This window comes from Micromonospora sp. DT201 (assembly GCF_049841575.1).
Lineage (GTDB): Bacteria > Actinomycetota > Actinomycetes > Mycobacteriales > Micromonosporaceae > Micromonospora.
In genome coordinates, this window is record NZ_JBNCKP010000001.1 from 133,151 (window position 1) to 189,617 (window position 56,467).

Below are 56,467 nucleotides of genomic sequence, written 5' to 3' on the forward strand. Positions count from 1 at the left end.
AACAGGGTCAGGGCCAGTCCGGCGAACGCGGCGGCCAACACCTTGCGGATACCCGTCACGGACATCCCCTCACTAGGGATGAGGGAGGCCCCTCCCCGACGCCGCAGCGTCGGAGAGGGGCCTCGTCGGATCAGAGCTGGCGACCGGGCGCGAGCCGGGTGGCATCGCCACCGAGCCGCCCGGTGCCCTTGATCGGTTCACCGTCGTTCGCCTTGACGCCGGCCTTGCTGGCCGTGCCGCCGAGCCGGACGATCATGGAGTCGGCGTCCCGGATCAGGACGTCCCGGATCTCCGCCTCGGCCACCAGGGTGGCGTCGGCGGCGAGGTTCCGGAAGTCGGTCAGCTGCTTGATCGCCTTGTTGTCGTTGCCAGCTGCCTCGGCCTTGCGGGCCGCGTCCAGCTTCGCGGTCAACTGCTTGTGCGCCGTGGCCGAGAGCCGCCCCGTCGCCTTGAACCGGTCCAGCAGGTTCTGCATGTCCCGGAACGAGGTGGTGACGAAGAACCGGACCGTCGAGGTGGTCTCGTTGCCCGCCTTGTCGGTCGCGGTCACGGTCAGCTCGTGCAGGCCGAGCGGCAGCTCGTACATGGCCTGCAGAGTGCCGCTGGTGTACGCCTGGCCGTCCAACTTGCCGACCACGGTCGCGATGCCCGAGGTCGGGTCGACAGCCTGCCAGGACACCCGGACGTCCTGGCTGTCGCCGTAGAGCTGGCCGTCGGCGAGCCCGGACACCAGCAGCGTCGGCTTGGTGCCGTCGATGCGCAGCACCGCCGACTTGAGCGTCTCGGCGTTGCCCGCCTTGTCGGTCGAGCGGAACAGCAGCTCGTGCTGTCCGTCACCGGTCACCTCGACCGGTGCCGAGTACGGCGTCCACGCGCCACCGTCCAGCGACCACTCCACCGTCTTGACACCGGAACCGGCGTCGGTCGAGGTCAGCACGACCGGGATCGTCCCGTTGTGCCAGCCGGCGTCGTTCGCCGGAGCGAACGTCGCCGAGGTCACCGGTGCCGTGGCGTCGATCTTGACCGAGACGGTCTTCGTCGACTCCACGTTGCCCGCCTTATCGGTCGAGCGGAACCGCAGCTCGTGCTCGCCGTCCCCGGTGACCTCCACCGGTGCGGTGTACGCCGTCCAGGTGGTGGCCCCGTCCAGCTGGTACTCCGTACCGGCGAGCCCGCTACCGCCGGCCTCGTCGGCACCGGTGAGCGTGATCGTCACCGGCCCGGTGTGCCACCCCTCGGTCGGAGTGCCGGAAACCGCCGCCGTGGTCACCGGCGCGGTCTCGTCGGCCACCTCCGTGCTGAGTCGGAAGTAGTCGAACGAGGCGGTCTTCGACGCCGTCTGGTTGGCGCCGAGGGTGAACAGCCCGACCTTCGGGGTGGCCCCGACCGCGCTGTTGGTCAGCGTCGGCAACGCGGTCCAGGTCGCCCCGTCGGCCGAGTACGACGCGGTGAACGTGTCGCCCGTGCGGGCCAGCCGCAGGTGCCACACCGCCGAGGTCAGGTTGGTCGCCTCGGGCTGCGGGCTCTGGACCACCCCGGCGATCTCGCTGCGGAACTCGATCCGCCGCGTCACCGCCTGGCCGGCCTGGTTGTCCGCGATGAAGTCGAACTTCAGGTAGTTGTCGTCGTCCGCCTGCACGAGCAGACCGGCCTGCTGGTACTGCTCGTTCAGCAGGCTGCCGTCGACCTTCGTCTCCAGGGTCCAGTCGCCGGACGGCGCGGTCTGGAGGATGAAGTTCTTCGGCCCGGTGTTGTCGGTGCCGTAGATGTCACCGTTGGGCACGTCGATCCGCAGCGCGCCACCGGTGACCCGGTAACCGGTCGGGTCCTCCCGCGTGACGGCGTCCCACCGGCACTTGTCCAGCGCGCTGCCGGTGAACTCGTCCGACGGGTCGACCGGGCCGGCCGGAGCGTCCGGCGTGACCTGGAACGAGTCGAACGCGGCGTCGACAACCGGCGCCTCGGTGCCTCCGTTGAGGGCGAAGACCCCGATCCGCGGGTTGGTGATGCCGGCGAGCGCGGCCGAACGGCCGACCGGGGTGAAGGTCTGCCCGTCGCCCGAGGCGGCCGCGGTCAGGTTCGTCCCGTCGCTGGTGATCCGCAGGTACACGGTGTCACCCGCCGGTGCGTTGGTGGCGTCGGCGGCCTCGTTGCGCGGCGTGGCGGCCGTCTCCCGGATGAACTCCACCCGCCGGCTGCCGTTGTACAGCAGGTCCAGCTTGGCGTAGTTGTCGTCGTCGCCGTACACCAGGACGCCGGCTTGCTGGTAGTTGGCCGTCACCGGCAGGGTGACCTTGGTGGTCATCTCCCAGGCGCCGGACGGAGCCGCCTGGAGCACCAGGTTGGTGGCGTCGTTGCGAGCCCCGTAGAGGTCCCCCACGGCGGTGGGCAGCCGCAGCGCGCCGCCACTGAGCGAGTAGAGCTGGTTCTCCCGGATCACGCTGGTCCAGCGGGCCTTGTCGAGGGTGTTGCCGTTGAAGTCGTCCGAACGTGCCCCGAAGCAGGACGTGTCCGGCGCGTCCACCCGCACCGGCACCGAGGCGTACGCCTTGGCGCCCTTGCTGTCGGTCACCGTGAGGGTAGCCGTGAAGGTACCCGGGTTGGCGTAGGTGTGGCTGGCGTCCAGGGTGGTCGCCGTGCTTCCGTCACCGAAGTCCCAGGCGTACGTCAGCGGGGTGTCGCCGTCGGCGTCGGTGGCCGTGCCGTCGAAGGCGACGGTGACCGGCGCGGTGCCGGTCGCCGGGGTGGCCGTGGCGCTGACCGTCGGCGGCGCGTTCTCGGTGACACCGCGGCCGACGAAGTCCATCCAGTTGACGTTGAACAGCGAGCCCGTCCCGCCGTTCGGGTCGCGGGCCAGGAAGTACAGCGAACCGCTCGCGGCACCGGTGACCGGGGCGCTCACGTCCGTGTACGTCTGCCAGCCGCCGGTCGCCGGCACGGTCGCCGTGGCGACCACCGGTCCGTCAACGGCACCCGCGCGGACCTCGATCCGACCGCCAGCGGCGGCCGAGGCGGCCCGGAACCGGATCTCGTTGATGTTGGTCAGGTCCGCAGGGGCCACCGACCACCAGTCGCCGTCCTCGATGAACGCGATGTTCTGACCACCGCCGGCGGTGTCGGCGCCCGTCTCCCGCTGCACGCCGGCGTCTCCGCCGCCGGTGCTCACCGGAGCACGCCCGGTGGCGGTGAAGTACTCGGCCTGCTTCTGCTTCGGCTGCAGGACCTCGATCGCCCGGCCGGTGAGCGCGCCGGCACCGCCGGCACCGCCCTCGTCGGTGTAGGTGGCCTCGAAGACCGCGAAGACGTTCGCCTCGGCGCCGTGCCCGGAGGCGAGCGACGTCTGGACGGTGCCGGTGCAGCCGGTGTGCTGCTCCAACGGGTGGGCGTGCTCGTCGTGACCGAGCAGCACCTGCAGCTGCACCTTGTCGCAGTCGACCTGCCCGTCCTCCGGGTCGGTCACCTTGATGGTGTAGCGGACCTGGTCACCCCAGTTGAAGAAGCCACCGTCCGGCGGGAACTCGATGGTCACCGTCGGCGCGGTGTTGCCCACGGTGATCGGCACGTTGGCCACCGCGGTACGGCCCTTCGGGTTGGTGACCGTGAGCTGGGCGGTGTAGTTGCCCGCCGTGGCGTAGGTGTGCGTCGGGTTGGCCTCGGTGGAGGTCTGCCCGTCGCCGAACGTCCAGGCGTAGGTGAGCGTGCCACCGTCCGGATCCCGGGACCCGGCGCTGGAGAAGGTGACAGTCAAGGGCGCCGCACCCGAGGTCGGGGTGGCGGACGCCGCCGCGATCGGCGCGCGGTCACCGGCGATGTAGTCGATCCGGTAGACGCCCGAGTTGTCGTTGTTGCCGCCGAAGCCGCTGCCCCACTCGATCAGGTACAGCGCGCCGTCCGGGCCGAACTCGAAGTCCATCGGCCGGACCATGCTCATCCCGGTGAGCAACTGGTTGATGTCCACAAGCGACTTGCCGTCGGCGGTCACCTGCATCGTGTACATCTTGTTCTGGTTCCACTCGCCGAGCAGCGCCTTGCCGTCGTAGTACGCCGGCCACTTCCGGGTGGAGTTCAGGTCGGCGTCGTACCGGTAGACCGGACCGCCCATCGGGGCACCACCGCCGCCGATCTCCGGGTAACGCGCGTCACCGGCGTACCCGTAGTCGACTGTCGCAGGGACGACCGGCGGGAGGTTGGTCAGACCGGTGTTGTTGGGCGAGTTGTTCACCGGTGCCGCGCAGTCGAACTTCGCCCCACTCGGACCGGACGGGAACGTGTAGTCGTTGTACGCCTCGTTCGTCCCCGTGCAGTACGGCCAGCCGTAGTTGCCGGGGGTCACGATGTTCCACTCGACCAGACCGCGGGGGCCGCGGTCCGGGTTGTTCGCGTTGGCGTCCGGCCCGTAGTCCCCGACGTACAGCGTGTCGGTCTTCGGGTCGGTGCCGATCCGGAACGGGTTGCGGAAGCCCATCGCGTAGATCTCGGGACGGGTCTTCTCGGTGCCCGGCGCGAAGAGGTTGCCCGCCGGGACGGTGTACGTCCCGTCGTCCTCCGGGTGGATCCGGATCACCTTGCCGCGCAGGTCGTTGGTGTTGGCCGAGGTGCGCTGCGAGTCGAAGTCCTGGCGACCCGGCCGCTCGTCGAGCGGCGAGTACGAGTTCGACTCGAACGGGTTGGTGTTGTCACCGGTGGCCAGGTAGAGGTTGCCGGCGCTGTCGAAGGTCATGCTGCCACCGGCGTGGCAGCAGGTGTTGCGCTGGGTGTCGACCCGCAGCACCTGCTTCTCGCTGGCCAGGTCGATCGTGTCACCGGTCACTGTGAACCGGGACAGCAGGTTGCGGGTGACGCCGTCGTTCGGGGCGTAGTACAGATACACCCACTTGTTGGTGGCGAAGTCCGGGTCGAGCCGGATGCCGATCAGGCCGTCCTCGTTGCCGGTGAAGACGTCCAGGTCGACGGCGGTGACGGTGCTGCCGGTGTCCGGCTTCACGATCTGCACGCGACCGTCGCGCTCGACGTAGAAGACCCGCCCGTCGGGAGCGATGTCCAACTCCATCGGGTTGCTGGTGTTGCTGTCCAGGGAGACCTTCTCGAAGTTCGAGGTCTTCGAGGCGCCGCAGTCGGCGTCGACCACACCTGCCGCGGTCTGGATGCCGCCGAGCAGGTGGGAGAGGAACTCGGGCTCCGCGTACGACTCCCGGGTGTGTCCGCCGCCGGTGTACCAGGACCGACCACCGTCGAAGTCCTGGCACCAGGCGGTCGGGTGGTCGGCACCCATCGCGCCGGCGCCCGGGGTGTAGCTCTTCTCGTCCAGGCTGGCCAACACGTGCACGTCGGGCCGCGGATTGGTCTGGAAGTTGTACCACTCGTCGAACCGGGACCAGCGGTCCGGCAGCGTGGCGGTGGACGGGTGGGCGTGGTCCTCCACCTTGACCGTGGCCTGCTGGTTGGCCGGGTGGTTGGCGAAGTACGCGCCGACCAGGTCGCCGTACCAGGCCCAGCTGTACTCGGTGTCCGAGGCGGCGTGGATGCCGACGTAGCCGCCGCCGGCCTTCACGTAGCGCTCGAATGCCGCCTGTTGGTCGGCGTTGAGCACGTCACCGGTGGTGGAAAGCCAGATCACCGCCTTGTACTTCGCGAGGTTGGCGTCGCTGAATGCGGCGCCGTCCTCGGAACTGTCCACGGTGAATCCGTTGGCGGCACCGAGTTGTTGGATGGCGGCGATGCCGGTGGGGATGGAGTCGTGCCGGAAGCCGGCGGTCTTGGAGAAGACCAGGACGGAGTAGGGATCGGCGGCTGCCTTCGCTACCTTCGGCGCCACCTGGGTGACCGGGGCTGCGGCTGGTGCCTCTCGCGGGGGGACCTGTGTCGCCGTCGGTGCCGCCTGTGCGGGCGTACCGAACAGCGTCGTCGAGGCGAGAGCTAGGGAGATGAAGGTCGCGGTGATGGGTACGCGGGCACGACGAGAACGGGACACGCCGCCTCCTGTGTCGTAGTGACAGAGCTCGCGGGAGTCGGCACGCCGAAGGCCGTCCCGGGATGGAGTCGGCGGTTACACCGTGCCAGGGTGGCCCCTCCGACATTTTGTCGAATCGCTGAACAAATTAATTCGGCTCGCTCGATGTCCGGCAAGATGCCGGCGGGTAACGGTTCTGCAACAGCGGGCGACATTCCGAACAGGACTGGATCAACCGCCCATCGATTTCGCTCGTTGGGGGACGTGGTCCGGCTCACCGTCCGCCGCCGCTGCCTCGCCTTGGCAGACCGGCGGATCTGTCGTACGGTGACACGCAAGTAACCCACGGGAGCCCGGTGTACCGGGCTGAGAGGGGGGCTGACAGCCCCCGACCGTTGAACCTGATCCGGGTAATGCCGGCGCAGGGAGGAGCGTTGCCGTGCCGTCCCTAGGACGACTGCATCTGATCACCGACACCCGACCCGGGCAGGACCCACTCACCGTGGTCCGGGCCGCCCTCACGGCGGCCCGCGCCGACCTGGTGGTGCAGGTCCGGGTCGAGGACTCCGCTACCGACCGCGAGGCGTACGACCTGGCCCGACGGGTGCTGGCGCTCTGCGCGCCGTACCAGGCGACCTGCCTGGTCAACGACAGGTTGCACGTGGCGCTCGCGGTGGGTGCCGACGGTGGGCACGTCGGCGCGGACGACCTGCCGGTCGCCGCCGCCCGCCGGGTGCTCGGCCCGACCGGGGTGCTCGGAGCCACCGCCCGCGCGCCGGAAACCGCGACCGAGGCCGTCACGGCGGGAGCCAGCTACCTGGGCGTCGGGCCATGCCACCCCACCAGCACGAAGTCCGGCCTGCCGGACCCCATCGGGCCCGCCGGGGTACGCGCTGTCGTCGACGCCGTCGACGTGCCGGTCATCGCGATCGGGGGAGTGACCGCCGCCCGGGTGCCTGCGCTGCGGGCCGCCGGGGCGTACGGGGTGGCGGTGGTCGGTGCGGTGTCCGGCGCCGCCGATCCGGCACGGGCGACCGCCGAGCTGATCGAGGCCCTGACGTGCTGACCGGCCGGTCGGAGTCAGCGCCATCGAGCGACTGGGTCCGGCCGGACGTTGCGGTGGTGGGGGCGGGGCCGATCGGGCTGGCAATCGCCTGGCGCTGCGCCGCCCGAGGGCTGCGCGTGGTGGTGCACGATCCGGCACCCGGCTCGGGGGCGTCGGCGGTGGCCGCCGGCATGCTCGCACCCGTCGCCGAGGCGTACTTCGGTGAACGGCAGCTGACCGAACTGCTGCTGGCGTCCGCCGCCCGCTGGCCGACGTTCGCCGCCGAGCTGACCGAGGCGACCGGCGCCGACATCGGCTACCGGACCGAGGGCACCCTGCTGGTCGGGCTGACCGGCGACGACCTGGCTGAGGCACGCCGACTCTGGGCGTACCAGCAGGGTTTGGGCCTGCCCGTGACCCTGCTGCGCCCCACCGAGCTGCGCGACCGCGAGCCGGCGCTCGCCCCTCGGGTGCGAGGCGGCGCGCTCGCGCCCACCGACCACCAGGTCGACCCCCGGTTGGTGCTGCCGGCGCTGCGCACGGCAGCGCAGCGGGCCGGCGCGGTGCTGGTGCCGCAGACAGTTCGGCTCCTGTCCGACGTGGATGCACGGATCACCGTGGTCGCCGCCGGCTGCGGGGCCGCCGCACTCACCGGTCTGCCCGTGCGGCCGGTGAAAGGCCAGATCCTCCGGCTCCGCGCGCCCGATGGCGTCGCGCCGGGCTTCCGGCACGTGATCCGGGGGTACGCCGACGGCGAACCCGTCTACCTGGTGCCCCGAGCCGACGGCGAGGTCGTGCTCGGTGCGACGGTCGAGGAACGGTCGGACACCACGGTCACCGCCGGAGCGGTGCAACGCCTGCTCCGCGCCGGCGTCGACCTGCTGCCCGAGCTGGCCGAGTACGACCTGGTCGAGGCGGTCGCCGGGCTGCGCCCGGGCACCCCGGACAACGCACCGATCCTCGGGACGCTGCCCGGCCGGCCGGACGTCCTGGCCGCCACCGGGCACCACCGACACGGCATCGTGCTCACCCCGATCACCGCCGACCTGATCGCCGACCTGGTGCTCACCGGCGTACCCGACCCGCTGCTCGCGCCCTTTCGTGCTGACCGGTTCGTCGGCGCGGCGGTCGGCGGCGGACCTGAATCGACGTTGGAGGGGGACCTGTGGAGTTGACGGTGAACGGGGCCGGGCGCAGTGTCCCCGGCGGCGCATCTGTGGCGGAGCTGGTCCGCGACATCGTGCCTCAGCAGCGTGGGGTCGCGGTCGCGGTCAACGGCGAGGTGGTGCCCCGGGCCGGCTGGGCGACCACGGCGCTGCGCGACGGTGACCGGGTCGAGGTGCTCACCGCGGCGCAGGGCGGGTGAGCGGCGTGCCATTCGAGCTGGGTGGGGAGACGTTCACCTCGCGGCTGATCCTCGGCACCGGTGGTGCCGCGAACCTGCACGTGCTGGAGCAGGCGATCCGGGCGTCCGGCACCGAGCTGGTCACCCTGGCGTTGCGTCGGGTGGGCACCGCACCGGGTTCCACCGGTGGGCTGCTGGAGCTGCTGGATCGGTGCGGGGTTCGGCTGCTGCCGAACACCGCCGGCTGCCACACCGCGACCGAGGCGGTGAAGGTGGCCCGGCTGGCCCGGGACGCGTTCGACACCGATTGGATCAAGCTGGAGGTGATCGGCGACGAGCGGACGCTGCTGCCCGACGGGGTGGAGTTGCTCCGCGCCGCCGAGGAGTTGGTCGCCGATGGCTTCACCGTCCTGCCGTACACCAGCGACGACCCGGTGCTCGCCCGCCGACTCGCCGACGTGGGTTGCGCCGCGGTGATGCCGGCCGGCTCCCCGATCGGCTCCGGGCTCGGAATCGGCAACCCCCACCACATCCGGCTCATTTGTCAGGGTGTCGACGTGCCGGTGATCCTCGACGCGGGCATCGGCACCGCCTCCGACGCGGCCCTGGCCATGGAGCTGGGCTGCGACGCGGTGCTGCTGGCCAGCGCGGTCACCCGCGCCGCCGACCCGGTGGCGATGGCCACGGCGATGCGGTACGCGGTCGAGGCCGGCAACCTGGCGGCCAGCGCCGGCCGGATCGCCCGCCGTTTTCATGCCCTACCCTCCACCCCCGACGAGGGAAGACCCGACCTGTGACCCCGCCGTCCGGTGTCGTCGTGTTGACCGATCGGCTCGTCGCACAGCGAGGGCTCGACCGGGTTGTGGCGGGGGCCGTGGCCGGGGGAGTGCGCTGGGTGGTGCTGCGGGAGAAGGACCTGCCCCGCACCGAGCGCGCCGCCATCGCCGCCGACCTGCGCGCGATCCTCGCCGAGGTCGACGGAACCCTCATCGTGGCCGGCCCCGACCCGCTCGACGGCGACGCCGTTCACCTGCCGGCCGCCGGCCCGTACCCGCCGCCGACCCACCGGCTGGTCGGCCGCTCCTGCCACCACCACACCGAACTCGACCGACTGACCACCGAGCACTACGCCACCGTCTCCCCGGTCTACGCAACCCAAACGAAACCCGGCTACGGCCCACCCCTGGAGATTGCGGGGCTGAGCAGCCTGGTCCGCATCAGCCCGGTACCTCTGCTGGCCCTCGGCGGAGTGGAAACCCCACAACAGGTAACCGCCTGCGTCCAAGCAGGAGCCACCGGAGTAGCAGTACTAGGCGCACTAATGCGAGCCCAAGACCCCACCGAAACAGCAGCCACCCTGACCAGCGCTTATGCCGAGGCGGTCACCCCTGAGCTCTCTAAAGCTGGCGCGGAGGCACTCAGGTCTCCACGAGCGGGGCTGCGGCCGACCGTGCCCACGCAGGGATCAAGCCTGACCGCCCGGAGTGGGCACGGTCGGCCGCAGCCCCCAACCGCAACCACAGGCGAGGGAAAATGACCCCGCGAACACTGCTGACAATCGCCGGCTCCGACTCCGGCGGCGGCGCAGGAATCCAGGCCGACCTCAAGGTCTTCGCTGCGCTGGGCGCGTACGGCACCAGCGTCCTCACGGCGGTCACCGCGCAGAACACCCAGGGTGTCGACGCCGTGCTGCCACTGCCTCCGCGCACGGTCACCGAGCAGCTGGACAGCGTGCTCAGCGACTTCACCGTCTGCGCGGTCAAGACGGGGATGCTCGGCACCCCGGCGGTCGCCGACGTGGTGGCCGAGGCCGCAAGGGACGGCCGGTTGCCTCAGCTCGTCGTCGACCCGGTGCTGGTCGCCACGAGTGGTCACCGGCTCGGCGTGGTGGGCGCGGTGGAGAGGCTGCTGCCGTACGCCAAGGTGGCGACACCGAACTGCGCGGAGGCCGCGGCCATCACCGGGCGCCCGGTGGACGACGTGGCCGGGATGGTCGTGGCCGCCGAGGCGCTGGTGGCCGGCGGCTCGGAATACGTGGTGGTCACAGGCGGTGACCTTGGCGGGGGCGAGGCGGTCGACGTGTTGCACGGCGGCGGCGTCACCACTGCGCTGCGCGCACCCCGGGTGGCCACCCGGCACACCCACGGCACCGGTTGTTCGTTCTCGGCGGCGATCGCGGTGCGGCTCGCGTTGGGCGATCCGGTGCCGGCGGCGGTGGGGGCCGCCAAGGAGTACGTGCTCCGCGCGCTGACCGGCGCGCGGGGTTGGGAGCTGGGCGCGGGACGTGGGCCGCTGGACCACTTCGGCTGGTCCGCTTGATCATCAGGGAGGCTGTCATGCAAGCACGAGGCAAGGTGTACGTCGAGGGTTCGCGGCCGGATGTCCGGGTGCCGTTCGCGGAGGTGGAGCTGACCGGGGACCATCCGCCGGTGCGGCTCTACGACACGTCGGGTCCCGGATCTGACCCCGAGGTGGGGCTGCCGCCGCTGCGGGGGCCGTGGATCGCCGAGCGCGGTGATGTGGCACCGGTGCGGGGTGCGGGTACGCCGCTGGCCGGGGCGGACGGTCGCCGGCCCACCCAGCTTGCGTACGCGCGGGCTGGCGTGGTGACGCCGGAGATGGAGTTCGTGGCGATCCGGGAGAACGTCGACCCGGAGCTGGTCCGGTCCGAGATCGCCGCCGGGCGGGCGGTGCTGCCCCTCAACGTGAACCACCCGGAGTGCGAGCCGGCGATCATCGGCAAGGCGTTCCTGGTCAAGGTGAACGCCAACATCGGCACCTCGGCGGTCAGCTCGTCGGTCGCCGAGGAGGTGGAGAAGCTGACCTGGGCCACCCGCTGGGGTGCGGACACCGTGATGGACCTGTCCACCGGCAAGCGGATCCACGAGACCCGCGAGGCGATCGTGCGGAACTCGCCGGTGCCGATCGGGACGGTGCCGATCTACCAGGCGTTGGAGAAGGTCGGCGGTGACCCGGTGAAGTTGAGCTGGGAGGTGTTCCGGGAGACCGTGATCGAGCAGGCCGAGCAGGGCGTGGACTACATGACGGTGCACGCCGGGGTGCTCCTGCCGTACGTGCCGCTGGCCGTGGACCGGGTGACCGGGATCGTGTCCCGAGGCGGTTCGATCATGGCGGCGTGGTGCCTGGCGCACCACGAGGAGAACTTCCTCTACACGAACTTCGAGGAGCTGTGTTCGCTGCTCGCGAAGTACGACGTGACGTTCTCCCTCGGCGACGGGCTGCGGCCCGGCTCGATCGCCGACGCCAACGACGAGGCGCAGTTCGCCGAGCTGCGCACCCTGGGTGAGCTGACGAAGGTCGCCTGGGCGTACGACGTCCAGGTGATGATCGAGGGCCCCGGCCACGTGCCGATGCACAAGATCAAGGAGAACGTGGACCTGCAGCAGGAGTGGTGCCACGAGGCGCCCTTCTACACGCTCGGGCCGCTGACCACCGACATCGCTCCGGCGTACGACCACATCACCTCGGCGATCGGCGCCGCGATGATCGGAATGTTCGGCACCGCGATGCTCTGCTACGTCACCCCCAAGGAGCACCTCGGCCTGCCGGACCGTGACGATGTGAAGGCGGGTGTGATCGCGTACAAGATCGCGGCACACGCGGCGGACCTGGCCAAGGGGCACCCCGGCGCGCAGGACTGGGACGACGCGCTGTCGAAGGCGCGTTTCGAGTTCCGCTGGGAGGACCAGTTCAACCTTTCGTTGGACCCGGAGACGGCGCGGTCGTACCACGACGCGACGCTGCCGGCCGAGCCGGCGAAGACGGCCCACTTCTGCTCGATGTGTGGCCCGAAGTTCTGCTCCATGAAGATCACCCAGGAGCTCAAGGAGTACGCGGCCCGCGGCATGAAGGGTAAGTCGGAGGAGTTCGTCTCCGGCGGTGGGAAGGTCTACCTGCCGCTAGCCTGACCGGTCCCGCACTCGGGGCGCAGCCGGCGGCCAGCGGTGACTGTCGGTCACTTCGGTCGTGGCGGATGCGGTAGTGAGCGGTATACCAGAGAGTCATATTTATACCTCTGTGGTATACCGCTCAACAGCACGTCGGCATGGCAGGCAGCCAAGTCGATAACGAGGGCCCTTCGCCGCGCCCGCGTTCCGATGCGCGATCTCGTGGGTCAGTCGCGGTAGTGCCGACCGGTGGAGCGCAGCGACCGGCGGCCGCTCTCCTGCTCCGGCTCGTTGTCCGACACCGGCTTGCTCAGACCGGCGACCCAGTCGACGAACTCCTCGTCCTGGTTCGGCAGCGGCTCCGTCTCGGCCGACGGCTCCTGGCTTTCCTCTTCGGTCCGGGACCCCTTGCGGCGGAACAGGCCGCCGAGCCGTCCTCGCCGGGAGGGCTGTTCCGCCACCACTGCGGCGGTCGGCGCGGCAGCCGGCGCGTCATCGGTACGCGCCGGGTCGGCTGTGCCGGTGGTGGTGGCGGCATCGGAGGGCGCGCCGGCCTGGCTCGGGACGACCGGGGACGACGTCGTGCTCGCAGGTCCGGCGGGGGTGGCTGGAGCGGCCTGCCCCGGGACGACCGGGGAAGCCGTCGTCGCAGGTTCGGCGGGGGTGGCTGAGACAGCCGGTTCGCTGGCTGCTGCCGACTCAGCCGCCGTCGACTGGGCGGTCTTCTGCGGCTCCACCGGCCCGGCACGGCGGGCGGTGTTGAAGGCGTCCCAGGTGCTGACCCGGCTCAGGTCCGGCAACGGCGCCCGGTGCCGAGGCCTCGGCGTCGGCTCAGTCGGCTCATCCGGCCCGGTCGCCGTCTCCGCTGCTGTTGACCCCGGGTCAGAGGCTTGCGGCGGCACCCCCCGCGTCGAGGTGACCGGCCAGGCTGGCGCTGTCGGCGTCCACCGGTCCGCATCCGGGTCGCTGCTGGCAGTGATCCCGAACAACCCAGCGGTGGAATCGTCCTCGGTGGCGGGCCGCGCGCTGTCGGTCTCGTCGGCACTGGTGGCTGCGGGTCCACTTGCCGGTTCGGAAGGCGACCCAGCGGAGCCGGTGGCAGCTCCGGCCGGGGTGCGCGGTGAGCCGCCGGCTCGGGGCGTGGCGGCGGTCGGGGTAGCCGGTGCCCTGGTCGAACCGGTTGCGGTGGCCGGCGCGGCTGCTGCCGTTGACGCGGCGGAGCCATCGGCCGGGATGGCCCCGGTGGGCAGACCGGACCCGGAGCCCTGGTTCTCCGCGCTGCGCGCCGGAGTGCCGGTGGCCTTGCCCGGAGCGGTCCGGTCGGCCGACTTTCCGGGCCGGGTGACCTTTCTGGTCCGACCGGTGGTCGTCTCGTCGGTGGTCGTCTCGTCGGTGGTCGTTCCGTCGGTGGTGTCCGAATCGGGTGACGGTGTGTCGTCCGGCGTGGGGGAGGCAGTGACGTCCGGGCTGGCCTTCGGCTTACGGGTACGCCGCGGCTTGAGCGTCAGCGGTGCGTCAGCCGTGCCGGCGTCGGCCGCGCCCGTGCTGGTCGTATCCGTGTTGGCCGTGCCTGCGCTGGACGTAGCCGGGTTGGTCGTGGCGGAGCTGGGTGCGCCCGCACTGGCCGGGGTCGCACTGGCCGGGGGCGCACCGGCCTGGGCCGCACTGGCCGGGGGCGCACTGGCCGGGGTCGCACTGGCCGGGGGCGCGGTGTCGGCCGGGGAGGTGACGGCCGGGGAGGTGACGGCCGGGGAGGTGACGGCCGGGGAGGTGACGGCGTCCCGGCTCGATCTGCGCGTCGTCAACGCCTCGGTGGAGAAGTCAGTGGTCGGGTCGGTCCGCCAGGCCGCAGGTGTCGCCGGCGCGGCGGGGGTCGGACCGTGCTGGCCGCTCGCGGTGGTCGCCGGCCAGTCCCAGTGCGCTGGGACGGTGCGCACGCCATCGGAGGCACCTGCGGCACGCGGACCCGGGGTGGTGCCGGTCAGCTCGGTGCCGGCCAGCTCGGTGCCGGTCAGCTCCGCGCCCGCCGGCTGCCCGACCGGCGGCTCGGTGTTGGCGAGCTGCGCGTCGGGGCGCTCGACGGTGTCCCGGTCGGTCGCCGGACTTGTCGACGCCGTGCTGGGCAGGGCCGGGCTGGTGGGCAGCGGTTGCAGGATGTCGCTGGGCTCGATGGCCTGCGGATCCGCGGTGTGGGGACCCGCCGGCCGGCGCAGCAGCGCCGCGGCGGCCGCGCCGAGCGCACCGGCAAGGATTGCGATCAACGAGCCGTAGTAGGGGGTGACCTGGTAACGGTCTACCGCGTCGCCCGGGCCGGCAGTCAGGTAGGCGAACGCCACCAGCGCCGGACCGGCCACCCCGGTAGCTCCGCTGACCAGTGGAGCCTGGCCCCGCCAGCGAGCCAGCCCTGCGGTCGCGGCACCGGTCAGCAGCGCCACGGTGGGCAGCAGGAGCAGCGCCAGCCGTTGTGCGGCGGCGTCGTTCAGCCAGCTCGGCTCCAACACGCCGAGCCGGACGGTCGGCAGTGGGCCGGCCGCACCGAGCGACGGCAAGACGGAGATCAGCGCCAGCAGCCAGACCGCGCCGGCCACAATCGCCATGTTCCAGCCGAGCTCGGGCCGGAGCAGGACGGCGATCGCGGCGCCCGCCCCGATCACCGCACCGAGCACGGCGCAGATGCCCACCGCCCAGACCGGGTCGACGGAGATCAGCTCCGCGGCGCGGGCCGGCTGCATGCAGAGCGGGGCGATGACTGTGGCACCGAGCGCCGCCGCGCCACCGATCGCCAAGTGTCGGCCGGTGCTGGCTGCCGGAGCGTCTCGGCGAGCGAGGCGTCCGGTCAGGACGGCGCCGACGACGGCGGCGTTCGCGGCGAACCAGCCAACCCAGACGAGCTGGGCCGGCCACTGGTTGACGGTCGTGCCGGTGAAGGTGCCGGTTAGCCGGACGATGCCGAAACCGTACGCGACGCCGAGCTGGCCGGCTCCGGCCAGCACGCTCACCCCGAGCGCCGTGAGCAGCAGTCTGCCCCAGGTCCGAAAGGCCATGACCGGCACGTTACGCACCCGGTACACCCGATGGCCACCGGCGCGCCGCGCGGCGCGTCGGCCCGCGCTCGGCGGGTCTACTTGAGTTCGACCAGCCGAGCGAGGTAAGTCGTGTCTCCGACATTGGTGAGCATGTGCACAGCCCCCGGATCCCGGTAGACCACTCCGCCGGTGGGTTCGTCGGCGTCGATGCGGGTGCCGTCGATGGTCTGTACGACGTTCTTCGCGCCCTCGATCGCCACCACCAGGTACGGGTGATCATGCCGGTGCAGCGGTTGCCGCTCGCCCGGCTCGAGGCGGATGTGCCAGACCCGGACCCGGTCGTTCTCGTACACGATCTCCTGGCCCACCGGCCCGAGTTCGGTCTCGTCGACGATCACGTCGGTCATCGTTCTCCGTCCAGTTGGGGGAGCACCTCGGCTGCGATCAGCTCAAGGTGGTCGAGATCATCGAAGTCGATCAGGCGCAGGTGGACCCGGGTGGCGCCGATCGCGGCGAACTCGCCGATCCGCTGGGCGAGCTGCGCGGGCGAGCCGACCACCGGGTCCTCCGGCGGCAGCGCGCTCTTCTCGTGCAGGGGTGCGGCACGCCGCTGGGCCTCCGCGTCGGTCCGGCCGATGGCCACGACGATCCCGGCGGAGAGCACCAACTCCTCGCGCCCGGACTCCGACCGACCGGTGCGTTCGCACGCCTCACGCACCCGGTCGAACGCCTTGGCTGTGTCCGCCACGGACTTGAAGGGCATGTTGAACTCGTTGGCGTATCGGGCGGCCAGCTCGGGAGTGCGCTTGGGGCCGCGCCCGCCTACGATGATCGGTGGCCCGGGCACCTGCACCGGCTTGGGTAGGCCCGGGGCGTCCACCAGGTGGTAGTGCTCGCCGGTGAAGTTGTAGGTCTCGCCGGACGGGGTCCGCCACAGCCCGGTGATCACTTCAAGCTGCTCGGCCAGCCGGTCGAAGCGCTCGACGACCGGCGGGAACGGGATGCCGTACGAGGTGTGCTCGCGCTCGTACCAGCCGGCGCCGATGCCCAGGTCGACACGGCCGCCGCTCATCTGGTCGACCTGCGCGACCATGATCGCGAGAGGGCCGGGCAGGCGGAAGGTGGCGGACGTCACCAGGGTGCCGAGCCGGATCCGTTCGGTCTCCCGGGCCAGCGCGGCGAGGGTCAGCCAAGCGTCCGTCGGGCCGGGTAGACCCGGGTCGGCGCCCATCGACTGGTAGTGGTCGGCGCGGAGGAAACCCTCGTACCCGCAGGCCTCGACCACCCGGGCGAACCGGAGCTGGTCGTCGTAGCTGGCACCCCGGTGCGGCTCGGTGAAGACCGAAACCCGCATGTTCATCGTCCTTCCGCGCCGGCCGCAGCCGGCTGGTCGCGTTCCATCAACAGCTCGTGGAGGTCGGCGCTGACCTGGGCGACATCCGCCAGGTGGGCGTTGCGGCCCAGGGTGCGGGGCCGGGGGATCGCGACGTCGACCACCTTGCGGATCCGGCCGGGGCGGGGGCTCAGCACGACCACCCGGTCGGCGAGCAGCACCGCCTCGTCGATCGAGTGGGTGACGAAGACGATGGTCGGCTTGTTCTCCATGTGCACCCGCTGGAGTTCGCCGGAGAGCTCCTCGCGGGTGAGTGCGTCCAGAGCGGAGAACGGCTCGTCCATCAACATCACCCGGGGCTCACCGATCAACGACCGGCACAGCGACACCCGCTGCTGCATGCCGCCGGAGAGTTCGTGCGGCAGCCGCTTCTCGAAGCCGGACAACCCGGCAACGTCGAGCAGCTGCCGGGCCCGCTCGCGGTGCTTGGCCCGGCTCCAGCCGAAGATCTCCACCGGCAGCATGACGTTGTCCAGCACGGTGCGCCAAGGCAGCAGCGCCGGCTTCTGGAACAGCATGGCGATGTCCTGGCGAGGGCGGGCGATCGGCGTACCGGCCACGGTGATCTCACCGGCGGTCAGCGGAAGCAGCCCGGCGATCAGCCGCAGCAGGGTGGACTTGCCGCAACCGGAGCGGCCGAGCACGGCGACGAACTCGCCTTCGGCGACGTCGAGGTTGATGCCACGTAGCGCCTCCACCCGGCCCGATCGGCCTTCGAAGGTACGGGACACCCCGGCCAGTTGGATCATCTCCGGCGTACCTCCGCTGAGTGGACGGTCAGTAATCCGGCAAAGGCTAGCTGCACTGTCTGCGTATCGCACCGTCCGGGGTGGTCATCAGGTTGTTTCCGTTCCGCAACCCGATACGCCTGGCGTCGCAACTGCGGGTTTCTCGTACGCTGTGCCCGCGAAGAGTCCCTTCACAACTGCGGAGCCCGGCTTGCCCCTCCTGCCGGCCCGTCAAGACAACCCCCTCCGGTGGCCTGCCGGCCCCGGTCGGAAAGGACATGGTGCACTAATGAGAAGGCTGACCCGTACGGTCGCTACGGCCGCGCTGGCCACCGCCCTCGCCCTTGTCTCCGCCTGCAGCAGCGGGTCGGATTCGGCCGACGACGCCAAGGGGGGTGACGGCAAGGCGCTGGAGAAGGTGACCTACCTCACCTCCTTCGGTCAGTTCGGCCGTGACGCCTACGCCTGGGTGGCGAAGGACAAGGGCTTCTTCAAGGACGCCGGCTTCGACGTCGAAATCAAGGCCGGTCAGGGCACCGGTGGTGTGATCCAGACCATCGTCGGCGGCCAGGCTGACTTCGGCCCGGTCGACCTCACCGGCAGCCTGCTCCAGGTCGGCAACGGCCAGGCGAAGGACTTCACCGTGGTGGCCGCGATCCAGCAGCGCACCATGGCGGGCATCGCCACGCTCGAGGGCAAGAGCATCGCCTCGCCGAAGGACCTGGAGGGCAAGAAGCTCGCCGACACCCCCGGTTCCGTGGTCCGCAACCTCTTCCCGACGTACGCCCGGCTCGCTGGTGTGGACGCGAGCAAGGTGACCTGGGTCAACGGTGATGCGCAGACCCTGATCGGCACGCTGGCCAACGGCTCGGTCGACGGCATCGGCCAGTTCGTCGTCGGTCAGCCGACCATCGAGGCGGCGGCCAGGAAGAAGGCCGTCATGCTGCCGTACAGCAACGTGATGCAGGACCTCTACGGCAACGTGCTGATCACGTCTTCGAAGATCGCCAAGGAGAAGCCCGAGATGGTGAAGCGGTTCACCGCGGCGCTGCTCAAGGGCCTGGAGTACAGCCTGGCCAACTCCAAGGAGGCCGGCGAGATCCTGAAGAAGAACGTCGACGCCGCCAACAAGGACGCCGCCGCCGCCGAGCTGGACCTGATGGCCGCGTACGTCCGTTCCGGCAACACCGGCACCGCGATCGGCACCCTGGACAGCGGTCGGGTCGCCAAGAGCATCGCCATCCTGCAGGGCGCTGGCTCGCTCAAGCAGAACATCACCCCCGAGCAGATCATCGACTTCAGCCTCGCGCCGAAGGCCTGATCCTCCGGTCGTCACCAGGGGGTGCGTCCCGCCGATTCCGGTGGGGCGTACCCCCGTCGCTCGTCGGCCCCCGGGGCCGTGGATTTCGAGGAGAACAAGATGACCGACGTCCGGTCGGCGGATCCGGCGCAGGTGGCACCTCCACCCGCGGGTAGTGGCCGCGAGGCGGGACGGGTGGGTCGAGGTGCCGGTCTTCGCGCCGGGGCGGCGCTGCTGCCTGCGGCCGGCCTTCTGGTCGCTCTGGCGGCGTGGTGGCTGATCGCCCGGCTGGAACTGGTTCACCCTGCCGCTCTGCCACCGCCCGGCGACGTGCTCGCCGCGTTCATCGACAAGCCCGCCCAGATGCTGGAGCACACCTGGGGGACCCTGCTGGAGATCCTGACCGGCTTCGCCCTCTCGGCGGTTGCCGGTGTTCTGATCGGACTGTCCCTGGCCAGTTCCCGCACGGTGGAGCGGATGTTCACCCCGCTGCTGGTCGCGGTGAACGCGGTGCCGAAGATCACGTTGGGCCCGCTGCTGGTGGTGGCGCTCGGCTGGGGTCAGAAGCCGATCCTCACCATGGTGTTCCTTCTCTGCTTCTTTCCGATCGTGCTCTCCACCGCGACCGGGCTGACCACCACGCCGGCTGACCTGGCGGAGTTGGTGCGCTCCTGGAACGCCTCCCGCTGGCAGGCGTTCCGCAAGGTGCGCTTTCCGGCCGCGCTGCCGCAGATCTTCGTCGGGCTCAAGGTGGCCATGCCACTGGCCGCGATCGGCGCGGTGATCGGCGAGTTCCAGGCCGGTGAGAAGGGCCTCGGCTATGTGATCCTTCAGTACGCTGGCGTCGGCGACACCGCCACCGCGTGGGCGGCGATCATGCTGGTGGCACTGGTGAGCATCCTGCTCTATTCGGCGCTCCTGCTGATCGAGCGGATCGCCCTGCCCTGGGTGCGAGAAACCACCAGCAGCCGCTAACCAACAGAACAGACAAGACCAAAGACCAGCACCAAGACACAGATCAAGATCAACACCAAAAAACGCGAAAGGGCCGGCCTCCCCAGTAGGAGGCCGGCCCTTCGCTCGAAGCCGCAGGCGAGAAGGTGTGGCCGACCGTGCCCGGCGGAGGGATCAAGCCTGACCGCCCGGAGCCGGGCACGGTCGGCCACACCCCACCCGGCACCCCGACGAACCCGCCGGACCAGCGAGCTACACGAGGCCCAGAAGCGTTTACCCCGCCAACCGCCACCGGCCGTTGCGAGCGACCAACGTGGTGAGCGCCTGCGGCATCAGCCCGCTGTGGTTGTCCGGCGTCATCCGGATCGGGCCGGACAGCCCGTCCATCTGGGAGGTCTCAAGCACGTCCCGAATGCCGTTGCGGTCCACCTTCCCAATCTCGCCACCCGCGCGAAGCTCCGCGTCGGCGATCAGCTGGACGGCATCCGCGGCGAAGGAGGAGGACCCGTTGTAGCCGCCGAAGCGCGCGGTGTAGTCCTGGAACCACTGCCGCCGCGCCGCCTTGGCCGGTGTGGTCGCAATCACGTCGTCGATCACCATCGTCTGGGTGAAGATCAGAGTGGCACGCTCGGTCGCCTTGGTCGCCGCGCCGAGGAAGAGATCTCCGGCCGCACTCGCGTCGAAGAAGAGCGGCCCACGGAAGGTGGTCTGCTGGGCGCTGGTGGCGGCCAGGGTCGCCTGCTCCGGCGGGGTCCAGAAGACCAGCGCGTCCGGCTTGCCTGACGTGAGCTGTCGGATCTGCTGGCTGACGTCGGTGTCGGTGGTCTTGGCCTTCTGCTCGCGGAGCGTGATGTTGGCCTTGTCCAGTTCCCTCTTGAGTGCGGTCGCGCCCTCCCGGCCGTAGTCGTCGTCGCTGACGAGCATCCCCACCTTGCGGATGTTGTTGCGGCGCAGTTCGGTGGTCAGTGCCGCCGCGCTGTCCGGGGCGTTAGGGCCCAACTTGAACACGTAGCGCCGTTCGGCGACTGGGCCGGCGATCGCGCCGGAAGCGGCGAGCGCAATGGTGGGAATCCGCTTGTCGTTGATGGTTGCGACCGCACCGATCGCGCATTCGTTGCAGCCACCCATGATGATGGCGCTGACCCCGGAATCGCTGCTGAAGTCGGCGATGTTGCGAAGTGACTCGGCCGAGTCAGAACGGTTGTCCTTCACCTTCAGCTTGACCTCCCGGCCGTTCAGTGCGCCGGAGGAGTTCAGCTGCTCGACCTTGAGTTCGAGGGCCCGCTGGTATGTCCGCCCAAGCGGGGCGGCGGCGCCGGAGAGTTCGAGGTCAGCGGCGATCACGATTGGACTCGTGTCCTGCTCCGCCCCGCCAAACTGGCAGCCGGTGAGCGTGGTGGCCACTACGGCCGATGCGAGCGCCGCGATGGTCGCGGAGCGGATGGGGCTCAACTCAGTCCTCCAGGTGCGGGCGCGGGCGCTGCCCGGTCACCGCCGCTAATCCGTCCTCAGTGGAAGACGGGATCTCCTCTGCCGTACGGTGTGCGCGAAGCCTGCAAAACCTTGCCAATGGCCGGCGCTGTGGTCAAGCGCGGACCCCGGCAGCATTCTCGGGACGGCCATCCCACATGCTGGGGTAACGCAATGTTTGCAAAAGATTACTTTGCATACACGCGTGACCACTCAAGAGTTACATGCCCTGTTCAGGGGCTTGCGGAAATGAAGGTATCAGTTGCCCGGATCACGGGATGCGCTCCGTCCGACCGTTTCCTACCTCACTGCGGCTTCCCAAACAGGATCTTCTCTGATGAAATCGCGGCCGTGCCGCGCGTGGTCCCCTCCGCTTACGGCATGGCTCGGCGGCTCAGGCGGGGAAGAAACGACGGAGGCAATGTCGTGAGCACCGGACCGACGACCCTGCCCGCGCTCGGCGAAGGCGAGCGGCGTACGCGCCGACGGTTGCCGAGACTGCGGGACGCCCGGATCCGGTCCAAACTGGCGTTGATCCTCGTCGTCCCGGTGGCGGCGGTGATCGCGCTGGCGACGGTCCGTCTGATCTCCGTTGGCGAGGGTGCCCTCGACGCCACCCAGGCCCGGTCGCTGACGGCCCTCTCCATCGACGTCAGCGCTCTTACGCAGGACCTGCAAGCCGAGCGGATGGCCGCGGCCGCCTACCTGGCCACGCCGCAGCAGCCGGCCGACGCGTACAACCTGCGGGTCCGTGCGACGCAGCAGCAGGTGGACGAATACCGTGCCGAGCGAGGCCGAGTCGGCGAGGTGCCGGCGGCCCTGCGGGACCGCCTGGCCGCCATCGACGGCCACCTGGCCACTCTGGACGGCACCCGTCAGGAGGTGCTGGACCGCCGGCAGATGGCGGTCGCCGAGGCGGTGCTCCGCTACGGGGTCATCCTCACCGACCTGGTCGCCTACGGCGACGGCCTGGCCCAGCTGCCTGGCGACGAGAGCCTGGCGGACAGCCGCCGCGCGGTCTCCGCCTTCGCCCGCGCCAAGGCTTCCGTCGCCGAGGAAGAGGCGGTCGCCTTCACCGCTCTGTCGGCGGGCCAACTCGACTCGGAGCAGTTCTCCTCCTTCGTGGCCACGCTGACCAGCCAGCAGGAGGCCCTGGTCTCCTTCTCTCTGGCCGCGGACCCGGTGCAGCGCGCCCTGGTCGACAGCACCGTCTCCGGTGACGCGGTCGGCCTCTCCGACCGGGTGGCGACCGACATCACCCGCTCGGTCGGGCAGCGCCCGCTGGTGACCGCACAGGACGCCACCGCCGCCATCGGTGCCGTACAAGACCTGATGCGCTGGGCCGAGCTCCAACTGCAGGACCGGCTGCTCCAGCAGGCCGACCAGGCACGCTCGGATGTCATCCGGCAGGCCGTGATCGAGTCCGTCCTGGTCCTGCTGACCCTGATCATCGCCGTGTCGCTGGCCGTGGTGCTGGCCCGCTCGCTCAACCACTCGCTGCGCAGGCTGCGTGAGGGCGCGCTCTCGGTGGCCAACCACGATCTGCCCGACGCGGTGCGGCGGCTGCAGAACATGGGCAGCGTCAGTGACGGCGGTGTGGACGAGATCGTCCGGCAGGTCCGGGACCCGATCCAGCTCAACAGCCGCGACGAGGTCGGTCAGGTGGCGTTGGCCTTCAACGTCGTCCACCGGGAGGCGGTGCGGGTCGCCGCCGAGCAGGCCGCGCTGCGCACCAGCGTCTCGGCGATGTTCCTCAACCTGGCACGTCGTAGTCAGACCCTGGTCGACCGGATGATCGGCGAGCTGGACGCGATCGAGCGCGGCGAGGAGGACCCGAAGCGGCTCGCGCAGCTCTTCGAGCTCGACCACCTCGCCACTCGAATGCGCCGCAACGACGAGAACCTGCTGGTCCTGGCCGGCGCGGACTCGGCCGTACCGCGCCGTGACGACGCGCTGGTGGTGGACGTGCTGCGCGCCGCCCAGTCCGAGGTGGAGCTGTACAACCGCATCGAGTTCGGGACGGTCGACACCGACATCTCGGTGGCCGCGCACGCGGTCAACGACGTGGTACGCCTCGTCGCCGAGCTGCTCGACAACGCGACCCGGTTCTCACCGCCGAACACCACGGTGGTCGCCGACGGTCGCCGGATCCGCGACTACGTCCTGATCCAGATCGAGGACCGCGGGCTCGGCCTCACCGACGAACAGCTCGACTCGCTCAACCGCCGGTTGGCCGCCCCGCCGAGCGTCGACGTCGCCGCGTTCCGGCTGATGGGTCTGGCCGTGGTGAGTCGGCTCGCCGCCCGCTACGGCATCCGGGTGGAGCTGCGCCGCAACGTCGAGGGCGGCACCGTCGCCCAGGTGACGCTGCCCGCCACCACCGTGGTGCTGCCCAATAACCGGGGCCGCGAGCAGGTGCTCAGCCGGCCGCGTCAGCCGATGGCTGTGGAGCAGACGCCGCTCACCCCGGTCGGTCACACCGAGCAGTTCGCCGGTGCCGCAACCTCGGCGACCCTGCCCGACCAGTGGCGGACCAACGCCCCAGCACCCGCCCAGTGGCAATCCCCGCTGGACTCCCGGGACACCACCCCGGCCGTACAGGCGGGCGGCTACGCCGGCACGCGCCCAATGGTGCCGCCCGTGCCGGCTCCGGCCGCCCCGGCACCCGCCGCTCCGCTCCCGCCGGCACAGCCCACGTACAGCAACGGCTCGGGTGCGTCGACGAGCAGCCCCACCGTGGCCTACCCGACCATCGATTCGCTGCCTAGGCGCGGTTCGACCGCGGCTGCCGCGGACGGACGCAGTGCCCCCGGTCTTCCGGTCGGTCCGGTCGCCGGCCCGGGCGCGGTGGCACCATCCGCAGCGCCGCCGGCGCCAGCCGCACCGGTCAGCACCCGGCCCGACTTCCCCGCCGAGGCGCCGATCTTCCGGGAGATGGAGGCGGTCTGGTTCCGGTCGCACGGCGACGACGCCACCGCGATCTTCACCCGGCCCAAGTTCGACGAGCCGCCAGCGCCCGCCGCTGCCGCTCCGGCCGACGCCGGGCTGCGCTCGGGCAACGGCGGTCAGCCGAGCGCCGCGTCCGCGCCGGCCCGGCCGCCACTGCCGACCCGCACCCCCGGCAGTTCCAACACCGACAGCCCCACCACGCCGAGCAGCGGGGGCCGCGGTAGCGCGACTGCCGGTGGGCTCGGCACGCCGCCGTCCTACTCTCCGCCTTCGGCCGCCCGGACGGCGCCGACCGCCCCCACTGCCCCCGCCGCGGACCCGCACGCCTGGCGGACGGCTGCCGACGAGGGCTGGTCGCGGGCCAGCCAGGCCGCCGAACCGGCTCCCGCCGGGACCACCCGCTCCGGGCTGCCCAAGCGGGTGCCGCAGCAACAGCTCGTACCGGGCGGCATCGAACCGAAGAGCGGCCGGGACCGCAGCCGCCGGACCCCCGATGAAGTACGCGGTCTGTTGTCGGCCTACCACCGCGGTGTTCAGCGTGGTCGGACGGCCGGAACGGACCTGAACAGCACCTCGACCAAGGAGAGCCGATGAACAGGCCAGCTGCCATGCAGGACATGGGTTGGCTGCTCACCAACTTCGCCGACAGCGTGGCGGGCATCGCCCACGTGGTGGCGGTATCCGCCGACGGGCTGCTGCTCGCGTCCTCCCGGGATTTGCCGGGGGACCGGGCGGATCAGCTCGCCGCGATCACGTCCGGCGTGGTGAGCCTGACCGAGGGCGCAGCCCGGATGTTCAGCGCGGGCGGGGTGTTGCAGACAGTTATCGAGATGGACAGCGGCTATCTCTTCCTGATGTCGATCAGCGACGGCTCGTCGATGGCCGTACTGGCCGCGCGCAGCTGCGACGTGGGCCAGGTGGGTTACGAGATGGCGCTGCTGGTCGAGCGGGTGGGTGCCGCGCTGGTGCCGCTGCCGCGCGACGCGGTGCGTTCGTAGCATTGCAGGACGGCGCTCATACCGTGCGCCGGATCAGGGACGCGAGGCGGCACAGACCGGCTCCACAGGGGACGAGGAGGTGATCGGGGATGGACCAACGACGCGTTGATCCGCGCGGTGCACTGGTACGTCCGTACGCGGTCACCCGTGGTCGTACCGAGCCCCGGCAGGACATCGCCCTCGAGGCCGTCCTCACCGCGTCTCCCACCCAGGTCGCCGAGTCCCGCTTCGCTGGGCATGACAAGCACCGCATCGCCACGGTCTGCGAGGGCCGAGCACAGTCGCTGGCGGAGATCGCCGCGTACACCCGGATGCCGCTGGGCGTCGCCCGGGTGTTGGTCGCCGACATGGTGGCCGAGAGCCTGCTGACGTTACACACTGCTGCTCCCGCCGAGGGGTTCGAGGAGCGGATGGAACTGCTTGGAAGGGTGCTAAGTGGACTTCGCAGGCTATGACCCCGCTGGGGGGGCGGCCGGGCCGGGGAATCGTCTCCGCGAAGATCGTCGTCGCGGGCGGCTTCGGCGTCGGTAAGACGACACTGGTCGGGGCGATCTCCGAGATCCAACCGCTGACCACCGAGGCGTTGATGACCGCGGCAGGTGTCGGCATCGACGACCCGTCCAAGGTGCCGGGCAAGGAGACCACCACGGTCGCCATGGACTTCGGCCGTATCACCATGGCCCAGGATCTGATCCTGTACCTCTTCGGTACACCTGGTCAGACTCGGTTCTGGTTCATGTGGGACGAGATCATTCGAGGTGCGGTGGGTGCGGCCGTGCTGGTGGACACGCGCCGGATCACCGACGCGTTCGCTCCTCTGGACTACTTCGAGAACCGCAAGCTGCCGTACGTGGTAGCACTGAACCGGTTCGACGGCGCTCCCCAGTACGATCTGGACGAGGTCCGCGAGGCGCTGGCCATCTCGCCGCAGGTGCCGCTGGTGATGACCGACGCCCGGCACCGGGATTCGGTCAAGCAGGTGCTGGTGACGGTCGTCGAGCACGCCATGCTGCGGCTGCAGTCCGAGCACGGGCGGGGCTTCCCCACACCGGTCGGCTGAGCTGTCGCGTCACGGCCGGCCGGCACACACACCTGCCGGCCGTGACGCGTCAGTCGACGCGGAGTCGATAGCCGCGCTTCACGATGGTCTGCACCACGCGGGGCGCGTGCAGGCCGGCCCGTAGTCGGGCCACCGCCATCTCCACCGCATGCTCGTCCGCGCCCCGGGGCAGCGTCCGCAGCAGCGCCGTGCGGGACAGCACCCGGCCGGGAGACTGAGCCAGCGCCCGCAACACCGCCATCGGAGCGGGTGCGAGTGGCCGCAACTCGCCGTCGATCACCGCCGCGTGCCCGCGCAGCGTGAGCAGGTGCCCGCCGGCCTTGAACGTCACGGTCCGGCGGGGCAACTCGTCGATGATGGTCCGGACCAAGGCCCCCAGCCGGGCCCGACCCGGGGCGCTCACTGGCACCCCGTGCCGCAGCAGCGGCTCCGCGGTCACCGCGCCAACGCAGCTGGCCAGTACGTCGCCGCGGAACGCGGACACCACCGCGTCGGTGCGGTCCCCGGCAGCCCGTAGCAGTGCCTCGGCCGCCGGCGCCGAGGTGAAGGTCACCGCGTCCACCAGCCGGCCGGCGATCAGGTCGATCAACCGGTGCAGCGGTGCCGGGTCGGTCGGCGGGGCCCAACGGTAGACCGGCACCTCGATCACCGTGGCGCCGGCCGCCTCCAGCGCGAGCGTGCACTCCGGCTGCCGCTCACCGTGCAGCTGCATGGCGATCACCTGCCCGGCCACGCCGCGCCGGCACAGGTGCTCGACCACCTCGTCGCAGCTCTCCGAGGCCGGCGACCACTGGTCGTGCAGCCCGGCCGCACGGATCGCACCGCGCGCCTTCGGGCCGCGGGCCACCACGTACGAGTTGGCCAGCACCGAGCGCAGCGGCTCGGCCAGCCCCCAACCCTCGGCCGCCTCCAGCCACCCGCGCATGCCGATGCCGGTGTTGGCCATCAGGATGTCCGGCGGCTGTTCCAGGCAGGCGCGGGTCGCCTCGCGCAGCTCGGTGTCGTCGGACAGGGGCACGATCCGCAACGCCGGGGCGAGCACCACCCGGGCGCCCCGCCGTTCGAGCAGCGCGGCCAACTCGTCGCGCCGCCGGTCGGCGGTCACCCCGATGGTGAAGCCCGCCAGTTCTTCCCGCATCAACCCTCCTGTCGTAACCGCACCTCGACCAGCCCGTCGCGGCAACGCGCGTCGTGCCGGGCCACGGCCACCCCGGGCAGGTCGAGGCAGTGCCCGCTGCGTAGGTCGTACACCTGCTTGTGCAGCGGTGAGGCGACCGTCGGCACCCCGCCACGGCTGCCGACGATGCCCCGCGACAGCACGTACGCCCCGGAGACCGGATCGCGGTTGTCGATCGCGAACAGCCCGTCGGAGGTCCGGAAGAGGGCGATCTGCACCCCGTCGACCAGGGCGGCGACGCCCCGGTCCGGTTCCAACCGGTCGAGGAGGCAGACGGTGGTCCAGGTCAGCGTGAGGGTCTGGGTCATCGCCGTACCTCCGGTAGGCCGAGGGTGACCGGTTGCCGACGGTGACCGTTGGTCGGCTCGGATCCGGTCGGGGGATGGTCGCGTACGGGCACTGGCTGGCCGCGTTCGCGAGTGAAGGTGATCGACGGGTCGGGTACGTCGGGAGCGTTGACGAAGGAGGTGTAGCGGCGCAGCCGATCCGGGTCGTCGAGCACGTCGCGCCACTCGTCGGAGTACGACGCCACATGCCGGGCCATCGCCGCGTCCAACTCGGCGCAGAGCCCGAGCGAGTCGTCCACGATCACCGAGCGCAGATGGTCCAGGCCGCCGTCCATCGCCTCGATCCAGCCTGCGGTGCGTTGCAGCCGGTCGGCGGTGCGGATGTAGTAGATCAAGAATCTGTCGATCAGCGTTGTCAGCGCGTCCGTGGACAGGTCGGTGGCGAAGAGGTCCGCGTGTCGGGGCCGGAAGCCGCCGTTGCCACCGACGTAGAGATTCCAGCCGGTCTCGGTGGCGATGATGCCGAAGTCCTTGCTGCGCGCCTCGGCGCACTCGCGGGCACAACCGGAGACCGCGGACTTGATTTTGTGGGGGGCGCGCAGCCCGCGATAGCGCAGCTCCAAGGCGACGGCCAGCCCCACCGAGTCCTGCACTCCGTACCGACACCAGGTCTCGCCGACACAGGACTTCACAGTCCGCAGCGCCTTACCGTACGCGTGGCCGGACTCGAAGCCGGCGTCCACCAGCCGCCGCCAGATCTGCGGCAACTGCTCCACCCGCGCCCCGAACAGGTCGATCCGCTGCCCGCCGGTGATCTTCGTGTAGAGCTGGAAGTCCCGGGCGACCTCGCCGATCACGATCAGCTTCTCCGGGGTGATCTCGCCGCCCGGAATTCGGGGCACCACCGAGTAGCTACCGTCGCGTTGCAGGTTGGCCAGGAAGTGGTCGTTGGTGTCCTGCAACGACGCCTGCTCACCGTCGAGCACGTGCCCGCTGCCCAACGACGCGAGGATCGACGCCACCACCGGCTTGCAGATGTCGCAGCCACGCCCCCGACCGTGCTCGGCGACCAGCCGGGAGAAGGTGCGGATGCCGCGCACGCGGACGATCTCGAACAACTCCCGTCGGCTGACGTCGAAGTGCTCACAGAGCGCGCTGGACTGCACCACCCCAGCCGCGTCCAGCAGCTGCTTCAGCGTCGGCACACAGGAACCGCAGCTCGTACCGGCCCTGGTGCACGCCTTCAACGCCGGCACGTCGGTGCAGCCCTCGGCGATGGCGGCGTCCACATCGCCCCGGGTGACCGCGTTGCAGGAGCAGACCTGGGCGGCGGCGGGCAGTGCCCCGGCGTCCGCCCCGCCCCCGTCCGGGGCGAGCAGCGCCAGTGGCGCGGCCGGCAGCGGGCCGCCCACGCTGGCCCGCAACGTCGGGTACGCGCTGGCGTCACCGACCAGCACCCCGCCGAGCAGGGTGTGCGCGTCGTCGGAGAGGACCAGCTTCGCGTAGACCCGGGTCGCCGGGTCGGTGAACGTGACGTCCAGGCAGCCCGAGGTCGCGCCGTGCGCGTCGCCGAACGAGGCCACATCGACGCCGAGCAGCTTGAGCTTGGTGGCGGTGTCGGCACCCGGGAAGGTCGCCGCGCCGCCGACCAGCCGGTCGGCCACCACCTCGGCCGTCGCGTAGCCCGGGGCGACCAGGCCGTGGCAGGTGCCGTCGACCGCCGCGCACTCACCGACCGCCCAGATCCGCTCGTCGGCGCTGCGGCAGGTCGCGTCGACAAGCACCCCGCCGCGCGGACCCAGCGGCAGACCGGCAGCCCTGGCCAGCTCGTCCCTCGGCCGGATCCCGGCGGCCACCACCACCAGGTCGGCGTCGACGGCACCACCGTCGGAGAGGTCCAGGGCTGCGACACCGCCGTCCGGGCCGGAACGGATGGCGGTGGTCGCCACCCCGAGATGGGTGCGTACGCCCAGATCGTCGACGTAGCGGCGTAGCATCGCGCCGCCGGCCTGGTCCACCTGCACCGGCATCAGCCGCGGCGCGAATTCGACAACGTCGGTGCTGAGGCCCAGCAGCCGCAGGGCGTTCGCCGCCTCCAGACCGAGCAGCCCACCGCCGATCACCGCACCGGCCCGCCGACCCTGTGCATACGCCCGAATCGCCGCCAGATCGTCCAGGGTCCGGTAGACGAAGACCCCGGGCAGCTCCGCGCCGGGCACCGGCGGCACGAACGCGTACGAGCCAGTGGCCAGCACAAGCGCGTCGTAGCGGTACTCGCCGACAGCGGTGGTCACCACCTGCCGGTCCCGGTCGATGGCGGTGGCCGGCTCGCCGAGCCGTAGCCGCACCCCGTCGTGCGGTGTGTGCAGGTTGAGCTCGCTCTCACTCACCCCGTCGAAGTACGCCGAGAGCCGCACCCGGTCGTACGCCGGACGCCCCTCCTCGGCCAGCACGGTCACCCGCCAGCTGCCCTGGGGATCACGGGCGCGCAGCGCGTCGACGAAGCGCTGCCCGACCATGCCGTTGCCGATGACGACCAGATCGCCGCCGTTCATCGCGTCACCTCCACCGATTCCGCTTGGCTCAGCCAATCGACGATGCCGCCGACCGCGTCCCGACATCCGCCGCACCCGGTGCCGGCCCGGGTCGCCGCCACCACCGCGTCGACCGTCCGGGCTCCGGAACGCCAGCTGCGGATCAGCGCGCCCTTGCTCACCGTGTTGCACTGGCAGACAGTGGCCGCGTCCGGCATCAGCGCCGGTGACGCGGCCGGCGCCGCACCGACCCCGCCGAGCGCCCGGCCGAGCAGCAGCGCCCGCCGGTCGGTCGGCACCGGGTGGCCACGGTCGAACAGCTGGATCACCGTGCCGACGGCCGGGTTGTCGCCCAGCAGGATCGCGCCGATCAGCCGCTCGTCCCTGATCCGCAGGCGGGCGTACGTGCCCCGGGTCGGGTCGGCGAAGGTCAGCTCCTCGCCCGGCCCGCCGCCCACCGCGTCGCCCATCGAGGCCAGGTCGATCCCGGCGGCCTTGAGCCGGGTCACCGCCGGCCGGGGCCGGTACCGGGCCAGCGGGTCCGCCCCGGTCAGCACGTCGGCGAGCACCTGGGCCTGGGCCCAGGCTGGTGCGACCAGCCCGGTGAGCGCGCCGTCGTGCTCGGCGCAGTCCCCGATCGCCGAGATGGACCGGTCGTCGGTGCGGAGTCGGTCGTCCACCACCACGCCGCGCCGGACGGTCAGCCCGGCGGCCTGTGCGAGGGCGGTGTCCGGGCGTACGCCGCAGGAGAGCACCAGCAGGTCCGCTCGCAGCGTTCGGCCGTCGGCCAGGTCGAGGCGTACGCCGGTGGCGTCCGTGGCCACGCTGGTCGCCGGCACCGCCAGTTGGATGGTGACGCCGAGACCGGCGAGCGTGCCGGCGAGCACCGCACCGGCCGCCGGGTCGAGTTGCCGTTCCATCAGGTGCCCCCGTGGGTGCACCACGGTCGTGGTCAACCCTCGGGTGGCCAGCCCTCGGGCGGCCTCCAGCCCGAGCAACCCACCGCCGAGCACCAGCGCGCTGCGTGCGCCGTCGGCTGCGGCGAGGATCCGTCGGCAGTCGTCCAGGGTGCGGAAGGGGACCACCCGCTCCGGCAGGGCCGCCGGGTCGAGGCCGGGCAGTGGCGGCACCACCGCCTGGGCGCCGGTGGCCAGCACCAAATGGTCGTAGGAGATGCGTTCACCGTCGTCGGTGCGGACCTCCCGGGCAGATCGGTCGACCGCGGCCACGGTTACGCCGGTGCGTAGGTCGATGCCGTGCCCGGCGGCCTCGGTCAGCTCGATGTCCGGCTCGTCGACCCGGCCAGCCAACAGGGTGGAGAGCAGAATCCGGTTGTACGCCCGGTGCGGCTCCGCCCCGAGCACGGTGACCTTCTGATCGCCCTCCCGGGCGCGCAGCTCGCCGGCGAGGCGGGCACCCGCCATCCCGTTGCCGACGATCACCACCCGGGCGGTCATGCCTTCTCCACCCGGACCGCGCAGATCTTGAATTCGGGCATCCCGGAGATCGGGTCCACGGCGTCGTTTGTCACCGAGTTGGCCCGTCCCGCCCCCGCATAGTGGAACGGGGCGAAGACGGTGTCCGGTCTGATCCCGGCGCTGAGGCGCGCCGGAGCGCAGAACTCACCTCGGCGCGAGGTGACCCGCACCGGGTCCCCCTCGTCGATGCTCAGCCGGGCGGCCAGGTCGGGGTGCAGCTCGACGAACGCCTCACCGGCGGCGCGGCGCAGCGCTGCCACCCGGCGGGTCTGGGTGCCGGACTGGTACTGCGCCAGCACCCGGCCGGTGGTGAAGTGCAGCGGGTACGTGGCGCAGACCTCCTCGGCGGCCGGCCGGTGGTCGACGGGGTGGAACCGGGCCCGGCCGTCGGGGGTGGCGAACCGGTCGGCGAAGAGCCGTGGCGTGTCCGGCCCGTCCTCGGTGGGGCAGGGCCAGTAGACCCCGTCGTCGGCGTCGATCCGGGCCCAGCTGATGCCTGCGTAGTCGGCGGCCCCGCCGGCCGAGGCCCGGCGCAACTCGGCGAAGACGGCGGCCGGGTCGGCCGGAAACCGAGCCGCCGCCCCGGTGGTCGCCGGGCCGTCGCTGGCCAGCCGGGCCGCGAGGTCGGAGATGATGGCCAGGTCGGTCCGGACGCCGGGCGGGGGCGGGCGCAGCGCGCGTCGACGCAGCACCCGACCCTCCAGGTTGGTCATGGTGCCGTCCTCCTCGGCCCACTGCGCGGTGGGCAGCACCACATCCGCCAGCGCAGCCGTCTCGGAGAGCAGCAGGTCGGCGACGACCAGCAGGTCGAGGTCGCGCAACCTGCGTTCGATCCGCGCCGCCCGCGGCGCGGAGATCACCGGGTTCGAGCCGAACACCAGCAGACCGCGCGGGCCGTCGGGGGTGCCGAGCGAGTCGAGCAATTGGTACGCCGGCACGCCCGGGCCGGGCAGTTCGTCGGCGGGCACCCCCCAGACCCCGGCCACGTGCTCGCGGGCCGCCGGGTCGTCGATCCGCCGATAGCCGGGGAGTTGGTCGGCCTTCTGCCCGTGTTCCCTCCCGCCCTGGCCGTTGCCCTGGCCGGTGAGGCAGCCGTACCCCGAGCCGGCACGGCCGGGCAGACCAAGGGCAAGGGCGAGATTGACGTACGCGGAGACCGTGTCGACGCCCTTGGCGTGCTGCTCGGCACCGCGCGCGGTAAGGATGATCACTCGACCGCCGGTGCCCAGCGCGCGAGCGGTCGCCTCCAGGTCGGCCACCGGCACGCCGGAGAGCTGTTCGGCGCGGGCCGGCCACCAGGCGGCGACGCTACGGCGAACCGCCTCGAATCCGGCGGTGCGTTCGGCCACGTACGCCCGGTCGACCCAACCCTCGGTGAGGGCGATGTGCAGCAGCGCGTTGGCCACCGCGAGGTCGGTGCCGGGCAGCGGTTGCAGATGCAGGTCGGCCTGGCGGGCGGTGGCGGTGACTCGGGGGTCGACGACGATCAGTTGGCCGCCGTTGCCGCGCTGCTCGGTGAGCCACCGCACCAGCGGCGGCATGGTCTCCGCCGGGTTCGCGCCGACCAGCAGCAGGGTGTCGGCCCGGCCCAGGTCGGCGAGCGGGAACGGCAGCCCTCGGTCGATGCCGAAGGCGCGCATCCCGGCGGCAGCCGCCGAGGACATGCAGAACCGTCCGTTGTAGTCGATGTGCCGGGTGCGCAGCCCGATCCGGGCGAACTTTCCCAACGCGTACGCCTTCTCGTTGGTCAGGCCACCGCCGCCGAAGACGGCGACCGCGTCCGGGCCGGCGTCCTCCTGGATGGCGCGGATCCCAGCGATGACCCGATCGAGGGCGGTGTCCCAGCTTGCCGCGTGCAGCTCCCCGGTTGCCGGGTCGCGTACCAGGGGAGTGGTCAGCCGCTCCGGGTGGTCGAGCAACTCGGCCGCGGTCCAACCCTTCTGGCAGAGCCCGCCCCGATTGGTGGGGAACTGGCGGGGGTGGACCGTCACCCCGGTGTCGTCCTGGCGTAGCACCATCCCGCACTGGAGCGCGCAGTACGGGCAGTGCGTCGCCACCTCCCGGGGCGTCAGCCCCGGTTGAGTTGCCGACCATGCACCGTCTGTCATGTCGGGAAAGCGTGCCGTCGGGCAGTTTCCAGCCCGGGTCCCTTCTGTTTCGGTCCTGTCAAGTGGGGCTCACACCGCACAGGGGCAGCGGGCGTGCCGGGTGACTGGTCGACCGGCGCGGTCTTCGTCTCGCGGTTAGCGGAAGTCGGCGCGGTGCGGTCGGCGGGTCAGGGACAGCCAGCCCAGGAACCGGGTGTGAAGTGCTCGCAGGTCAGGACGAACGCCTAGGGAGTGCAGATCATCAACCGCGTCCTGCATGTTCGCTGCCAGGTAGAACGCCAGGGCGATGGAATGGCCGTAGAACTCGGTCGCGAGGTGAAGCTGGGCTGGCGCACACGGCCAGGGAGCGGCGCAGTTGCGGCAGAGCCACGCTGGGCGCATCGGATGGTGCGGTCGAGGACGGCGGGTCATCCGACCCTCACCGGACCGCGCTTGACGGGCGCGCGGGTGGTTGGGCGACGGGCCGCCGGGCGGGCCACCCGTCGTACGTCGGCCAGTCGAGAACGCGAATCACGCGGACGAAGATCGGGCGCAGGAACTGCACACTCGCGGCGCGGGTCAGGTGCAGGACGTCACCCGTGCGTGGCTTCCGCGCGGACCCGCTCATGCGTTCACCCAGCCGTGCTCGGCGACGCGGTTGAGTCGGTTCACCGGCCAGGTCGGAACGATGGTCCCGGGCGGCCAGGGCACGCCCGGCGACGACGGTGGGGCCGGTTCCGGCTCCGGTTCCGGCTTGGGCTTCCGATCGGGCGGCTTGTCCGGCACGGTGCTCCGGGCCTTGGCGGGGGGTTCATCGTGGCCGAGCTGCCCGGCGGCGAGCAGGTCGCACACATTGACAGCCAGGCGCGGGCGCAGATCGTTAATGGGGCTGCGGACGTTGCTACGCTGAATCGCAGATGGGAACGCATCAGAAGCGAAGCTCTTTCCCGTCACCAGTCCCTGGACCTGATCAGGAAAGCAGCAGGATCATGGACATGACCGGCGCACAGTGGCGTAAGAGCACGAAGAGCGGAAACAACGGGGGCTCGTGCGTCGAGGTCGCCGACAACCTCCCCGGCGTCGTCCTCGTCCGCGACACCAAAGACCGCGACGGCGGGACGCTGACCTTCGGACCGGCGGCCTGGGCCGGCTTCGTCGACCTGGCGAAGGCGATCGGCCCCGTCGGCTGACCAGCGCAGCACGGAAGGCCCCCGACACCCTGGATCCCAGGAAGCCGGGGGTCTTTTGCTTGTCCGGGGGTGGCCCTCGGCGAGGTCGTGCCATCCCGCCGCCGGGCAGCCGCCGCCCCGGTAGCCCATATACCTCACAGTCATAAATATGACTCCCTGGTATACGGCTCATCAGCAACACTCCCACCCCTGCGGAGTGCCGAGGCCGCGAGCGCCTCCAGGGTGCGCGCGATGACCCAAGCTGGTGACGCAGAGGCCCCACGTGCCGCTTATAATGTGGGAAAACTGTCTCAGATAATGGGAGGACGCGATGAGTGTGGCGGACGTCTTCGACGCGGTTGCCGGCACCTACGACGAGGAGCGTCGGCGCCTGATTCCCTGCTTCGACGCCTTCTATGGCACCGCCGTCCAGGTGGCCGCGCCACCGCTGCGCGCCGCGCTCGCGGCCGGACGTACCCCCGAGGTGTTGGACCTGGGCGCCGGAACCGGCCTGCTCTCGCTGCTGCTGGCCGCGGCGGTGCCCGGAGTCCGGCTGACCCTGTTGGACGGAGCGCCGGCGATGCTCGCCCGCGCCACCGAGCAGTTGCGCGCCCGGTCCGTGCCGCACCGGTCCATCCAGGCCGACCTGTCCGACGAACTGCCGCCGGGCCGGTACGACGCGGTCGTCAGCGCGCTGGCGATCCACCACCTGGACGACGACGGCAAGCGCGCGCTCTACCGGAGGGCCGCCAACGCGCTGGCACCCGGCGGGGTGTTCGTCAACGCCGAGCAGGTCGCCGGCCCGACCCCGGAGCTGGACCGGCGCTACGACGAGGTGTGGTTGGAGCGGATCACCGAACTCGGTGCGTCCCCCGAGGAGATCGCCGCTTCCCAGGGGCGGATGCGACACGACCGCCCGGCGACCGTGGCCGATCAGTGCCGGTGGCTCGCCGAGGCCGGCCTGGTCGACGTCGATTGTTACTTCAAGGAGTGGCGCTTCGCGGTGTTCGGCGGTCGGGTCAGGTGAGAGCCGCCGGAATGGGCGTTTCGACGCTGGTGGGCGAGCTGGTGAGCACATGGATGACTGGTGGTCATACCGCTGGGTAGTCTCATCGGCATGACTGCCAAGGTGACTCTGTCGTTCACGGACGAGACGATCGAGGAGGCCCGGCGGTTCGCCAAGCGCGAAGGGCTGTCGCTCTCCGCATGGATGGACCAGGCCGCCCGGGAGAAGGCGCTGCGCGAGGTCTTCACCGCGCACGCCGCCGCCGTGGGCCGTGCCGGTCTGGACCTCGAGTCCGCCGCCCTCGCCGACGCGCGCGAGGTGGGCATGGTCAACGACCTGCTCTCCGGCGGACGACCGCGTGCTGCGTAGGGGAGAAGTCTGGCGCATCGAGGGGGCCCGGGAACGCCTCGGGCTCGTGATCAGCTCAGACGTCTACAACTCCACCGACGTGCCCATCGTGATCGTGGTCGAGGTGGTCGAGGAGTCGCTGCTGCGCGACTCGCCGCTCGCAGTCTCGATGGGCCGGTACGTGGTCATGCCCGACCGCATCTCCTCGCCGATGAAGAAGTGGTTCACCGACTGCGTGGACGTCGCCGACACCGACACCATGCTCCGGGTCGGTCGCGCGCTGCGCATCCTCCAGCAGCTCTGACCGCAGACTTCAGCAGCTCTGACCACGGGTCTGGTGGTGTGCTCACCATCGCCGCCGGCCCGTGGTGCGGTCCCCGTTTCCGGGCCGACCCGCGACGGGCACTGCCAGGTAACCCGGCGTTCCTAGCGTTTCTCCTCGTCACATCGACGAGGAGGAGCCGCCGTGAGCACGCTCACCAGCACCGCAGTCACCGCCGCGCCGTCGGTCGCCACCGGGCGTGGGCGTCGGCTCGACGACTGGCGTCCCGAGGACCCCGACTTCTGGCAGGCGACGGGCGCGCCGATCGCCCGGCGCAACCTCTGGGTCTCGATCTTCGCGGAGCACGTCGGCTTCTCGGTGTGGAGCCTCTGGTCGGTCACCGTGCTCTTCCTCGGCCCCGCGTACGGCATCGATCCGGCCGGAAAATTCCTGCTCACCGCCGTGCCGGCGGCGCTGGGCGCGGTGTTGAGGCTGCCGTACACGTTGGCGGTGGCCCGCTTCGGCGGGCGGCGCTGGACGATCATCAGCGCACTGCTGCTGCTGGTGCCCACGGTGCCGATGACGGTGCTGCTGGAGCCCGGTGTGTCCTACTCCACCCTGATGGTGCTCGCCTGCATCACCGGGGTCGGTGGCGGCAACTTCGCCTCCTCGATGGCCAACATCAACTTGTTCTACCCCCAGCGACTCAAGGGCCGGGCTCTTGGGCTCAACGCTGGCGGCGGCAACCTGGGCGTACCCGCGGTGCAGTTGGTCGGGCTGGCGGTCCTTGCCACCGCCGGTGCCGCGTACCCCCGGCTGGTGCCGGCGGTCTACCTGCCGCTGATCGTGCTGGCCGCGCTGGCTGCGGCCCGCTGGTTGGACACCGTGCCCGGGGCGCGCAACGAGCCGGGCGCGTTGCGCGAGGCGGCCCGCGACCCCCACACCTGGGCCATGTCCCTGCTCTACATCGGCACCTTCGGCTCGTTCATCGGGTTCGGTTTCGCCTTCGGCCAGGTGCTCCAGCTCCAGTTCGCCGAGCGGTTCCCCACTCCGGTCGACGCCGCCTGGTTGACCTTCCTCGGCCCGCTGGTCGGCTCGTTGGTCCGGCCGCTGGGCGGGCACCTCGCCGACCGGTTGGGCGGGGCCCGGGTGACCTTCTGGAACTTCGTGGCGATGGCGGCCGGCGCGGGCACCGTGCTGTACGCGGCCCGGGAACGCTCGTTCGGGCTCTACCTCGCCGGGTTCCTCGCCCTGTTCGTCTTCTCCGGCGTCGGCAACGGCTCCACGTACAAGATGATCCCGGCGATCTTCCGTGCCCGGGCGGCGGACGCGGTGGCTGCGGGCCTGCGCGACCCGGAGGCCGCCGCGCGGTGGGCGCGACGGATGACCGGCGCGTTGATCGGCATCGCGGGTGCGGTCGGCGCCTCCGGTGGGGTGCTGGTCAACATCGCGTTCCGCCAGTCGTTCCTCGGCTCGGGCAACGCCGACGCCGCCTACCTGGCCTTCATCGGCTGGTACGCGTTGTGTTTCGCGGTCACCTGGGTCGTCTACCGTCGCCCGAGGGCCAGTCGGCTCACCAACGTGTGAGGCCAACGTGTGAGGCCAACGTGTGAGCTGGACCACGACCGGCGCGTCGCCGCGCTGGAGCCCACCCCCGTTTTGACCTGCGGACACCGCGCCGGGTATCGTTGCCTGCTGTTGTACGACATCCAGAGGCGTGCCCTATCAGGTACGCTTGGTCGTTCGTGCGCGCTGGTTCGGCCTGCTAGATCTGGTCACCTCGGCGCGCGACCCCAGACCGACGACGAGACAAGGTAGACCTGTGCGTACGTACAGCCCGAAGCCGGGTGAGATCGAGCGTCAGTGGCACGTCATCGACGCCTCTGATGTCGTGCTGGGCCGCCTGGCCACCCACGCCGCCACGTTGCTGCGTGGTAAGCACAAGCCGACTTTCGCGCCGCACGTCGACACGGGCGACTTTGTCGTCATCGTGAACGCGGGCAAGGTTGCGTTGACCGGCAACAAGCGCCAGACCAAGGTTGCTTACCGCCACTCCGGTTACCCGGGTGGTCTGAAGCAGATCGGCTACGACGAGCTGCTGACCAAGCGCCCCGAGCGGGCCATCGAGCTGGCTGTGAAGGGGATGCTCCCGCACAACAAGCTCGGCCGTCAGCTGATCAAGAAGCTGAAGGTCTACGCCGGTGCCGAGCACCCGCACCTCGCGCAGCAGCCGGTGCCGTTCGAGATCAAGCAGATCGCGCAGTGAGCGCGGGCGAAGGAAGCAGCATGACCGACATCACCACCGAGACCGAGGTTGCCCCGGAAGTCCCCGAGGCCACCGAGGCGCCGGCGCCCGTCGCCCGCGCGCCTCGTGGTGACCGGCCGATCCAGACCGTGGGCCGCCGCAAGGAGGCCATCGTCCGGGTCCGTATCGTCCCGGGCACCGGCAAGATCACCTGCAACGGCCAGGACCTCGAGGCGTACTTCCCGAGCAAGGTGCACCAGCAGCTCATCAAGGACCCGCTGGTCACCGCCGAGAAGCTCGAGCAGTTCGACATCATCGCGAACCTGCGTGGCGGCGGCACCACCGGCCAGGCCGGTGCGCTGCGGCTGGGCATCGCCCGCGCGCTGATCGTCAACGAGCCTGACGACCGCCCGGCCCTGAAGAAGGCCGGCTTCCTGACTCGGGACGCCCGGGTCAAGGAGAGCAAGAAGTACGGCCTCAAGAAGGCCCGTAAGGCTCCTCAGTACTCGAAGCGCTGATCTTCACCAGCGCGTTGTACTTCTGACGGACGGCCGGTCCGCCTCCCCTCGATCGGGGGAGGTGGCCGGCCGTTTCGCTTTCTCCACATCGGCAGTGCGCAACGGAGGTTGGCGAGTATGGGTCGGTTGTTCGGCACGGACGGCGTACGCGGGCGGGCGAACGCGGATCTCACCCCTGAGTTGGCGCTGGCGCTCGCGGTGGCCGCTGCGCACACACTTGCCGAGACGGACCGCAGCCATCCGCCGCTCGCCGTCGTCGGTCGCGACACCCGGGCCAGTGGCGAGATGCTGGAGGCCGCCGTGGTTGCCGGGCTGACCAGTGCCGGCGCCAACGTGGTGCGGGTCGGCGTGCTGCCCACCCCGGCGGTGGCGTTCCTCACCGCTGAGACCAAGGCCGACCTCGGCGTGGTGCTCTCGGCGTCGCACAACCCGATGCCGGACAACGGCATCAAACTCTTCGCCGCTGGCGGGCACAAGCTGCCCGACGAGATCGAAATGCAGATCGAGGCGGCTGTGGAGGCGAACGCCACCACCGCCTGGGATCGGCCGACCGGGGCCGGCATCGGCCGTGTGCACGACCTGCTCGACGGCGCGGACCACTACGTCCAGCACCTGGTCGGCGCCGTGCCGCACCGGCTGGACGGGATCAAGGTCGTGGTCGACTGCGCCAACGGGGCCGCCGCCGAGGTTGCCCCGGTCGCCTACCGGGAAGCTGGCGCGGAGGTCGTCGCGATCCACGCCGAGCCGAACGGTCTGAACATCAACGACGAGTGTGGTTCCAACCACATTGAGGCGCTGCGCGAGGCCGTCGTCGAGCACGGTGCGCACCTGGGCATCGCGCACGACGGTGATGCCGACCGCATCGTCGCAGTCAGCGCCGACGGCGACGAGGTCGACGGCGACCAGGTGATGGCGATCCTCGCGCTGGCCATGCGGGATGCCGGCACGCTCACCCAGGACACGCTGGTCGCGACCGTGATGAGCAACCTCGGCCTGCGGCTGGCCATGTCCGCGCAGGGCATCCAGCTGATCGAGACCAAGGTCGGCGACCGGTACGTCCTGGAGGCTCTGCGCGCCTCCGGATTGGCGCTCGGCGGCGAGCAGAGCGGTCACATCGTCATGCCCGCGTACGCCACCACCGGCGACGGTGTGCTCACCGGTCTGCACCTGATGGCCCGGATGGCGGCCACCGGTCAGTCCCTCGCCGAGTTGGCCTCGGTGGTCACCAAGCTGCCCCAGGTGCTGATCAACGTGCCGGTCGGCGACCGGACCGTCGGTGCCGCCGCACCGGCCGTCCGCGCCGAGGTCGAGCGGGCCGAGGCGGAGTTGGGCGAGACCGGCCGGGTGCTGCTGCGCCCGTCGGGCACTGAGCCGCTGGTCCGGGTCATGGTCGAGGCCGCCACCGAGCAGACCGCCCGCGAGGTCGCCGAGCGGATCGCCGAGAAGGTTCGCACCGCCAGCCCCGCCGCGTCGTAGGTCAGCGGAAGGCTGTGGAGCTGAACCGTCTATGGCATCAGCTCCACAGCCTTCGGACAGCGACCCGCCGGGTCAGCCGGTCGGCGCCAGGGCGCGCAGCCGGGTGACCGCCTCGGTCAACACCTCGGGGCGCTTGCAGAAGGCGAAGCGGACCAGCCGCCGGCCCGCCTCGACGTCGTCGTAGAAGACCTGCGTCGGCACGGCCACCACGCCACAACGCTCCGGTAGGGAGCGGCAGAACTCCATCCCGTCCCGGCCGCCGAGTGCGGTGATGTCGGCGGTGACGAAGTATGTCCCCTCCGAGTCGAGCACCTCGAACCCGGCGTCGGTGAGACCGGAGACAAGCTGGTCACGCCGCTGTTGGAGGCTGTCCCGGAAGCCGGTGTAGTAGTCGTCCGGCAGGGCCAGCGCCACGGCGACCGCCGGTTGCAGCGGGGCCGCGTTGACGTAGGTGAGGAACTGCTTCACCCGCAGCACCGCCGAGACCAGGGCCGCCGGGCCGCTCGCCCAGCCGACCTTCCAACCCGTGCAGGAGAACGTCTTGCCGGCCGACGAGATGCGCAGCGTTCGCTCCCACATCCCGGGCAGGGTGGCCAGCGGCACATGCGGGTGCGCCGCGTCGGTGAAGACCAGGTGCTCGTACACCTCGTCGGTGACCGCGTACGTGTCGTGCTCCTGGCACAGCTCGGCGATCAGTGCCAGCTCGGCCGGGGTGAAGACCTTGCCGGTCGGGTTGTGCGGCGAGTTGAGCAGCACCAGCCGGGTCCGTGGGCCGAACGCCGCGCGCAGCGCCGCCGGGTCGAAGGCGTAGCGGCCGTCGGCCGCGGGACGCAGGGTCACCGGCCGTCGGACCGCGCCGGCCAGCGCGATCGAGGCGGCGTACGAGTCGTAGTACGGCTCGAAACAGACCACCTCATCACCCGGTTCGCAGAGGGCGAGGATGCTCGCCGCGACCGCCTCCGTCGCGCCCGCCGTGATCACGATCTCGCCATCCGGGTCGTACGCCAGGTCGTGGAACCGCCGCTGATGGGCCGCAACCGCCGTACGCAGGGCGGGAATCCCCGGACCGGGCGGGTACTGGTTCTGCCCGCTGCGCAGCGCCTCGGCTGCGGCGGCCAACATCTCCGGTGGACCGTCGGTGTCGGGGAAGCCCTGGCCGAGGTTGACCGCGCCGGTGCGAACGGCGAGGGCGGACATCTCGGCGAAGATCGTCGTGCCGAACGGCCGCATTCGGGCCACCAGCGGGTCGACATCGGTGCTCGTCGTCACGCCCGCCAGCCTACGGGCCGACCGGGTCAACTCGACCCCGGAGATTCAGCCGAAGCAGCTGGCCCGCCAGGCCGCTCCGCCGACCTGCTCCGTCACCGGCGCGCCACCATCGACAGTGACCGAGCAGGCGATCGACTCTCCCGTGCCGACGGACCTGCTGACCTGCACCATCAACTGGTCCCGCCGGTCAGTGCGAATGTTCGTGCGCCACGGCAGCTGCACCTCGTCCAGCCAGATGCTTTCGCCGTTCGCGTCGTGGTAGAGGATGTCGGCCCGCCCCTGTCCGGTCACCTCGTAGGCCACCTTCACCTGGCCGGGGCCGGTGGACGGCGTCGTCGCGGGTCGGGCTGAGGCGGTCGGCGTCGGCCCCGGCGTGGCGACTGCCGGAGCTGCGGGGCCCGTCTGCCCGGAATCGGCGGTGAGCGACTCGGCCGGGGACTGGTCGTCGGGGCGGAGCAGCGCGTACCCGCCGAGACCGCCGAGCAGGAGCGCCGCCGCGAGGACCGCGCTGGTCAGCACCCGCCGGCGGGGGTGACGCTCGCCGGGCTGGGGCTCGACGCCGGTGGGCGGAACCGGGGCGGCATCGGGCCGCGCCGACGGATCGGGCGTTGACGGATCGGAGGGTGGCGTTCCCTCGGGCATGACTGCTCCAGTCAGGGTTAACGGGTAACCGAACAAGCGGTTCGCCCGGGCTTCGCAGGGTGCGGCAGAGCTTACCGAAGGGCGGTGACGCACCATCTGTCACTTTCGCCTCGTCAGACAGCCCGCTGACGGGGATGGCGTGGACGCGCAGGTGGGGCCACCGGTGAGCCGATGCCCCATCTCGCTGCTTGCGGCCTCGCTATACGGGTAGGTGGGGGACGGCGGCCCGCGTCGCGGCACCTGAGGCCGGGCTTCCGCGCCGGTCGTCGTCGCCGCCTCGGCGGTTCGCTCAAACTAGATGTTCGTTTACCCGACTTTCGAGCACCCATCGTGAGTGAAACTGGGTTAGGCTGCGGGCCATGTGTGGAATCGTGGGATACGCGGGCGCGCGCCCTGCACTCGGCATCGTCCTCGACGGGCTGCGGCGGCTGGAATACCGCGGCTACGACTCGGCGGGCGTCGCGATCGTCTGCGACGACCAGCTGCTGACCGAGAAGAAGGCCGGCAAGCTGGCCAACCTGGAAAAGGTGCTGTCCGAGCGGGCCGCCGACGACCCGACCTCCTGTGCGGCCAGCCCGATCGGCATCGGTGACGGCACCACCGGCATCGGGCACACCCGGTGGGCCACGCACGGCGGCCCAACGGACCGCAACGCCCACCCGCACGTCGCCGGCGACGGCCGGGTTGCGGTGATCCACAACGGCATCATCGAAAACTTCGCCAAACTCCGCGCCGAGCTGGAGGCCGACGGCATCCAGTTCACCAGCGACACCGACACCGAGTGCGCCGCGCACCTGCTCGCCGCCGCGCTGGCCGACCTGCGCGCTGCCGGCCAGCCGGACGGCCCGCAGTTGCTCGCAGCCGGCATGCGGGTGGTCTGCCAGCGGCTGGAAGGTGCCTTCACCCTGCTCGCCGTCGACGCTGCCGTGCCCGGCGCGGTCGTCGGCGCCCGGCGCAACTCGCCACTCGTGGTCGGCCGGGGCGACGGGGAAAACTACCTGGCCAGCGACGTGGCCGCGTTCATCGAGCACACCCGGGAAGCGGTCGAGCTGGGCCAGGACCAGATCGTGCTGATCACTGGCGACAGCATCGAGATCACCGACTTCGACGGCCAGCCCGCCGCCGGCAAGGACTTCCACATCGACTGGGACTCCTCGTCGGCCGAGAAGGGCGGCTACGACTGGTTCATGCTCAAGGAGATCGAGGAGCAGCCGCAGGCCATCGCCGACACGCTGCTCGGCCGGCTCACCGAGACCGGTGAGATCGCCCTCGACGAGGTCCGCCTCAGCGACCAGGATCTGCGCGACGTCGACAAGATCTTCATCGTGGCCTGCGGCACCGCGTACCACGCCGGCATGGTCGCCAAGTACGCCATCGAGCACTGGACGCGGATCCCCTGCGAGGTGGAGCTGGCCAGCGAGTTCCGCTACCGCGACCCGGTGCTCGACCGGTCCACGCTGATCGTGGTGATCTCGCAGTCCGGCGAGACGATGGACACCTTGATGGCGCTGCGCCACGCCAAGGAGCAGAAGGCCCGGGTGTTGGCCATCTGCAACACCAACGGCTCGACCATCCCCCGCGAGTCCGACGCGGTGCTCTACACCCACGGCGGGCCGGAGATCGCCGTCGCGTCCACCAAGGCGTTCCTCACCCAGGTCGTCGCCTGCTACCTGATCGGCCTGCACCTCGCCCAGGTGCGGGGGATCAAGTTCGCCGACGAGGTGGGCGCGGTGGTCGCGCAGTTGCAGGAGATTCCCGGCAAGCTGCGTGAGCTGCTCGACCGCATCGAGCCCGTGCGCGAGCTGGCCCGGGAGCTGAAGTCCGAGCCCACCGTGCTGTTCATCGGCAGGCACGTCGGCTACCCGGTAGCCCTGGAGGGCGCGCTCAAGCTCAAGGAGTTGGCGTACATGCACGCCGAGGGCTTCGCCGCCGGTGAGCTGAAGCACGGCCCGATCGCCCTGATCGACAAGGGCACCCCGGTGATCTGCGTGGTGCCCTCGCCGGTTGGCCGGGGCATGCTGCACGACAAGGTCGTCTCCAACATCCAGGAGGTCCGGGCACGCGGCGCGCGGACCATCGTGATCGCGGAGGAGGGTGACGAGGCTGTCGTCCGGTACGCCGACCACCTGATCTACGTGCCGCGTACGCCGACCCTGCTGGCCCCGCTCGTCACCACAGTGCCGCTGCAGGTGCTCGCCGCCGAGATCGCTGACGCCCGTGGGCACGACGTGGACCAGCCTCGCAACCTGGCCAAGTCGGTCACCGTCGAGTAGGGCAAGCCCTAACCCTCAGCGGCCCAGCACGACCCGGGCCATCCCGTCCAAGGCGGGATTGCCCGGGTCCCAGTAACCGCTGTGCCCGCCTCGCCCGCTGCCGAAGACCCGACCGCCGAACCCGGGATCTGACGGGTCGTGACCAAACCACAGCTCGTGCCCGGTCCGGTCGGGCCAGCCCAGCGCCGCCGCCAGCGGGGCCGCACCCAACAGGGCCCGGCGGCCCACCTCATCCAGCGGACGGGCCGCCCGGATCACGTCGTCGGGGGCACTGCTCGCCCAGACCTCCCCAGGTGGCACGCCCAACTCCGCGGCGTGCGACGCGCCGACCCCGGGCGAACCGACGAAGACCAGCGCGTCGGCGGCCAGCCCGTGCTCCCGGGCGGCCACCCCCACAACCAGTGACCCGTAGCTGTGCCCGAGCACGGTCTGCCGGGCCGGCGGCCCCTCGTGGCTGGCCCGCAACCCCTCCTGAAAGCGATGCAGCGCCGGGCCAGCGTCCCGGGCCTGCCCAGCCGAGATGGCCTCGGTCAGGAAATCCGGGGCGTCGTAGTCCAACCAGAGCACCGCCGCGCTGCGCTCACCCGGGGCGAGCGCGACGCACCGGTCCAGCACGCGCGCCGCCCTGCCCAGCTCACCGGCGGCGTCGTCCAGGCCGGCGGTCATCCCCGGCACGTAGGTCAGCACCCGGTCGGCATGGTCCGGGTCACCGAGCGACACCACCACCCGACCCTCACCAGCCGGATCCAACCCGAGCAGGTACGCCCGCGGCTCCCCGCCGGCCGCCAGCCGCCCGGCCAGCGCGTCCAGGCCGGCCAATCGCCCGGCCACCCCGCGCAGCCGGATCGACGTGATCGGCCCTGGCGGCACCCGGGCCAGCAAACGTCGCTGCTCAGCCAGCAACTCCTCTCGCCAGAACCCGAGCCGCAGTCGATTGGCCTGGTCACGCGCGGCCACCGGCACCCCGTCCAAACGGCCGACCAGGGCCGGCTCGCGCCCGATCAGCCACCGTCGCTGAGCCGGGGTCAACCCGGACCACCAGGCGCGGACCAGCGTCGGTGCGGCACCGGCCGCCGGCCGGCCCGGCGGTGGCGGGGACGTCCAACCGGAGCCGGCGGCCCGGGCCAGCTCATCCAAGCGGTCGGCAGCGGCCCGATCTGCCGCCCCGGCGTCGTCGAGCGCGTCGCGCAGGGCCGCCGCCACCCGAGCCGCCGCCACGCCGGTCCGCTCGGTGGGCCGGACCCGGGTGGGATCGACGTGCACCCTGCCCGCGCGGTCCACCAGCAGACCGCCCGCGTCCGCGTGAGCGACCGCAGCAGCGAGCCGCGCCTTCGCCACCGTCAGCCGACCGGCCAACTCGGCCAGCACCTGGTCGACCTCGATCAGCGCGGGCGCGACCGAGGTCAGCTCGTCGGACAGACCGGATAGCCGGGAACCCGCCGCCGTGGCGGCCGCACCGGACCAACCGCTCCGCAACCGCCCGCCGGCCCCACGCAGCTCGCCGACGCGTCTGTCGACCGGCCCGATCAGCCCGGCCCAGGCCGCCCCGGCGGCCCGCCACCCACCCGGATCGGCTGCCCACAGCTGCCGGTAGCCGACGTTCACCGGGGCAGGGCGGCGAACCGGTCGGCGGCCCGATCGTCCACCGTCTCGTACGCCTCAGCCGCCGCACGGACCCCTCCGGAGGTCGCCGCGACCTGGGCACCCAGCTGGCAGAACCAGGCGTGCCCGGCGGCCTCCAGCCCGGCCAGAGCCGTGCCAGCTCGCCACTCGGGCGCCGCCGCCAGCAGCCCGGGCACCCCCGCGAGACCCAACGCCAACCGATGCGCCTCGTCGTCGAGGGTGACGGCAACCGCCCGCAGCAACTCCGGCCGAACAGTGAACGGCTCATCGGTCATGACCACACCTCCGTGGACGATCGGCATCGACGAACTGACGCTAGGCGGGCACTGGAGGCCTCGCGGTGCCCTGTGGACAGCCGGCGGTGGGCCGTACCGCGGCGTGTCCACAGGCGTTGCCCACCGCGGGCCCGACGGCTAATCTGCGGCCCCGGTCGCCGGTAGGGTGGTGTGGTGATCGTCGCTGTCGGCATCGACGTCGTCCTGGTCGACCGGTTCGCCCGGGCCCTGGCACGGACGCCGCCGCTCGCCGACCGACTCTTCACCACGGCAGAGCGGCACACCCGCGCCGGCAACCCGCGCTCGCCGGAGTCGCTCGCAGCCCGGTTCGCCGCCAAGGAGGCCGTGGCCAAGGCGCTCGGCGCTCCGGCCGGGCTGCGCTGGCACGACTGCGAGATCGTGTCCGACCCGGACGGCCGTCCCCGGCTGGCCGTGTCCGGCACCGTCGCGGCGGCAGCCGACGCGCGCGGGGTCAACCACTGGCATGTCTCGTTGTCGCACGACGGAGGAATCGCGTCGGCGATGGTGGTCGCGGAACGGTGACGTCGGTCGGGCGGGCCGATCAGGTCCACCTGCAAATGGGAGGGGACACGTCGGCATGAGATCGGTGTGGCGGGTGGCCGACGTACGGGCGGCCGAGGCGGGGCTGATGGGCACGTTGCCGGAGGGCACGCTGATGCAGCGGGCCGCCGCAGGGCTGGCCCGCCGGGCCGCTCTGCTGCTCGTCGAGCGGGGCGGGGTCTACGGCAGCCGGGTGCTGCTGCTGGTCGGCTCCGGCGACAACGGTGGCGACGCGTTGTACGCCGGGGAGCGGCTGGCCCGTCGAGGTGTCGACGTGTCCGCTCTGCTCCTCACTCCCGGGCGTGCGCACACCGCAGGGCTGGCCGCGCTGCGCGCTGCCGGCGGCCGGCTGGTGGACCGTCCGACCGGCCCGGTCGACCTGGTCCTCGACGGCATCGTCGGCATCGGCGGCACCGGCGGGCTGCGGGCGAGCGCCGAGGAGAAGGCCCAGCGCCTCTGCGAGCTACGCGGGCGCGATGGCAACCGTTCCACCGTGGTGGCGGTGGACGTGCCGAGCGGGGTCGCGGTGGACACCGGCCACGTGCCGCTGTCCGCGTCCGGCCGGCCCTGCGCGGTCCGCGCCGACGTGACGGTGGCCTTCGGTGCGCTGAAGCCCGCACTGATGGTCGGGCCGGCGGCAGCCCTGGCCGGGCAGGTGGAGCTGGTCGACATCGGGCTGGGCCCGTGGCTGCGCGGCACCCCGGCGCTCCGGGTCACCGAGTGGTCCGACCTGGTCGACTGGTGGCCGAAGCTGGGCCCGGCGTCGGAGAAGTACACCCGGGGCGTGGTGGGCGTGGCCACCGGCTCGGCGACCTACCCGGGTGCGGCGGTGCTCTCCGTGGGTGGCGCCCTGGCCGGGCCGACCGGCCTGGTCCGCTACGCCGGCAGCGCCCGCACCGAGGTGCTGCACCAGCACCCCTCGGTGATCGCCAGTGGGCGGGTCGCCGACGCGGGCCGGGTGCAGGCCTGGGTCTGCGGCTCCGGGCTGGGCACCGGTGCGGACGCGGCTGCCGAACTGCGCGCCGTGCTGGCCACCTCGGTCCCGGTGGTGCTCGACGCCGACGCGTTGACCCTGCTGGTGGACGGCTCGCTTGCCGACCGGCTGCGCGGCCGGGACGCGCCGATCGTGGTCACCCCGCACGACCGTGAGTTCACCCGGCTCTGCGGCGAGGAGCCCGGCGCCGACCGGGTCAGCGCGGCGTTGCGGCTGGCCGCCTGGATGAACGCGGTGGTGCTGCTCAAGGGGGACCGCACGGTGATCGGCACGCCAGACGGTCGGGCGTACGTCAACCCGACCGGCACCCCGGCCCTGGCCACCGGAGGCACCGGCGACGTGCTGGCCGGGCTGCTCGGCTCACTGCTGGCGGCTGGGGTGCCCGCCGATCGGGCTGCGGCCTCGGCTGCGTACCTGCATGGGCTCGCCGGCCGGGAGGCGGCCCGGGGTGGGCCGGTGACCGCGCCCGACGTGGCGACGGCCCTGCGCCCGGTTGTCGCCCGGCTGGGCTGATCGGTTCGGCTCCGGGCGGGACGACCGGATCGACTGCCCGGGACGTGCGTCGCCGCCCGCGGTGATCTCAGCGGAAAGTAGGCTTGGCGCATGTGGCAGGCCGAGATACGCGTTGATCTTGACGCGATCCGCGAGAACGTGAGCACGCTCCGCTCCGGCACCACGGCCGAGCTGATGGCCGTGGTAAAGGCTGACGGGTACGGCCACGGAATGCTTCCGGCCGCCCGCGCGGCGCTCGACGCCGGGGCGGACTGGCTCGGTGTCTGCACCCTCGACGAGGCGCTCACCCTGCGTCGGGCCGGGGTGACCGTGCCGGTGCTGGCCTGGCTGCTCGCGCCCGGGCTGCCGTTGCATGAGGGGGTCAGCGCCGGGGTGGACCTGGGCGCCGCCAGCCTGCCGCAACTGGACGAGATGATCGAGGCGAGCCGGCTCGCCGGCCGCCCCGCCCGCCTGCACCTGAAGATCGACACCGGGCTGTCGCGGGGTGGGGCGACCGTCGCCGACTGGCCGGCACTGCTGGACGCCGCCGCGAAGGCGCAGGCCGACGGCCTGGTCGAGGTGGTCGGCGTGTGGAGCCACTTCGTGTACGCGGACATGCCCGGCCACCCCACCACTGACCGTCAGGTGGCCGTCTTCCACGAAGGGCTGGCCATGGTCGAGCGGGCCGGGCTGCGCCCGCGCTGGCGGCACCTCGCCAACTCGGCGGCGACCCTGACCCGCCCCGACACCCACTTCGACCTGGTCCGACCCGGTCTGGCCATCTACGGGCTCTCCCCGGTGGCCGGTGAGACGTACGGGCTGCGGCCGGCGATGACCGCGCGCGCCCGGGTGATGCTCACCAAGCGGGTGCCCGCCGGAACCGGTGTCTCCTACGGGCACACCTACACCACGCCGAGCGAGGCGAACCTGGCCGTGGTGCCGCTCGGGTACGCCGACGGGGTTCCCCGGCACGCCTCCAACACCGGGCCGGTGCAGCTCGGCGGCGTGCGGCGAACGATCTCGGGGCGGGTCTGCATGGACCAGTTCGTGATCGACTGCGGCGACGACCCGGTGGCCGACGGCGACGTGGCGACGCTCTTCGGCAGCGGTGCCGACGGCGAGCCGACGGCCGACGACTGGGCCGAGGCGGTCGGCACGATCAACTACGAGATCGTCACTCGGTTCGGCAGCACGCGGGTGCCGCGCGTCTACGACGGCGAACGGGCATGAGCTACCGCATTCCGCGTCCGCGGACCGCGGCCGGCCGGGTCGCGGGGATCGTCGGCGCCGCGGTCGGGGTGGCCGCGGCGGGCCTGGCGGCCGGCGTAGCGACCGAGCGCACCCTGGTCCGCCGGCTCAAGACCGACCCGGCCGACCGCTACGCGCACGAGACGTTCGACGAGCAGCGGTACGACGAGGCCTTCCGTCTCGAAATGCCCGACGGCACGGACATCCACGTCGAAGTGGTCGAGCCGACCCGGCCGGTGCCGGGGCACCCAACGGTGGTGCTGGTGCACGGCTTCTGCCTGGACATGGGGACGTTCCACTTCCAGCGCCAGATGCTCGCCGCGCGCGGTGACTACCGGATCGTGGCGTACGACCAGCCCGGTCACGGCCGGTCCGCCCGGCTGGAGACCGGAGAGTACGACCTGGCGGTGCTCGGCCGGACGCTGCGCCAGGTGATCGACCGAACCGCCCCGGACGGGCCACTGGTGCTGGTCGGCCACTCGATGGGCGGTATGACCATCATGGCGTTCGCCGAGCTGTTTCCGGAGCTGTTCGGTGACCGGGTGGTGGGCACCGTCCTGATGGCCACGTCGGGCGGGCTCATCGCGGAAACCAAGCTGGTCGCACCCGCGCTGCTTGGCCGGGTCGGTGGCCCGGTGCTGTACATGGTCAGCAACGCCACCCGGTACGGCGGGCCGATGATCGACAAGGCCCGCAAGTCGACGTCGAACGTGGCCTGGCTGCTGACCCGCAAGTATGGCTTCGGCACCCGCAAGCCCAGCCCGGCGCTCGTGTCCTTCGTGGAGATGATGAACTCTCGGACGTCGGCCGACACGGTGACCCGTTATCTGCGGACCCTGGCCACCCACTCGCGCTTCCCGGCCCTCGCGGCGTTGGCCGCGACGCCGGTGCTGGTGGTGGTCGGCGACAAGGACATGATTACCCCGGTGACCCATTCCGAGGAGATCGTCCGTCGGCTGCCGCACGCCGAGTTCGTCAAGATCGAGGACAGCGGTCACGTGGTGATGCTGGAGCACGCTGACGAGGTCAATGCCGCGCTCGCGCGGTTCCTCGAGTCACTTGGAAAGTCGGAGGAACGGTGAGTCACGTCGTCAAGCTGCCGACCGTCGAGGACACCCGGGAGTTCGGCCGGCGCCTGGCCGGGCTGCTGCGAGCAGGTGACCTGGTGCTGTTGACCGGCCCACTCGGCGCCGGCAAGACGGCGCTCACCCAGGGCGTCGGCGCCGGGCTCGGTGTCGTCGGGGACATCACCTCCCCGACATTCGTGATCGCCCGGGTGCACCGTCCCGATCCGTCCCGGGGCGGCCGGGTGGCCCTGGTGCACGCGGACGCGTACCGGTTGGGTGACGCCACCGACCCACGCGCCGAGATCGACGACCTGGACCTCGACGCCTCGGTGGACGACTCGGTCACGGTGGTGGAGTGGGGCGAGGGCCTGGTGGAGCAGTTGGTCGACGCGCACCTACGGGTCCGCATCGACCGTCGCGACGACGACACCCGGATCGTCGAGCTGGATCCGATCGGTGGCGACTGGGCCCGACGGCTCGCCGACCTGGGTTAGGTCGGCGGCTGTCGTACCCGGTGCCTAGAGTGCGGGGGACCGACCCGTGCTGTGAGAGGTTCCTGATGCCCGACGACGCCCCCGCCCTTGACCTGCTGGCCCTGCTGCCGGAGCAGTGGCGTGCCGTGCTCACCCCGCACCTGGATGCGGCCCGCACCGCCGCGTTGGCTGAGTTCGTCGCTCGGGAATACGCGACGCAGACCGTCTTCCCGCCCCTGGATGACCTGTTCTCGGCGTACCGGCTCTGCCCGCCGCAGGGCACCCGGGTGCTGATCCTCGGGCAGGACCCTTACCACCGGGCCGGGCAGGCGCACGGGCTGAGCTTCAGCGTCCGCGACGGTGTGACGGTGCCGCCGTCGTTGCGCAACGTCTTCAAGGAGCTGGGCGAGGACGTGGGCGTCCCCAAGCCGCGCAGCGGCAACCTTGACGGTTGGGCCGCCCAGGGTGTGCTGCTGCTCAACGCGGTGCTGACCGTCCGCCAGGCCACCCCGGGCTCGCACGCCAACTCCGGCTGGGAGGAGTTCACCGACGCGACCATCAGGGCGCTGGACGCGTCGCCGGACCGGGTGGTCTTCCTGCTCTGGGGCGGCTACGCCCGTAAGAAGGCCGGCCTGGTCACCAACCCGCAGCACGTGGTGCTGGAGGCTGGCCACCCCAGCCCGATGAACCCGCGCGGCTTCCTCGGCAGCCGCCCGTTCAGCGCGGCCAACAAGGCGCTCGCCGACGCCGGCCTGCCCACCATCGACTGGGAGCGCACCGCCGGCTGAGCCGGCGGTGGTTCAGCCTCCGCTGGGCGCCTGCCGGTCCCGGTAGCGGCGCAACAGCTCGCCGGCGCGTGGCTCGGTCAGCTCCAGCTCGACCAGCGGCACCACCCGGTAGATCCGCCCACCGTGCTGCACCTCGATCGTCTCGGGCAGGTCGTCGCACATTGTTGCCCTGACCTCGCCGTACCGGGTCGACCAACGATGCTCACCCGGCTCCTCCGGCTCCAGCCACACTCCGCCGAACTCACCCCAGCGGGCGTTCCACCGCTGGCCGTAGTTCGTCTCCAGCCACCGGGTGAACGGTTTGGAGTCCTGCCAGCGCAGGGCGATCTCCAGCGCGTCGACCGGCACCGGCGCGCCCTGCAACAGCGCTGCGGTGGTTCCGGTTATCACCTGCGGGAAGTCGGAGAGCCGGCCCAGTAGCCGATCCAGGCCAAGCGCGTCGATCCGCTCGGCGATCGGCTGGGCGGCCAGGTCGTCGATCCGAGCGTCGAGGTGGGCGTCCAGCGGCTCAACCCCAACCACCAACTGCACATCCATGGCGGCAAGCAACCGCTCCAGTGCGGCGAGGCTGGGCGCTCGATCGCCGCCTTCGATCCGGGCGACCATCGCCTGGCTGATCCCGGCCAACTCGGCCAGCTCACATTGGCTCAGCTCGCGTGACTGCCGTTGCTGACGGATGGCCGTGGCGAGTAGACCGACGAGACGAGTGGGTGGCATCCCGGGATGGTGGACCATGCCGGCCGCGCCGGAAACCGGTGAGGCGGATTCACGACTGGATGGGCCGTCGCTCCGCTGCACAGGCATGCCGGGGACGCGCCTCCGGCGACCGGGCCTTCCCTGATGAGCGGTATACCTGTGAGTCATAAATATGACTCACAGGTATACCGCTCAATGCGGCACGTGGCCCGTCGCCCTCCGCCGAGTCGGGCCGCCCCGGCGGATGGGGCGGTGGTTGAGGCGGTGGTTGGGCGGGTGAGGCCGTGTGTGGGTGGGGCCGTGCGGTGGGGCGGGACGACCCGGCGCGGCCACAGCAGCGGCGGTTGCGGCGGCGCAGAGCCCGGAGGGGCCGCGTGGCGGCTCAGCGGCGGCCTTGGGTGGCGGTGGCGCCGGGGGCGTGGAGGTCGAGGGCGGGGCGTGACCGGGGGCGTTGGCGGGGCGGCTAGGCTGGCTAACCGTGCTCGTACTCGTGGTGGACAGCTCGACCCCCGCGGTGACCGCGGCGCTGGTGGAGGTCTCGGCGGACGGCGTGGTGTCCCGGGCGCATCGGTGCACCGTCGACGCCCGCGCCCACGGCGAACTGCTCGCGCCCCAGGTGGACGCGGTCCTCGCCGATGCCGACGCGCGCCCGCGTGACCTGGCCGCCATCGTCGCCGGGCTCGGCCCGGGGCCGTTCACCGGGCTGCGGGTCGGCCTGGTCACCGCCGCGACGATGGGTCAGGTGCTCGGCATCCCCACGTACGGCGTCTGCTCCCTGGACGCCATCGGCTACCCGGCGGCGTCCGGTGAGCCGGTGTTGGCCGCCAGCGACGCCAGGCGCAAGGAGCTCTACTGGGCCATCTACGACGGCGCCGGCGAGCGGATCGTCGGGCCTGAGGTGTCCACGCCGGTGGTCGCCGCCGCGCGCGCTCGCGAGTTGGGGGCGACGGCTGCGGTCGGCGACGGGGCGCACCGGTACGCCGAAATCCTGGACCTGCCCGTTCGGGTCGAGCCGCGGTACCCGGATGCCACCGTGCTGGCGCTGCTGGCCGCGGAGCGGATCCGGGCAGGTCTGCCCAGTGAGCGACTCACCCCGCTCTACCTGCGCCGCCCGGACGCGGTGGCAGCGACCGGCCGCAAACCGGTCCTGCCATGACGGCGGTACGGCTCGACCCGTTCCGCTGGTGGCACATCGACGACGTACTGCCGATCGAGGCTGACCTTTTCGGGGCCGAGCAATGGTCGCCGACCATGTTCTGGAACGAGCTGGCCAACGGGCACCATTACCGGGTCGCCGTCGACGCGGACGGGTCGGTGCTCGGTTACGCCGGGCTCGCTGGTGTCCCCCCGGGCGAGGTATGGGTGCAGAACATCGCCGTCCGCCGGGACGCCCAGCGGCGCGGCGTGGGCCGTGCCCTGCTGGAGGAGTTGCTCGCCGAGGCGGCCCGACGCGACGCCCGCACCACAATGCTGGAGGTCGCCGTGGACAACGCCGCCGCCCAGCGGCTCTACGCGACGTACGGGTTCGAGCCGATCGGGGTGCGGCGCGGCTACTACCAACCGAGCAACACCGACGCGCTGGTCATGCGGCGCGACGCCGAGGCGACCGGGGACGGACCACACGACCATGGCTGACGAACCGCTGATCCTGGGCATCGAGACCTCCTGCGACGAGACCGGCGTCGGCATCGTGCGGGGGCACACCCTGCTGGCCGACGCGCTCGCCTCCAGCGTCGAGGAGCACGCCCGGTTCGGGGGTGTGGTGCCCGAGGTGGCCAGCCGGGCGCACCTGGAGGCCATCGTGCCAACGATGGACCGGGCATTGAGCGAGGCCGGCGTCACCCTGGCCGACATCGACGCGATCGCGGTCACCTCCGGGCCGGGGCTGGCCGGCGCGCTGCTGGTCGGCGTCGCCGCCGCGAAGGGCTACGCGCTCGCCGCCGAGAAGCCGGTGTACGGCGTCAACCACCTCGCCGCCCACGTAGCGGTGGACACCCTCGAGCATGGCCCACTGCCCGAACCCGCCATCGCGCTCCTGGTGTCTGGCGGCCACTCGTCCCTCCTGCTCGTCGACGACCTGGCCCGGGGCGTCACCCCGCTGGGTGCGACCATCGACGATGCGGCCGGCGAGGCGTTCGACAAGGTCGCCCGGCTGCTCGGGCTGCCGTTTCCGGGCGGCCCGCCCATCGACCGGGAGGCCCGGGCCGGCGACGCCGCCGCGATCGCCTTCCCCCGAGGTCTGACCGCCGCGAAGGATCTCGCCGCCCACCGGTACGACTTCTCGTTCTCCGGCCTGAAGACCGCGGTGGCCCGATGGGTCGAGGCGCGTCAGCGTGCCGGCGAGTCGGTCCCGGTGGCCGACGTGGCGGCGTCCTTCCAGGAGGCGGTCTGTGACGTGCTGACCAGCAAGGCGCTCGCTGCCTGCCGTGCGAGCGGGATCGAGACCTTGGTGATCGGCGGGGGAGTGGCGGCGAATTCGCGGCTGCGGGCGATGGCCGAGCAGCGGGCCGAGAAGTACGGCATCCAGGTCCGGGTGCCCCGGCCGAAGCTGTGCACCGACAACGGAGCGATGGTGGCCGCGCTCGGCTCGCACCTGGTCGCCGCAGGGGTCGCACCGAGCCGGCTGGACCTGCCGGCCGATTCGGCCCTGCCGTTGACCACGGTCAGCGTGTGACGGGAGCGGCCGACATGATCGTGCGGATGTGGGAGGCGCGCGCCGAGGCGTACGGCGTCGCCGATCTGATCACCTGGGTCTGCGACACCGCTTTGCCCGAGCTGGAGCACGACCCGCTGTACGTCTCCAGCGAGGTCTTCTCCTCCACCGACCACCGGGTCGTGGTCATCTCCAAGTGGCGCAGCAACCCGCGACCACTGCCGGATCCGCCCGCCCTGCTGGTGGCCCGCACCCCGCACTCCTGGGACTTCACCCAGGTCGACCGGTGACGCGAGCCACCAACCAATCCACCGCGGACGGTCAGCTGCGGCGCAACATCCGATAGGTGGCGATTCCGCCGGTGCCCAGCGCGGCGAGGAAGACCAGCCAGACGACGGTGCTGCTGACCCCGACCTGCGGGCCGGTGTTCGCCGCAGCGGCGGCAAGCAGCCCGTCGTCACCGGGAGCGGGCAGCGCCGCGGGCGGCAGCTCCGGCCAGCGAACCAGCCCGGTGCTCTCCAGCATCTGCATGTGATGCATCACGAAGCCGTTCGCATCGTCGCAGAGCTTACGGACGGTGGCGTCCCGGGTGCTGGCCCGGACCGCGCCGATCACCGGGAAGATCTTGCCGTGGGCGACCCGGAGCCGGGTGACGAAGATCTGGTCGAACCGGGCGCCGGAGGCCTTCTGCATCTCCGCC

Annotated in this window: 50 protein-coding genes, 2 pseudogenes and 1 riboswitch (2 of these 53 cut by a window edge); of the genes and pseudogenes, 33 read left to right on the plus strand and 19 right to left on the minus strand. The window is 71.5% G+C overall.

Translation table 11 applies throughout. The features are described 5' to 3' along the window. Both ACLQ28_RS00730 and ACLQ28_RS00735 read right to left on the minus strand, forming a co-directional pair. On the minus strand, nucleotides 1–59 hold the 5' portion of the coding sequence (locus ACLQ28_RS00730; protein ID WP_425684247.1) for a hypothetical protein. It extends 466 nt beyond the left edge of the window; the window shows 59 of its 525 coding nt (coding positions 1–59); it begins with the start codon at nucleotides 57–59; its stop codon lies off the left edge, out of view. A gap of 71 nt (nucleotides 60–130) precedes the next feature. Next, nucleotides 131–5,971, minus strand: coding sequence for a ThuA domain-containing protein (locus ACLQ28_RS00735; protein ID WP_425684248.1), 5,841 nt, complete (start codon nucleotides 5,969–5,971; stop codon nucleotides 131–133). Between the two features lie 314 nt (nucleotides 5,972–6,285). Then, a riboswitch (TPP riboswitch) is annotated at nucleotides 6,286–6,395 on the plus strand. On the opposite strand from ACLQ28_RS00735, the gene thiE reads away from it, so the two are divergent. From thiE to thiC, 7 genes are all read left to right on the plus strand, one after another. Beyond that, the gene (gene thiE / locus ACLQ28_RS00740; protein ID WP_425684249.1) at nucleotides 6,390–7,016 is read left to right on the plus strand and encodes a thiamine phosphate synthase; all 627 of its coding nucleotides are present in this window, start codon (nucleotides 6,390–6,392) and stop codon (nucleotides 7,014–7,016) included. It overlaps the preceding riboswitch by 6 nt. After that, complete coding sequence (thiO, locus tag ACLQ28_RS00745) at nucleotides 7,013–8,170, plus strand: glycine oxidase ThiO (protein WP_425684741.1); 1,158 nt, start codon at nucleotides 7,013–7,015, stop codon at nucleotides 8,168–8,170. Before thiE ends, thiO begins: the two co-directional genes overlap by 4 nt. After that, the gene (thiS, locus tag ACLQ28_RS00750; RefSeq protein WP_425684250.1) at nucleotides 8,161–8,361 is read left to right on the plus strand and encodes a sulfur carrier protein ThiS; all 201 of its coding nucleotides are present in this window, start codon (nucleotides 8,161–8,163) and stop codon (nucleotides 8,359–8,361) included. Before thiO ends, thiS begins: the two co-directional genes overlap by 10 nt. Then, the gene (locus ACLQ28_RS00755) at nucleotides 8,358–9,137 is read left to right on the plus strand and encodes a thiazole synthase (protein ID WP_425684251.1); all 780 of its coding nucleotides are present in this window, start codon (nucleotides 8,358–8,360) and stop codon (nucleotides 9,135–9,137) included. Before thiS ends, ACLQ28_RS00755 begins: the two co-directional genes overlap by 4 nt. Further along, nucleotides 9,134–9,877, plus strand: a complete 744-nt coding sequence (locus ACLQ28_RS00760; RefSeq protein ID WP_425684252.1) for a thiamine phosphate synthase — start codon at nucleotides 9,134–9,136, stop codon at nucleotides 9,875–9,877. The genes ACLQ28_RS00755 and ACLQ28_RS00760 overlap by 4 nt, the downstream gene beginning before the upstream one ends. Beyond that, nucleotides 9,874–10,659, plus strand: coding sequence for a bifunctional hydroxymethylpyrimidine kinase/phosphomethylpyrimidine kinase (gene thiD, locus ACLQ28_RS00765; RefSeq protein ID WP_425684253.1), 786 nt, complete (start codon nucleotides 9,874–9,876; stop codon nucleotides 10,657–10,659). Before ACLQ28_RS00760 ends, thiD begins: the two co-directional genes overlap by 4 nt. 17 nt (nucleotides 10,660–10,676) lie before the next feature. After that, a complete protein-coding gene (gene thiC, locus ACLQ28_RS00770; protein ID WP_425684254.1) occupies nucleotides 10,677–12,269 on the plus strand; it encodes a phosphomethylpyrimidine synthase ThiC in 1,593 nt (530 codons plus the stop codon). Nucleotides 12,270–12,475: 206 nt separating this feature from the next. Here the strand turns inward: thiC and ACLQ28_RS00775 are convergent, their stop codons facing one another. The 4 genes from ACLQ28_RS00775 to ACLQ28_RS00790 all read right to left on the minus strand — a co-directional run bounded on the left by ACLQ28_RS00775 (nucleotide 12,476) and on the right by ACLQ28_RS00790 (nucleotide 17,416). Continuing rightward, nucleotides 12,476–15,292, minus strand: coding sequence for a hypothetical protein (locus ACLQ28_RS00775; RefSeq protein WP_425684255.1), 2,817 nt, complete (start codon nucleotides 15,290–15,292; stop codon nucleotides 12,476–12,478). Between the two features lie 77 nt (nucleotides 15,293–15,369). Continuing rightward, entirely contained in the window at nucleotides 15,370–15,681 is a 312-nt protein-coding gene (locus ACLQ28_RS00780; protein ID WP_425684256.1) for a cupin, read from the minus strand. Continuing rightward, nucleotides 15,678–16,628 (minus strand): LLM class F420-dependent oxidoreductase, encoded by a 951-nt coding sequence (locus tag ACLQ28_RS00785; protein ID WP_425684257.1) that lies wholly within the window; start codon nucleotides 16,626–16,628, stop codon nucleotides 15,678–15,680. The genes ACLQ28_RS00780 and ACLQ28_RS00785 overlap by 4 nt, the downstream gene beginning before the upstream one ends. Nucleotides 16,629–16,630: 2 nt before the next feature. Then, nucleotides 16,631–17,416 carry an ABC transporter ATP-binding protein gene (locus tag ACLQ28_RS00790; RefSeq protein WP_425684258.1) on the minus strand — a complete coding sequence of 262 codons (786 nt, stop codon included), beginning with the start codon at nucleotides 17,414–17,416 and terminating at the stop codon, nucleotides 16,631–16,633. A gap of 268 nt (nucleotides 17,417–17,684) precedes the next feature. Between ACLQ28_RS00790 and ACLQ28_RS00795 the strand changes: the two genes are divergently transcribed. Together ACLQ28_RS00795 and ACLQ28_RS00800 are read left to right on the plus strand one after the other, a co-directional pair. Further along, nucleotides 17,685–18,716: an ABC transporter substrate-binding protein gene (locus ACLQ28_RS00795; RefSeq protein ID WP_425684259.1), complete on the plus strand. Its 1,032-nt coding sequence runs from the start codon at nucleotides 17,685–17,687 to the stop codon at nucleotides 18,714–18,716. A 99-nt stretch (nucleotides 18,717–18,815) separates the two neighbouring features. Beyond that, nucleotides 18,816–19,670 (plus strand): ABC transporter permease, encoded by an 855-nt coding sequence (locus ACLQ28_RS00800; RefSeq protein WP_425684260.1) that lies wholly within the window; start codon nucleotides 18,816–18,818, stop codon nucleotides 19,668–19,670. A 252-nt stretch (nucleotides 19,671–19,922) separates the two neighbouring features. Here the strand turns inward: ACLQ28_RS00800 and ACLQ28_RS00805 are convergent, their stop codons facing one another. Then, the gene (locus tag ACLQ28_RS00805) at nucleotides 19,923–21,101 is read right to left on the minus strand and encodes an ABC transporter substrate-binding protein (protein ID WP_425684261.1); all 1,179 of its coding nucleotides are present in this window, start codon (nucleotides 21,099–21,101) and stop codon (nucleotides 19,923–19,925) included. Nucleotides 21,102–21,545: 444 nt separating this feature from the next. Between ACLQ28_RS00805 and ACLQ28_RS00810 the strand changes: the two genes are divergently transcribed. The 4 genes and pseudogenes from ACLQ28_RS00810 to ACLQ28_RS00825 all read left to right on the plus strand — a co-directional run bounded on the left by ACLQ28_RS00810 (nucleotide 21,546) and on the right by ACLQ28_RS00825 (nucleotide 26,126). Continuing rightward, nucleotides 21,546–24,662: a sensor histidine kinase gene (locus tag ACLQ28_RS00810; RefSeq protein ID WP_425684262.1), complete on the plus strand. Its 3,117-nt coding sequence runs from the start codon at nucleotides 21,546–21,548 to the stop codon at nucleotides 24,660–24,662. Next, a complete protein-coding gene (locus tag ACLQ28_RS00815) occupies nucleotides 24,659–25,066 on the plus strand; it encodes a roadblock/LC7 domain-containing protein (RefSeq protein WP_007465177.1) in 408 nt (135 codons plus the stop codon). The genes ACLQ28_RS00810 and ACLQ28_RS00815 overlap by 4 nt, the downstream gene beginning before the upstream one ends. An 89-nt stretch (nucleotides 25,067–25,155) precedes the next feature. Continuing rightward, nucleotides 25,156–25,521, plus strand: coding sequence for a DUF742 domain-containing protein (locus ACLQ28_RS00820; protein WP_151488101.1), 366 nt, complete (start codon nucleotides 25,156–25,158; stop codon nucleotides 25,519–25,521). Beyond that, a pseudogene (locus ACLQ28_RS00825) lies at nucleotides 25,502–26,126 on the plus strand (GTP-binding protein). The gene ACLQ28_RS00820 and the pseudogene ACLQ28_RS00825 overlap by 20 nt, the downstream one beginning before the upstream one ends. 49 nt (nucleotides 26,127–26,175) lie before the next feature. On the opposite strand, the gene ACLQ28_RS00830 reads toward ACLQ28_RS00825, so the two are convergent. From ACLQ28_RS00830 to ACLQ28_RS00855, 6 genes are all read right to left on the minus strand, one after another. Continuing rightward, the gene (locus ACLQ28_RS00830) at nucleotides 26,176–27,264 is read right to left on the minus strand and encodes a uroporphyrinogen-III synthase (RefSeq protein ID WP_425684263.1); all 1,089 of its coding nucleotides are present in this window, start codon (nucleotides 27,262–27,264) and stop codon (nucleotides 26,176–26,178) included. Next, complete coding sequence (gene nirD, locus ACLQ28_RS00835) at nucleotides 27,264–27,611, minus strand: nitrite reductase small subunit NirD (RefSeq protein ID WP_425684264.1); 348 nt, start codon at nucleotides 27,609–27,611, stop codon at nucleotides 27,264–27,266. Before nirD ends, ACLQ28_RS00830 begins: the two co-directional genes overlap by 1 nt. Next, a complete protein-coding gene (gene nirB / locus ACLQ28_RS00840) occupies nucleotides 27,608–30,145 on the minus strand; it encodes a nitrite reductase large subunit NirB (RefSeq protein ID WP_425684265.1) in 2,538 nt (845 codons plus the stop codon). The genes nirD and nirB overlap by 4 nt, the downstream gene beginning before the upstream one ends. Next, the gene (locus ACLQ28_RS00845) at nucleotides 30,142–31,581 is read right to left on the minus strand and encodes an FAD-dependent oxidoreductase (RefSeq protein WP_425684266.1); all 1,440 of its coding nucleotides are present in this window, start codon (nucleotides 31,579–31,581) and stop codon (nucleotides 30,142–30,144) included. The genes nirB and ACLQ28_RS00845 overlap by 4 nt, the downstream gene beginning before the upstream one ends. Further along, nucleotides 31,578–33,710: a molybdopterin oxidoreductase family protein gene (locus tag ACLQ28_RS00850; protein ID WP_425684267.1), complete on the minus strand. Its 2,133-nt coding sequence runs from the start codon at nucleotides 33,708–33,710 to the stop codon at nucleotides 31,578–31,580. The genes ACLQ28_RS00845 and ACLQ28_RS00850 overlap by 4 nt, the downstream gene beginning before the upstream one ends. Before the next feature lie 418 nt (nucleotides 33,711–34,128). Next, on the minus strand, nucleotides 34,129–34,317 hold the full coding sequence (locus ACLQ28_RS00855) for a hypothetical protein (protein WP_425684785.1): 189 nt from the start codon (nucleotides 34,315–34,317) through the stop codon (nucleotides 34,129–34,131). Nucleotides 34,318–34,481: 164 nt separating this feature from the next. Here ACLQ28_RS00855 and ACLQ28_RS00860 point away from each other — a divergent pair. From ACLQ28_RS00860 to glmM, 9 genes and pseudogenes are all read left to right on the plus strand, one after another. Further along, nucleotides 34,482–34,688 (plus strand): annotated as a pseudogene (locus ACLQ28_RS00860) (Scr1 family TA system antitoxin-like transcriptional regulator); the annotation flags it as partial. Continuing rightward, complete coding sequence (locus ACLQ28_RS00865; RefSeq protein ID WP_030489632.1) at nucleotides 34,685–34,879, plus strand: DUF397 domain-containing protein; 195 nt, start codon at nucleotides 34,685–34,687, stop codon at nucleotides 34,877–34,879. The pseudogene ACLQ28_RS00860 and the gene ACLQ28_RS00865, both read left to right, overlap by 4 nt. A 310-nt stretch (nucleotides 34,880–35,189) precedes the next feature. Then, nucleotides 35,190–35,885, plus strand: a complete 696-nt coding sequence (locus tag ACLQ28_RS00870; RefSeq protein WP_425684268.1) for a class I SAM-dependent methyltransferase — start codon at nucleotides 35,190–35,192, stop codon at nucleotides 35,883–35,885. A gap of 90 nt (nucleotides 35,886–35,975) precedes the next feature. Next, entirely contained in the window at nucleotides 35,976–36,233 is a 258-nt protein-coding gene (locus ACLQ28_RS00875) for a DUF6364 family protein (RefSeq protein WP_088950199.1), read from the plus strand. Continuing rightward, nucleotides 36,223–36,516, plus strand: a complete 294-nt coding sequence (locus ACLQ28_RS00880; RefSeq protein ID WP_151488090.1) for a hypothetical protein — start codon at nucleotides 36,223–36,225, stop codon at nucleotides 36,514–36,516. The genes ACLQ28_RS00875 and ACLQ28_RS00880 overlap by 11 nt, the downstream gene beginning before the upstream one ends. Nucleotides 36,517–36,678: 162 nt before the next feature. Continuing rightward, the gene (locus ACLQ28_RS00885; protein ID WP_425684269.1) at nucleotides 36,679–38,061 is read left to right on the plus strand and encodes an MFS transporter; all 1,383 of its coding nucleotides are present in this window, start codon (nucleotides 36,679–36,681) and stop codon (nucleotides 38,059–38,061) included. 235 nt (nucleotides 38,062–38,296) lie between these two features. Next, nucleotides 38,297–38,740: a 50S ribosomal protein L13 gene (gene rplM, locus ACLQ28_RS00890; RefSeq protein ID WP_053653864.1), complete on the plus strand. Its 444-nt coding sequence runs from the start codon at nucleotides 38,297–38,299 to the stop codon at nucleotides 38,738–38,740. 20 nt (nucleotides 38,741–38,760) lie between these two features. Continuing rightward, complete coding sequence (rpsI, locus tag ACLQ28_RS00895) at nucleotides 38,761–39,237, plus strand: 30S ribosomal protein S9 (protein ID WP_357112444.1); 477 nt, start codon at nucleotides 38,761–38,763, stop codon at nucleotides 39,235–39,237. A gap of 117 nt (nucleotides 39,238–39,354) precedes the next feature. Beyond that, on the plus strand, nucleotides 39,355–40,713 hold the full coding sequence (gene glmM / locus ACLQ28_RS00900; RefSeq protein ID WP_425684270.1) for a phosphoglucosamine mutase: 1,359 nt from the start codon (nucleotides 39,355–39,357) through the stop codon (nucleotides 40,711–40,713). A 72-nt stretch (nucleotides 40,714–40,785) separates the two neighbouring features. Here glmM and ACLQ28_RS00905 read toward each other — a convergent pair whose 3' ends face one another. Further along, nucleotides 40,786–41,982 (minus strand): pyridoxal phosphate-dependent aminotransferase, encoded by a 1,197-nt coding sequence (locus tag ACLQ28_RS00905; protein WP_425684271.1) that lies wholly within the window; start codon nucleotides 41,980–41,982, stop codon nucleotides 40,786–40,788. A gap of 45 nt (nucleotides 41,983–42,027) precedes the next feature. Beyond that, nucleotides 42,028–42,624, minus strand: a complete 597-nt coding sequence (locus ACLQ28_RS00910; protein WP_425684272.1) for an MmpS family transport accessory protein — start codon at nucleotides 42,622–42,624, stop codon at nucleotides 42,028–42,030. A gap of 359 nt (nucleotides 42,625–42,983) precedes the next feature. On the opposite strand from ACLQ28_RS00910, the gene glmS reads away from it, so the two are divergent. Beyond that, on the plus strand, nucleotides 42,984–44,897 hold the full coding sequence (gene glmS / locus ACLQ28_RS00915; RefSeq protein WP_425684273.1) for a glutamine--fructose-6-phosphate transaminase (isomerizing): 1,914 nt from the start codon (nucleotides 42,984–42,986) through the stop codon (nucleotides 44,895–44,897). Between the two features lie 15 nt (nucleotides 44,898–44,912). Here glmS and ACLQ28_RS00920 read toward each other — a convergent pair whose 3' ends face one another. Next, nucleotides 44,913–46,502, minus strand: a complete 1,590-nt coding sequence (locus ACLQ28_RS00920; protein WP_425684274.1) for an alpha/beta hydrolase — start codon at nucleotides 46,500–46,502, stop codon at nucleotides 44,913–44,915. After that, nucleotides 46,499–46,795, minus strand: a complete 297-nt coding sequence (locus ACLQ28_RS00925) for a hypothetical protein (protein WP_425684275.1) — start codon at nucleotides 46,793–46,795, stop codon at nucleotides 46,499–46,501. The genes ACLQ28_RS00920 and ACLQ28_RS00925 overlap by 4 nt, the downstream gene beginning before the upstream one ends. 174 nt (nucleotides 46,796–46,969) lie before the next feature. Between ACLQ28_RS00925 and ACLQ28_RS00930 the strand changes: the two genes are divergently transcribed. The 6 genes from ACLQ28_RS00930 to ACLQ28_RS00955 all read left to right on the plus strand — a co-directional run bounded on the left by ACLQ28_RS00930 (nucleotide 46,970) and on the right by ACLQ28_RS00955 (nucleotide 52,418). Continuing rightward, nucleotides 46,970–47,338: a holo-ACP synthase gene (locus ACLQ28_RS00930; RefSeq protein ID WP_425684276.1), complete on the plus strand. Its 369-nt coding sequence runs from the start codon at nucleotides 46,970–46,972 to the stop codon at nucleotides 47,336–47,338. Between the two features lie 55 nt (nucleotides 47,339–47,393). After that, on the plus strand, nucleotides 47,394–48,863 hold the full coding sequence (locus tag ACLQ28_RS00935) for an NAD(P)H-hydrate dehydratase (protein ID WP_425684277.1): 1,470 nt from the start codon (nucleotides 47,394–47,396) through the stop codon (nucleotides 48,861–48,863). A gap of 90 nt (nucleotides 48,864–48,953) precedes the next feature. Then, nucleotides 48,954–50,072, plus strand: coding sequence for an alanine racemase (alr, locus tag ACLQ28_RS00940; protein ID WP_425684278.1), 1,119 nt, complete (start codon nucleotides 48,954–48,956; stop codon nucleotides 50,070–50,072). After that, on the plus strand, nucleotides 50,069–51,172 hold the full coding sequence (locus ACLQ28_RS00945) for an alpha/beta fold hydrolase (RefSeq protein ID WP_425684279.1): 1,104 nt from the start codon (nucleotides 50,069–50,071) through the stop codon (nucleotides 51,170–51,172). The genes alr and ACLQ28_RS00945 overlap by 4 nt, the downstream gene beginning before the upstream one ends. Next, nucleotides 51,169–51,651, plus strand: a complete 483-nt coding sequence (tsaE, locus tag ACLQ28_RS00950; protein WP_110563046.1) for a tRNA (adenosine(37)-N6)-threonylcarbamoyltransferase complex ATPase subunit type 1 TsaE — start codon at nucleotides 51,169–51,171, stop codon at nucleotides 51,649–51,651. The genes ACLQ28_RS00945 and tsaE overlap by 4 nt, the downstream gene beginning before the upstream one ends. 65 nt (nucleotides 51,652–51,716) lie before the next feature. Beyond that, a complete protein-coding gene (locus tag ACLQ28_RS00955; RefSeq protein WP_425684280.1) occupies nucleotides 51,717–52,418 on the plus strand; it encodes a uracil-DNA glycosylase in 702 nt (233 codons plus the stop codon). Nucleotides 52,419–52,430: 12 nt separating this feature from the next. Here the strand turns inward: ACLQ28_RS00955 and ACLQ28_RS00960 are convergent, their stop codons facing one another. Beyond that, entirely contained in the window at nucleotides 52,431–53,135 is a 705-nt protein-coding gene (locus ACLQ28_RS00960; RefSeq protein ID WP_425684281.1) for a helix-turn-helix domain-containing protein, read from the minus strand. 457 nt (nucleotides 53,136–53,592) lie between these two features. Here ACLQ28_RS00960 and tsaB point away from each other — a divergent pair, with 457 nt between their 5' ends. The 4 genes from tsaB to ACLQ28_RS00980 are packed head-to-tail and all read left to right on the plus strand — an operon-like array spanning nucleotide 53,593 to nucleotide 56,057. Further along, nucleotides 53,593–54,270 (plus strand): tRNA (adenosine(37)-N6)-threonylcarbamoyltransferase complex dimerization subunit type 1 TsaB, encoded by a 678-nt coding sequence (gene tsaB / locus ACLQ28_RS00965; RefSeq protein WP_425684282.1) that lies wholly within the window; start codon nucleotides 53,593–53,595, stop codon nucleotides 54,268–54,270. Continuing rightward, nucleotides 54,267–54,749 (plus strand): ribosomal protein S18-alanine N-acetyltransferase, encoded by a 483-nt coding sequence (rimI, locus tag ACLQ28_RS00970; protein WP_425684283.1) that lies wholly within the window; start codon nucleotides 54,267–54,269, stop codon nucleotides 54,747–54,749. The genes tsaB and rimI overlap by 4 nt, the downstream gene beginning before the upstream one ends. Next, complete coding sequence (gene tsaD, locus ACLQ28_RS00975; protein WP_425684284.1) at nucleotides 54,742–55,788, plus strand: tRNA (adenosine(37)-N6)-threonylcarbamoyltransferase complex transferase subunit TsaD; 1,047 nt, start codon at nucleotides 54,742–54,744, stop codon at nucleotides 55,786–55,788. Before rimI ends, tsaD begins: the two co-directional genes overlap by 8 nt. 14 nt (nucleotides 55,789–55,802) lie before the next feature. Continuing rightward, a complete protein-coding gene (locus tag ACLQ28_RS00980; protein ID WP_425684742.1) occupies nucleotides 55,803–56,057 on the plus strand; it encodes a hypothetical protein in 255 nt (84 codons plus the stop codon). 31 nt (nucleotides 56,058–56,088) lie between these two features. Here the strand turns inward: ACLQ28_RS00980 and ACLQ28_RS00985 are convergent, their stop codons facing one another. Continuing rightward, nucleotides 56,089–56,467, minus strand: partial view of a DUF4142 domain-containing protein gene (locus ACLQ28_RS00985; RefSeq protein ID WP_425684285.1) — the 3' portion only. Its footprint extends 362 nt past the window's final position; the window shows 379 of its 741 coding nt (coding positions 363–741); the start codon falls outside the window, past its right edge; the stop codon is at nucleotides 56,089–56,091.

Coding starts and splice junctions, on each gene's coding strand:
- ACLQ28_RS00935 (WP_425684277.1), top strand. CDS start 47,394: ATGAGATCGGTGTGGCGGGTGGCCGACGTACGGGCGGCCGAGGCGGGG.
- thiD (WP_425684253.1), top strand. CDS start 9,874: ATGACCCCGCGAACACTGCTGACAATCGCCGGCTCCGACTCCGGCGGC.
- ACLQ28_RS00845 (WP_425684266.1), bottom strand. CDS start 31,581: ATGACCGCCCGGGTGGTGATCGTCGGCAACGGGATGGCGGGTGCCCGC.
- ACLQ28_RS00945 (WP_425684279.1), top strand. CDS start 50,069: ATGAGCTACCGCATTCCGCGTCCGCGGACCGCGGCCGGCCGGGTCGCG.
- ACLQ28_RS00775 (WP_425684255.1), bottom strand. CDS start 15,292: ATGGCCTTTCGGACCTGGGGCAGACTGCTGCTCACGGCGCTCGGGGTG.
- tsaD (WP_425684284.1), top strand. CDS start 54,742: ATGGCTGACGAACCGCTGATCCTGGGCATCGAGACCTCCTGCGACGAG.
- ACLQ28_RS00910 (WP_425684272.1), bottom strand. CDS start 42,624: ATGCCCGAGGGAACGCCACCCTCCGATCCGTCAACGCCCGATCCGTCG.
- ACLQ28_RS00875 (WP_088950199.1), top strand. CDS start 35,976: ATGACTGCCAAGGTGACTCTGTCGTTCACGGACGAGACGATCGAGGAG.
- ACLQ28_RS00960 (WP_425684281.1), bottom strand. CDS start 53,135: ATGCCACCCACTCGTCTCGTCGGTCTACTCGCCACGGCCATCCGTCAG.
- ACLQ28_RS00785 (WP_425684257.1), bottom strand. CDS start 16,628: ATGCGGGTTTCGGTCTTCACCGAGCCGCACCGGGGTGCCAGCTACGAC.
- glmM (WP_425684270.1), top strand. CDS start 39,355: ATGGGTCGGTTGTTCGGCACGGACGGCGTACGCGGGCGGGCGAACGCG.
- rpsI (WP_357112444.1), top strand. CDS start 38,761: ATGACCGACATCACCACCGAGACCGAGGTTGCCCCGGAAGTCCCCGAG.
- ACLQ28_RS00820 (WP_151488101.1), top strand. CDS start 25,156: ATGGACCAACGACGCGTTGATCCGCGCGGTGCACTGGTACGTCCGTAC.
- ACLQ28_RS00980 (WP_425684742.1), top strand. CDS start 55,803: ATGATCGTGCGGATGTGGGAGGCGCGCGCCGAGGCGTACGGCGTCGCC.
- nirB (WP_425684265.1), bottom strand. CDS start 30,145: ATGAACGGCGGCGATCTGGTCGTCATCGGCAACGGCATGGTCGGGCAG.
- ACLQ28_RS00815 (WP_007465177.1), top strand. CDS start 24,659: ATGAACAGGCCAGCTGCCATGCAGGACATGGGTTGGCTGCTCACCAAC.
- ACLQ28_RS00955 (WP_425684280.1), top strand. CDS start 51,717: ATGCCCGACGACGCCCCCGCCCTTGACCTGCTGGCCCTGCTGCCGGAG.
- ACLQ28_RS00800 (WP_425684260.1), top strand. CDS start 18,816: ATGACCGACGTCCGGTCGGCGGATCCGGCGCAGGTGGCACCTCCACCC.
- ACLQ28_RS00850 (WP_425684267.1), bottom strand. CDS start 33,710: ATGACAGACGGTGCATGGTCGGCAACTCAACCGGGGCTGACGCCCCGG.
- thiC (WP_425684254.1), top strand. CDS start 10,677: ATGCAAGCACGAGGCAAGGTGTACGTCGAGGGTTCGCGGCCGGATGTC.
- ACLQ28_RS00795 (WP_425684259.1), top strand. CDS start 17,685: ATGAGAAGGCTGACCCGTACGGTCGCTACGGCCGCGCTGGCCACCGCC.
- ACLQ28_RS00870 (WP_425684268.1), top strand. CDS start 35,190: ATGAGTGTGGCGGACGTCTTCGACGCGGTTGCCGGCACCTACGACGAG.
- alr (WP_425684278.1), top strand. CDS start 48,954: ATGTGGCAGGCCGAGATACGCGTTGATCTTGACGCGATCCGCGAGAAC.
- ACLQ28_RS00780 (WP_425684256.1), bottom strand. CDS start 15,681: ATGACCGACGTGATCGTCGACGAGACCGAACTCGGGCCGGTGGGCCAG.
- nirD (WP_425684264.1), bottom strand. CDS start 27,611: ATGACCCAGACCCTCACGCTGACCTGGACCACCGTCTGCCTCCTCGAC.
- ACLQ28_RS00925 (WP_425684275.1), bottom strand. CDS start 46,795: ATGACCGATGAGCCGTTCACTGTTCGGCCGGAGTTGCTGCGGGCGGTT.
- ACLQ28_RS00830 (WP_425684263.1), bottom strand. CDS start 27,264: ATGCGGGAAGAACTGGCGGGCTTCACCATCGGGGTGACCGCCGACCGG.
- ACLQ28_RS00865 (WP_030489632.1), top strand. CDS start 34,685: ATGACCGGCGCACAGTGGCGTAAGAGCACGAAGAGCGGAAACAACGGG.
- ACLQ28_RS00790 (WP_425684258.1), bottom strand. CDS start 17,416: ATGATCCAACTGGCCGGGGTGTCCCGTACCTTCGAAGGCCGATCGGGC.
- glmS (WP_425684273.1), top strand. CDS start 42,984: ATGTGTGGAATCGTGGGATACGCGGGCGCGCGCCCTGCACTCGGCATC.
- ACLQ28_RS00855 (WP_425684785.1), bottom strand. CDS start 34,317: ATGAGCGGGTCCGCGCGGAAGCCACGCACGGGTGACGTCCTGCACCTG.
- rimI (WP_425684283.1), top strand. CDS start 54,267: ATGACGGCGGTACGGCTCGACCCGTTCCGCTGGTGGCACATCGACGAC.